Origin of the sequence: Rhodanobacter sp. Root561 (assembly GCF_001427365.1) — a bacterium.
Taxonomy (GTDB): domain Bacteria; phylum Pseudomonadota; class Gammaproteobacteria; order Xanthomonadales; family Rhodanobacteraceae; genus Rhodanobacter.
Genome location: NZ_LMGH01000001.1, coordinates 114,410 through 169,252 on the forward strand (window position 1 = coordinate 114,410; position 54,843 = coordinate 169,252).

Genomic DNA, 54,843 nt, shown 5'->3' on the forward strand with positions numbered 1-54,843 from the left:
TCCCGGTGCCGTTCTATCACTGCTTCGGCATGGTGCTGGGCAACCTGGCCTGCGTCACCCATGGCGCCTGCATGGTGATCCCCGGCGAGGGCTTCGACGCGCTGACCACCTTGCAATGCGTGGCCGAGGAACGATGCACCGGCCTGCACGGCGTGCCCACCATGTTCATCGCCGAGCTGGAGCATCCGCGCTTTGGCGAATTCGACCTGAGCTCGCTGCGCACCGGCATCATGGCCGGCTCGCCCTGTCCCATCGAGGTGATGCGCCGGGTGGTCGGCGAGATGCACATGGCCGACGTCACCATCGCCTACGGCATGACCGAAACCAGCCCGGTGAGCTTCCAGACCGTGCCCGACGATCCGCTGGAACGCCGCGTCGACAGCGTGGGACGGATCCACCCGCAGCTGGAGGTGAAACTGGTCGACGAGGCCGGCCAAGTGGTGCCCCGCGGCACCACCGGCGAGCTGTGCACGCGTGGCTACTCGGTGATGCTGGGTTACTGGGACGACCCCGCACGCACCGCCGAGGTGATCGACGAGGCGCGCTGGATGCATACCGGCGACCTGGCGGTGATCGACGCGGACGGCTATTGCAGCATCGTCGGCCGGCTCAAGGACATGATCATCCGGGGCGGCGAGAACGTGTACCCACGCGAGATCGAGGAGTTCCTCTACGGCCATCCGAAGATCCGCGACGTGCAGGTGTTCGGCGTGCCCGACCCGAAATTCGGCGAGCAGGTGTGCGCGTGGATTATCCTGCGCGACGGCGTCAGCGCCAGCGTGGCCGAGATCCAGGATTACTGCCGCCATCACCTCGCCTACTACAAGGTGCCGCACTACGTGCGCTTCGTTGACACCTTCCCGATGACGGTGACCGGCAAGATCCAGAAATACCTGATGCGCGACGCGATGGCGGCCGAGCTGGGGCCCTGACCGGCGTCAAGGACGCTCATGCCGGAGTGGCGGCTTGCCCTCGCGCAGACGCTTGAGGTCGTACTCGGACAAGCTGGCTTCCCGTGTGTTGCCGGCGATGCGGGCGTGGACGAAGGCCAACGTGCTGGCGAACACCCCGAGCAGCCCGACCAGCATCCAGAAACCCCACGCGCCGGCACTGTGGCGGGTGAAGCAGAGCACGAAGGCGAATACGGTGGAAACAAGCAGCAACCAGCGCATGGCACGACCCGGCAAGTGGATGGAGCGTCGCTCCCACGGCGACGGACGGGCAGATCATAGCGCCGCCCATGCGCGCCGGGCGCGCGTGGAATCACAGCTTGACGCGGTGTCGCCACGATTGAGATTCCGGCACGCCACACTGCCCGGATGAGCTCGCCATCACCACCCGACTCACCCTGTGCCCCGCGTGCGCACAAGGGGCGCGGCGCCGCGTCGAATCCCGAAGGCCGCTTCGAACACGTCCGCCACCAGGCCGAAGATGACGGCTGGCAGGGTGCGCTGCTGGACGAGGATGCGCCGCGCCCGCGCACGGAAGTCACCGACGAGCGCGCGCGCAGCGTGATCAGCCGCAACGACTCGCCGGACATCGCCTTCAGCCAGGCGATCAATCCGTATCGCGGCTGCGAGCACGGCTGCATCTACTGCTTCGCGCGGCCCTCGCACAGCTATCTCAACCTGTCGCCGGGTCTCGACTTCGAGACGAAGATCCGCGCCAAGGGCAACCTGGCCGAGATGCTGCGGGCGGAACTGGGCAAGCCCGGCTACGCGATCAGCCCGATCAACATCGGCAGCAACACCGACCCCTACCAGCCGATCGAGAAGCGCTGGCGGCTGACCCGCGCCGCGCTGGAGCTGCTGGCCGAATGCCATCACCCGTGCACCATCGTGACCAAGAACGCGCTGGTCGAGCGCGACCTCGACATCCTGCAGCCGATGGCGCGCGAAGGGCTGGTGCAGGTGTTCGTCTCGGTCAATTCGCTGGACAACCATCTCGCCGCGAAACTCGAACCGCGCGCCAGCGCGCCGCACCGGCGGATCAAGGCGATCCGCAACCTGGCCGAGGCCGGCGTGCCGGTCGGCGTGCTGGTGGCGCCGATCATTCCCGCATTGAACGACAAGGACATGGAAGCGGTGCTGGCACAGGCCTTTGATGCCGGCGCGCGCAGCGCCGGCTACACCACGCTGCGCCTGCCGCACGAACTGAAGTCGCTGTTCCGCGAATGGCTGGCCCTGCATGCGCCGCAGCGCGCCGAACACGTGATGAGCCTGGTGCAGCAGATGAACGGCGGTCGCGACTACGACAGCAACTTCGCCACCCGCATGCGCGGGCAGGGCGTGTTCGCCGACCTGCTGCGCCGTCGCTTCGAGCTGGCCTGCCGTCGGCACGGCTTCGCCCGCGCCCGCGAGCTGCAACTGGATACCTCGCGCTTCGTGCCGCCGCGCAAACCCTCGCCCCAGGGCGAATTGTTCTGAGAGCCCGCTCAGCTCTGCACAAACGGATGCGGCAATTGCATCAACCCGCGCCAGCCGCGTCGCGCTAGCCAGATCATGCCGGCGCCCAGCAGCAACCACGCGCCGACCAGGGGCAGCAGCAGTGGCTCGACGCCCGCGACCGGGTGACGGCCCCAGCTGATGGCCGGCAGCAGCAGGCTCGACAGGCAGAGCACGAAACTGGTGACCAGCACCGCGCCGCTCACCCAGATGGACAGCCGGCGGCCACCGAAAAGATTGAGCAGCATCGCCACGGTGACGGTCGTGGCACCCAGCTGGGCCAGCAGCAGGAACGACAGCATCGCGACGTGGCCATGCCAGCACAGCATGGCGACACCGATCAGCAGCGCCAGCAGCGCATGCAGAACCAGCGGCAGGCCGAGCCCGGCGCGCACCACTTGCCGCCGCGCCTGCGCGGGTTCGCCCAGCCCCGGCAGGAGTGCCAGCAGGGGCAGTTCGGCATTGGCCTGTTGCCAGCGCCTGTTCAGCCAGATCAGGCTGAACGTGCAGATCATCGGACCGGCAACGCCGCCGACCATGCCAAGGCTGCCGATCAACACGCCACGCATCGCGACGGCGGCCTGCGCGTCCTGTCCGCCCCAGTGCAGCAGCCAGGCGACACCCAGCAACGGCAGCGCGATGAAGCCGATCATCAGGCCCAGTTGCCTGGCGTAACTGCGCCAGGTTTGCGGCAGGTACCAGCCGCCCAGCGCCACCCGCAACGCCTTGTGCGGGGCCGTCGGGCCCACGCCGTCGAGGCTGACGGCCAACTGCAGCCAGTCCGGTCGCTGCTGCAGTTGGCGCAGGTCGCCGATGGCGCTCCACTGGCCCCAGCCGCCGCTGCGATACTGCAGCACCATCGGCGAACTCCAGCCCTGCGCGCGGCTGGAGCCGACGCGCAGCAGCCGGCGCCAGCAGATCACGATCAGCAACAGCGACAGCAGGATCAGCGGCAGCGCGAGCAGCACGAAGCGGGGGTCGTCGATGCCGGGCAGGTGCAGGCGATGCCACAGCGTATTGCCCAGGGTGGGCATCAGTCCGAAGAAGATGGCGCAATAGCGCGGCATCAGCGCGAACGCGAGCCCGACCGACGTGCACAGCGTCAGCACGACCGCGGTGTTGAGCACCGGCGCGCCCAGCATGCCCAGCACGAGGGTCGGCACGGCGATGCCGAGCCCCGCATGCAGCAGCAGGGACGCCACGATCTGCCGCTGGATCGCCGGCACGCGCAGCTGCCACGCATCGATCGCCAGCAACAGGGTGGTCGACAGGAAGAATGCCCACACGAACAGCAGGCCCACGCCAAACATGAAGATCGCGCCGGCGAAATGGCCGGGCTTGCTGCCGAACAGGCCGAGGCCGATGGCCGAACCGGCACACACGGTCAGTAGCACCACCGCCATCCAGCGCAGCGAGCGATGGGCCGCGTACCAGGGAATCCGGAACAGCTGCGACGGTTTCATTCGGCCACCTCCACGAACAGATCCTCCAGGCCGAGTGCGTCGACGCGGGCGCCGGCCAGGCTGGCGGCCTCCGGCCAGCGGCCGCGCTCGTCGAGCTCGACCACCAGGCTGAGGCTGCCGTCGTCGTGGCGACGCCGGCTCAGGCTGTGCGCGGGAGCGGCCGCGCTCAGCCGCCCGGGCAGCCACAGCCGCGCGTAACGTTCCTTGGTCTCATCGACACTGCAGCGCATCAGCAACTTGCCCCGATGCAGGAACGCCACTTCCGAGGCCACGCGTTCCAGGTCCGACACGATATGGGTGGAGAACAGCACGGTGGTGCCGGACTCGCCGGCGCGCAGCGCCACCTCGCGCAGCAGTTCGCGGCGGGCGACCGGGTCGAGCGCCGCGGCCGGTTCGTCCAGCACCAGCAGTTCCGGTTGCGAAGCCAGCGCGCGGATCAGGTCGACACGCTGGCGTTCGCCCGGCGACAGCTTCGCCAGCAGCCGGTTCGGCTGGATCTGCCAGCGTTCCAGCGTGTTCCTGACGAAGGTCTTGTCCCAGCGCGGGTAGAAACGGCCGACGAAGTCGAGCATCTGTTGCGCGGTGAGCCAGGCCAGCGCCTCGGGCTGCTGCGGCACATAGGCGATGCGCGCCTTGGCTTCGTCGCCGAGCGCGAGCGCCGGTTCGCCGAATACCGTCGCGACCCCGGCCATCGGTTCGAGCAGGCCAAGCATGATGCGGATCAGGGTCGACTTGCCGGCGCCGTTGCGGCCGATCAGGCCGAGCACGCTGCCCGGTTCCATCGCCAGGTCGACGCCGTTCAGCGCATGGCTGCCTTCGTAGCTGTGGACCAGGCCGCGCACCGCGAGCGGAGCGATGGTGGATTCCGTTTCACTCGGCATCGCGTTCATTTCATTCTCCCAGCAGTTTGGTCAGGCGCCGCAGCACCGGCGCGGCGGTCAGTTCGAGTTCGTGGGCATGGCGCGCCAATGCCTGCAATTGCGGTTCGAGCAGGGCCAGCCGATGGCTTTCGCTTTGCGCGGCCTTGCGCGTGGCGATCACCGCCATGCCTTTGCCGCGCAGGCGCTCGACCAGGCCCTCGCTTTCGGCCATGCCGTAGGCGCGCGACACGGTCATCGGGTTGATCGCATGGAAGCCGGCGACGTCGCGCACCGACGGCAGCAGTTCACCATGGGCGAGCTGGCCTCCGGCAATCAGCCGGCGCAGCTGTTCGACGATCTGCCGATAGATCGGCTCGCTGGCGGTCGGTTGAACGGTGAGCAGGGAGGCATCCATGTGTATCAGTACAGCAATACACACGGAGCCTGTCAACAATGACTTCCGACCTGGTCGGCAGGTGGCCTGCCTCTTGCCGGGGAGCACCGCGTCGACGGCGCCGGGGAGCGCCTCAAGCCTTCTTCACGCGCCGATGAAGTCCGATCGGCTGCAATGCGGCCATTCGTCGAGGCGTGTACGCCGCGGCGACCTGCACCAGGGAGGCACCGATGTCCTCGTTCGCGCTCTATCTGATCGGCATGATCGTCGTCATCGGCGGTCTGGTCTACATCGCCACGCTGCTGCACGTGCCCAACCAGTGGATCATCGGCGGCGCGGTCGTGCTGGTCGGCGCGGGCATCCTGGGCGCGGTCACCAAGACCCGCAACAAGGACCCGCCCGAGCATTGACGACGAGGCGCGACAAAGAAAGAGCGGGCCAGTCGGCCCGCTCTTTCTTTGTCGGTCGGTTCATGTCGTTCGGCTCAGCGGCTGGCCGGCAGGTACTTGTCGAACCAGCCCAGCGCCCGCTGCAGCACGTCACGCTGGTGGGCGGGGTCGACGAAGTGGTGGCCCTCGTTCGGATACACCACCAGCGAGGTCGGCACGCCCTGCGCGCGCAGCGCATGCCACATCTCGAACGACTGCGGTGCCGGGCATTCGGCGTCGCGGTCGCCGACCACGATCAGCATCGGCGTCTTCACCTGCTTGATGAAGTTGATCGCCGAGCTCTTCGCGTAGACGGCCGGGTCGTCATAGACGCTGGCGCCGAAGAACGGCGGCATCCATTGGTCGATCAGGTTCTGGCCGTAATAGCTCTGCCAGTTCGAGATGCCGGCGCCGGCCACAACGGCGCGGAAGCGCTGGGTCTGGGTCGGCGCGAACATGCTCATGAAACCGCCGTAGCTCCAGCCGGTGAGGCCGAGCCGCTGGTCGTCCACAGGAAACTTCTTCTCCACCGCGTCGACGCCGGCGAGGATGTCGCGCAGGTCGCCGTAGCCGAAGTCCTTGCGGTTGGCCTGCACGTACTTCTCGCCCTGGCCGAAGCTGCCGCGCGGGTTCGGCTGGAACACGAAATAGCCCAGCGCGGACAGCGGCGCGGCGCCGTAACCCACGCCCGGCCAGCGCGGGATCACCGCGCTCGACGGACCGCCGTGCACCACCACGACCATCGGATAGGTCTTCTTCGGATCGTAGTGGGCCGGATACAGCAGCCAACCCTGCACGTGGAAACCCTCGTTGTTCCACTCCACCGATTCGGCCTTGCCCCAGGCGGGTTTCAGCGCGGCGTTGAACGAGGTCACCGCCGGCGGCGCGGCCTTGCCCAGCGCGCCGGCGTGCACCTCGGTGGCGCGGGCGTACGAGCTCTGCAGGAAGGCGACGTGCCTGAGGTCGGCGGACAGCGACATCGCCATCGAGGCGCTGCCGTCGCTGATGCTGGCCGGCACGGTGAAGTGCACGCGCTGCTGCTGCGCCTGCGTGGCGGACACGGCGTAGTCGGCCAGCTGGCTCTGGCCATTGCTGACCTGGCTGACCAGCATCGACTGCGGCGAGGTCCAGCGCAGCCAGCTCGGCGTGACCTTGATGCCGGGCGTGAGGTTGACCAGCGCACCGCCGGCGGCGGGTACCGCGTAGATGTCGCCGCCGGTGGCGCCCTGGTCGCTCATCAGGCCGCCGATGAAGGCGATCCGCGAGGCATCCGGTGACCAGCGCGGCAGCGCGATCTGAAGATGCTGCAGCGAGCCGCTGGCGGCGTCGGCCGGATCGACCAGCACGGTCGCGGTGGCGTCCACCTGCGCGGGTTGCACGTAGAGTTTGGCGATCCACCAGTTGTTGTCGCCCGGCGGCAGCGCGGCGGTATAGGCGATGCGCGAGCCGTCCGGCGACCAGTCGAACTCGTACGCGTACCTGTCGGCCGGCGTCAGCTCGCGCAGCGTGCCGCTGGCCACGTCGAGGCTGGCCACGCGTTGCACTTCCACCCCGGTCACGCCGATCTCGCCGGCGGCCGGTTTGGCCGCGGCGGTGGCGCTGGCGTGGCGGGTGGCGCCTGCCACGTAGAGGAAGCCGAGCGACTTGCCGTCATCGGTCCACTGCAGGGCGCGCACGTAACCCTTCAACTCGGCCAGACGCGCCGGTGCTGCATCGTGGCCGGTGGTGTCGGCCAGATAGATGGCGTTCTGCATCACCTTGGTGCTGGTGAGGTCGACGTTGCAGTTGGAAACGAAGGCGAGATGGTGCGAGTCGGGCGCCCAGGCGATGCCGGATTCGGCGCAGCTGCCGGACCGCGCCGCGGCGGTCACCCGGCGCGCATGGCTGCCGTCGGCATTCGCCACCTCGATTGCCGGCTTGCCGTCGCGCTGGATCACCCAGGCGAGCTGCTTGCCATCCGGCGAGATCGCGGTGGCCTGGATCGACTGCGCCTTGCCCAGTTCGGTCAACACCTGCTCGATGCGCGGATCGACCTCGGCCGTGGCGGCGAAGGCTTGCGGTGCCAGCGCGAGAGTGAGCAGCGACAGCGGGACGATCAGGCGTGAGCGTTTCGGCATGGGAGGGATTCCGGCGTGGGGAATCCCGAAGCTACAACCCGGTGCCGCGCACGCCAAGTGCAGGACGGCATGGCGACCGGATCAGCGCTGCGCAGCGTTGCTGCCGGCCGTCTGGCGTGCGGTGGCCATGGCGGCCAGCTTTGCCCGGATGGCGGGGATCGCTGCCAGCGCGGCCTTCTCGCCGGCCAGGATGGCCTGGTTCTTCTGCTCGAAATCGGTGGGGCCGATGCCGCGCAGGTCGGGCCGGATCACCACCTCGGCGCGCGCGCTTTCCTGCGCCGCCAGTTGCCGCCCCATGATGTCGATCGATTGGCCCACGATGCCCATCATGTCCTGCGGGTTGCTGCCGTCGGGCGCGGCGGAGATGTCCACCGCGATCACGAAGTCGGCGCCGAGCTGGCGTGCCGCGTCGACCGGGATCGGGCTGACCACGCCGCCGTCGACGTAGTGCTTGCCGTGGATCTCCACCGGCTCGAACACGCCGGGAATGCTGGACGATGCGCGCACCGCGCGGCCGGTGTTGCCGCGCACGAACACCGTGCGCGTGCCCGTTTCCAGCTCGGTCGAAACAGCGGCGAACGGCATCTTCAACTGTTCGATCGGCTGCTTGTGCACCAGCTGGTTGACGTAATCCTGCAGCGCCTGGCCCTGCACCAGGCCGCCGGAGAACAGCCGCACGTCGCGGATCTTCGCCTCGTCGAGACCGAATGCGGTCTGCTGCAGCGCGAACGCGTCCATGCCGCTGGCGTACAGCGCGCCGACCACGCTGCCCGCACTGGTGCCGGCGACCACGTCCGGATGGATGCCGCTGGCCTCCAGCATCTTGATCACGCCGATGTGGGCGAAGCCCTTGGCCGCCCCACCGCCGAGCGCGAGGCCGATCTTCAGCTTCACCGGCGCCACCGGCGGGGCGACCACCGGCGCGGGTTTGCTGGCGTGCGTGCAGGCACCGAGCAGGAGGGTGGCGAGCAGTGGCAGCAAACGGCGAAAGGGCATGGGCATCGGTATCGGAAGATTCTGATCTGCTCCTCCCCCTGCAGGCAGGGGGAGGTTGGAGGTTGCCCCTCCCCTGCAAGCAGGGGAGGGAGCAGGAGGGTCAGCCTTGCGCGGCGTCGGCTTCCTGGTGGTAGCGCGTGGCCAGTTCGACTTCTTCCTTCGAGCCGAGGAACACCGGCACGCGCTGGTGCAGGCCGGTGGGCTGGATCTCCATGATGCGCTGGCGACCGGTGGTCGCCGCGCCGCCGGCCTGCTCGATGATGAAGGCCATCGGGTTGGCCTCGTACATGATGCGCAGCTTGCCGCCCTGCTTCTCGATCTTCGCGTCCAGCGGGTAATAGAACACGCCGCCGCGGGTCACGATGCGGTGCACGTCGGCCACCATCGAGGCGACCCAGCGCATGTTGAAGTCCTTGCCGCGCGGCCCGGTCTTGCCGGCCAGCAGTTCGCCCACGTAACGCTGCATCGGCGGCTGCCAGTGGCGCTGGTTGGACATGTTGATGGCGAACTCGGTGGCCTGCTCCGGAATGCGGATGGCGCGCCGGCTGAGGATGAAGCTGCCCACCTCGCGATCGAGCGTGAATTCGTGGGTGCCGTGGCCGAAGGTCAGCACCAGCACGGTGGCCGGGCCGTACACCACGTAGCCGGCGGCGAGCTGGGTGGTGCCCGGCTGCAGGAAGTGCTCGGCCTTCGGCTCGGTCACGCCGTCCGGGCAGCGCAGCACCGAGAAGATCGTGCCGACCGAGATGTTCACATCGATGTTCGACGAGCCGTCCAGCGGATCGAACAGCAGCAGGTGGTTGCCCTTCGGGTAGCCGTCCGGAATCTGCTGCGGGTCTTCCATTTCCTCCGAGGCGCAGGCGGCGAGGTGGCCGCCCCAGGCGTTCGCTTCCAGCAGGATCTCGTTGGAGATCACGTCCAGCTTCTTCTGCGCCTCGCCCTGGATGTTGCCCGTGCCGGCCTCGCCCAGCACGCCGCCCAGCGCGCCCTTGCCGGTGGCCACCGCAATGCGCTTGCAGGCGCGCGCGACCACTTCGATCAGCAGCGAAAGTTCGGCATTGATGTGGCCGGCGCGGCGTTCCTCGATCAGGAACTGGATCAGTGAGACAGGCTTCATGTCGGGTCCATGGCGTGGGGGACGGGCATTGTCGCATTTGTTTTGAGCGGGGAACGGGGGAACGGAGAAGAGCAGCGCCCGGGAGCGTGAAGCCTGGCGATCCCGCTTTTGTTCCCCGCCCTGCTGACAACACGCTGGCAGCAGCCCCCCTGCAAGCTGTCCCTCCAAGGCGGAGGACCAAGACATGCGCGATACGGTTTATTTCCTGGTGTTCGAGGGTTTTGCCGACTGGCAGGCGGCGCTGGCCCTGTGCGAAATCCGGCGCCCCGGCGACTGGGAGGTGCAGACGGTGGGCTTCAGCCGCGCCCAGGTCACCTCGATGGGTGGGCTGTGCGTGCAGCCGGAGCTGACGCTGGATCAGCTGGACGACGCGCGCGCCGCGATGCTGATCGTGCCCGGCGGCCATCTGTGGCAGCGTGGCGAGGGCGCGCCGGCGGTGGCGGCGATGCGCCAGTTGCACGCGGCCGGCGCGGTGGTGGCCGGCATCGACAGCGGCATGCTGGCGCTGGCCCGCGCCGGCCTGCTCGACGATTGCCGTCACACCGGCAACTGGTCGGGGCAGATCGCCGCGCAGGTGCCTACCTATGCCGGCGCGGAGCAATACGACGCCGAGGTGCTCGCGGTCAGCGACGGCGGCGTGATCAGCGCCAGCCACCTGGGCAGCGTGGAATTCGCCCGCGAGGTGATCCGCACGCTGGACCTGTACGGCCCCACCGATCGCGATCACTGGTATCGCCTGTTCAAGCATGCGCAGCTGCCGCCCTGGTGCGTCGGCGAAGCCATGGCGGCATGAGGAGGTCGCGATGAACAAGATCCTGCAACGCACCCTGATGGCCTATCGTCCGCTGTACCTCAATGGCCTGCTGCTGGACGGCCAATATCGCCTGCCGAAAGCGAACCCGACCGGAGCCAGTGGCGCGACGCCGCGGCGACAACGCGCGCTGCTCGCCGCACTGACCCACACCTTCCATCACCGGAGCAAATGATGACCAGGACTTATCACGGAAGTTGCCATTGCGGCGCGGTGCGCTATGAAGCCGACATCGATCTCGCCGCCGGCACCGGGCGTTGCAACTGCTCGATCTGCACCAAGACGCGGCAGTGGGGCGTGATCGTCAAGCCCGCGGCCTTCCGGTTGCTGAGCGGCGAGGACGCCTTGTCGGACTATCAGTTCAACACCCGCAGCGCCCACCACCTGTTCTGCCGGCATTGCGGCGTGCGCTCGTTCGGCCGCGGCCATATCGCGGAAATCGGCGGCGACTACGTGTCGATCAGCCTGGCCTGCCTCGATGACGTCGAACCGCAGGAGTTGATCGAGGCGCCGCTGCGCTTCTCCGACGGTCGCCACAACAACTGGATGTCCGCACCGGCCGAAACGCGGCATCTCTGAAACTTTCCACCCGTTCGCCAGGAAACCACGATGAGCGAGTCACGCGTCAGCTTCTTTCATTCGCCACAAAGCCGCTCCGCCGGTACCCGCGCCCTGCTCGAGGAACTGGCTGCCGACTACGAGTTGCACGTGCTCAGCCTGAAGGCCGGTGAACAGCGGCAGCCGGCGTATCTGGCGATCAACCCGATGGGCAAGGTGCCGGCGATCCATCACGACGGTGCCCTGGTCACCGAGCAGCCGGCGGTGTTCATCTACCTGGCCGATCTGTATGCCGAAGCCGGGCTGGCGCCGCCGATCGGTGACCCGCTGCGCGGCCCGTACCTGCGCTGGCTGGTGTTCTACGGTTCATGCTTCGAACCGGCGGTGACCGACAGATCGCTGCAGCGCGAGCCGGCGTCGACGTCGACCTGCGGCTACGGCGACTACGACACCATGCTGAAGACCGTGGTCGACCAGCTGGAAAAGGGACCGTACCTGCTGGGCGAGCGCTTCAGCGCGGCGGACGTGTTGTGGGGCACCGCGTTGAACTGGACCACGATGTTCAAGCTGGTGCCCGAGCTGCCGGTGATCCGTGCCTACATCGACCGCGTGCTGGCACGGCCGGGCGTGCAGCGTGCCACCGCGCTGGATGCCGAACTGGCGGCCGCCCAGGGCGCGTGATGCGATGAGTCGTGACGTTCGACGCTGTTCGCCGTCATCATTCCCGGGGATGATGTACGGATGCGTCGAGCGGACCGGCTATTCCTCATCATTCACGCGCTGCGCGGTCGACGTACCGCACTGCAGGCGCGATCGCTGGCGCAGACGCTGGGCGTGTCGCTGCGCACGGTCTATCGCGATGTCGCCGACCTGCAGTTGTCCGGCGTGCCGATCGAGGGTGAGGCCGGCGTCGGCTACGTCCTGCGCAAGGGTTCGGACATCCCGCCGCTGATGTTCAACGCCAGCGAACTCGAGGCTCTGGTGGTCGGCTCGCGCTTCGTGCGTGCATTCGCCGGCACCCGGCTGGCGGAAAACGCGCAGACGGCGCTGCTGAAGATCGAGGCGGTGCTGCCGCCGGAACTGCGCGAGCGCGCCAGTCGCACGCGCATCTTCGCGCCGGTGTGGCGCGACCAGTACCGCGACGATTTCGCCGCCCTGCTCGATCAGCTGCACGCGGCCATCGTCGGCAACCAGGTGCTGCGGATGGCCTATCGCGACGAAGGCGGCAACCCCAGCACCCGCGAGATCGAGCCGCTGTGCCTGTCGTTCTGGGGCGGCAAGTGGACCCTGGGCGCGTGGTGCCGCATGCGCGGCGACTTCCGCAACTTCCGCCCGGACCGGATCGCCGAGAGCGCGGCCAGCGGCGAGGTTTTCATCGAAACCGAAGAGCGCAACCTGGCTGCCTACCTGCGCTCGGTGGGAGTGGGCGAACTCAATCTGGGCTGAGCGGGCCGTGGACGGACCGGGGCGTCGATACTGACACTGGATGCCGGGTGCCGTTGCCATGGGCCGTCATGACGGCCACGATAGACGTTCGCATCACGTCACCTGATCGATGACGCCGCCGCCCGGAAAGAGGAACCCGAGTGAACAAGACTCCGATGATGGCCCGATGGGCCGTGCTTGCACTCGTCTGCAGCGCGCCGGCCTACGCGATCGACGCCCCGGCCAGCGAAACCGCCGCCGCCGCCGATGTCCGGTTCAAGAACATCTACACCACCGAATGGGCCTGGCGGACGGGGCAGGCCGGCATCAGCGCCTCGGGCGAGGCTCAGCCCAACAATGGACGGCTGGATACCGTGGACGCGGCCAGCCAACAACGACGACTGGATTATTGGCAGAGCGTGCTCAGGCAACTGGACGGCATTGACCCGACCGCACTGTCGCCCGCCGAGCAGGTGAATTTCGCCATCTACCGCCAGCAGATCGATAACTTCGTCGCCAACCAGCGCTTCAAGAACTGGCAGATGCCGTTCAACAGCGATTCGGCGTTCTGGTCGGACATCGGTTACCAGCTGGGCGGCGGCCGGCTGCGCACCCGGCAGGACTACGAACAGTACCTGGATCGGCTCGACCAGATCCCCGCCTACTTCGACCAGCAGATCGCCAACATGCGGGCCGGGCTCAAGCGCGGCTTCAGCGTGCCCCGCGCGGTGCTGGACGGGCGTGACGTGTCGATCGCCGCGGTCGCCGAATTGAAGGACCCAACCGCGAGCAGCTTCTATGCGCCGTTCAGGCAGCTGCCGGCCACGATGCCCACCGACGAGGCCCAGGCCTTGCAGGGACAGGCCTTGCGCCGCCTTCGCGACGAGGTGATTCCGGCGTACGCCAGACTGCTGGCGTTCTTCCGCAACGAGTACCTGCCCCGTGCGCGCAAGACGCTCGCCGCCGAGGCGCTGCCCGACGGCAAGGCGTTCTATCGCCAGCAGATCCGCGAGTACACCACGCTCGACCTCAGCCCCGACGCGATCCACCAGATCGGCCTGGACCAGGTGGCGCAGATCCATGCGCAGATGCTGGAGGTGATCAAGGACACCGACTTCAAGGGCAGCTTCGCCGAGTTCCTGCAGTTCCTGCGCAGCGACCCGCAGTTCTACGCGAAGTCGCCGGAGGAGCTGCTGATGCGCAGCGCCTGGGTGGCCAAGGAAGTGGACGGCCAGATGGCCAGATACTTCGGCCACCTGCCGCGCCAGCGCTTCACCATCGTGCCGGTGCCGGCCGACATCGCGCCGTACTACACCTCCGGTCGCGGCGGCCCCGACGAATACATGGTCAACACCTATGACCTGCCGTCGCGGCCGCTGTACAACATGCCCGCGCTGACCCTGCATGAGTCCTATCCGGGCCACGCGCTGCAGCTAGAGCTGGCCGACGAGCAGCACGGCCAGCCCGCGTTCCGCCGCAACAGCTACATCTCCGCCTACGGCGAGGGCTGGGGCCTCTATTCGGAATATCTCGGCAACGAGATGGGCATCTACAAGACCCCGTACCAGCGTTTCGGTTACCTCACCTACCAGATGTGGCGGGCCTGCCGGCTGGTGGTCGACACCGGCATCCATCACCTGGGCTGGAGCCGGCAGCAGGCGATCGACTACCTCACCGTCAACACCGCGTTGTCCGCTCGCGAGATCGCCAACGAAGTCGACCGCTACATCAGCTGGCCCGGCCAGGCGCTGTCGTACGAACTGGGCTACCTGAAGATCCGCGAACTGCGCGCGAAGGCGGAGCAGGCGCTCGGCGCGAAGTTCGACATCCGCCATTTCCACGACACCGTGCTGTCCACCGGCTCAGTGCCGTTGCCGGTGCTGGAACAGCGCATCGACCGCTTCATCGCCGACGGCGGTCCGGAGCCGGATTACGGCTGCGACTGTGCCGCAAAGGCGAAGGAGCAGCCGTCGGGACCGTGAGCCGGCACTGGTCAAACATTGACCAAAGCTTCCCTTGTAGAGTAAATTGCATGTCAACTTTACAAGGAGAGTGACCGTGCTGGCCCAGTCGCTGCCTGAAAACACTCCTGACGCGGACCTCGGTGGTCCGGCGTTGCGCGCGTTCTTCCGTCTCGCCGAACACTGGAAGCTGCGCATCGCCGATCAGCGCAAGCTGCTCGGTGATCCGCCGGAATCGACCTTCTACAAGTGGAAGCGCCAGCAGGATGGTGCCCCGGGACGCGACACCATCGAGCGGATCAGCTATCTGCTCGGGATCTGGAAGTCGCTGCAGATCCTGTTTCCCGAACCGGCCCAGGCCGACGCCTGGCTGCACAAGCCGAATACGGCGTCGCTGTTCGGCGGCCACTCCGCGCTGGAACGCATGCTGTCGGGCAATGTCGCCGACCTGTACGTGGTGCGGCAGTATCTGGACGCGCAGCGCGGCTGAAGCGGTGACGGGCGTCGCGGCGAGCGAGACGGCGATGCCGCACGCTTTGCGCCTCTCCCTGCAGGCAAGGAAGCACTTCCAGGAACCCTGATGCCAAACGAGTTGCCGCCCCTCAAACGCGTCCGCTGGAGCCAGGCGTATCGCATCGTGCCCAGCCGCTTCCCGCCGGTCGGGGTGTACGACCGCATTGCCGACCCGGCCGACATGGACGCGGTGTTCGCGATCGAGGCATTGACCAATTCGCGCCTGCGCGAGGAGATCGACGCGCTGAAGCTGGTGCCGAAGGCGCATCGGGTCAGCGGCCCGGGTTCGACGCCGGTGATGGCGGCGTTCACCCATCTGAATCCGGAAGGCAGCCGCTTCTCCGACGGCACGTGGGGCGTGTTCTACGCGGCGCACAGCGTGGCCACCGCGGTCGAGGAAACGGTTTATCACCACGAGCAATTCATGGCCGCGACCAGCGAACCGCCGTGCGAAGTGCAGATGCGCTGCTATCGCACCAGCGTGGACAGCAAGCTGCACGACCTGCGCGGTGGCTGGCCGGCGGAACAGGCGGCCGACAGTTACGTGGCCAGCGTGGCGCTGGCACGCAGGCTGCGCGATGCCGGTTCGCCCGGCATCGTTTTCGACAGCGCCCGGCATGCCGGCGGCGAATGCATCGCGGCGTTCTTCCCCGACGTGGTCGCGCCCTGCGTGCAGGCCAGGCACCTGGTCTACCGCTGGGACGGCACCCGCATCGCCCAGGTGCTGGAGGTGAGCGAGCTCAAGCGGTCCGGGCCGAACAAGTCGTAACAGCGCCGATCGTCGCGGAGTGGGCACGATCGGCTTCCGGGGCGGGTGGCGAAGGCGACCTGCCGTTTCCCCGGTCGCGCCGCGGCCCTGCTCGCGTCTACAGCTTCTCGAATTCCCGTTTGAGGTCGTAGCCCTTGTCGGTCACGATGCGTTCCAGCGTCCTCACGCGCTGCTCCAGCGTGTCCATGCGCGCCTGGTATTGCGGGTCCTCACGCGGCTGGACCTGCTTGAAGCGCAGGTGATCGCGGATGATGCGCGCGCCGAAGATGACGATGATGATGCTCAGTATGAAAAATTGACCGTGGTCCATCGTTGATTCCTAGTGTTCCAGATCGCGAAATTGGCGGTCGAGATCGCGTCGACGCGAAGTGACGTAGCCTTCCATGTGCTGCAAGTTGCTGTCCAGCTCGCGCCGGCGATGGCGTCGCTCGCGGAAGCCGTCGCCCGCCGCGTACCTCACGCTGCCCCAGTACGCCTCGTCGATATCGTGCCGCATGTCCGTCCTGGCGGGCAGCAGGAAGCCGAGAACGACATACGCCGCCAGCGTCACCACGCCGAACCAGAACAGCGCGATGACCGCGATGATCCGGACCAGGGTGACGTTGCAGCCGAGCTCGTCCGCCACGCCCGCACACACGCCCATGAGCCTGCCGTGGCGGGGATCGCGATGGAAGCGCTGCGCGCGCCCGTAGTCGTCGCGTGCCATGGCTCAGCTCCGGTGACGCGTCGATTGCCAGTAGCTGCGCTCGTCGCCGTCGCCGCAGTAACGCAGCGGTCGCTCCGGCATGACCAGCGCGGCGACGACGTAGGCCACCACGGCGGACACCGGGAAGCACCAGCCCAGCGCCAACGCGCCGGCGCGGGTCAGCCATACCGGCCAGTCGAAGCTTTCGGCGATGCCGGTGCATACGCCGAGGATCAGGCCGCGTTCCGAATCGCGGTGGAGCGGGCGTCGACGATCTCCGTCCCGTGTAGCGTTCATGCCTTGTCTCTCCAGTGGGGTGTTTGGGTATCCGGATGGTTTCCGGCGTTGTCGCGCCGCTTCCATCGGGTTAGTGCCTCGTTATTCCTTGTTCGCCGGCTTCGCCGAGCCCAGGCGTTCCTTCAGCGCCGCCAGTTCGGCCTCGACGTGGTCGTTGGTTTCCAGCTCCGCGAATTCGCGGTCGAGATCGCGCTGCTTGCCCAGGTCGTAGGCTTCGACCCGGCCTTCCATGTGTTCCAGCTTGCGCTCGTAGTGCTCGAAGCGACCCAGCGCGTTGTTGATCCGCTCGTCGTGGGTGCGGCTGCGCGCCTTCAGGCGGTTGGCCGCCGTGTGGTGGCGCAATTCGAAGGATTTCTGCCGATGCTTGGCATCGGCCAGCTTGACCTGCAGCGCGGCGATGTCGTCGTTGAGCTTGGCCAGGCCCAGTTCGACCTCGTGGCACTGGCGCTGGAGCGATTCACGCGCCGCGTCCATGTGCTTCTTTTCGGCCAGCGCGGCCTTGGCCAGATCGTCGCGCCCCTTGGTGATGGCCAGCTCGGCCCGACGCTGCCACTCGTCGGACTCGCGCTGGGCGTGTTCCACGCGCCGCTCCAGTTCCTTGCGGTCGGCGATTGCGCGCGCCGCGGCGGAGCGCACTTCCACCAGCGTGTCTTCCATCTCCTGGATGATCAGCCGCACCACCTTTTCCGGTTCCTCGGCCTTGTCCAGCATCGCGTTGATGTTGGAGTTGATGATGTCGCTCATTCTCGAAAAAACGCCCATGTCTGCTTGCCTCGTGATGGTGAAGGGCCACGAAGTATCCAGAGCACGGGTCGTGCCAAATGCCGGCGTCGTCTCAAGTCATTGATTGGTCAACGGTTGCCTCCTTGCGGCCGTGAAGGCGCGTCGTTCGCAGCGGTTGGATAAACCGATTTATGGTTGAATTGACCAATATCGGGTTGGATGAGCCATTCGACCATTGCCCCCTCTGCGAGTTGATGTCCCATGCCAGATCCGCGGCCATCGGATACCGAAATCACCGCCATGCTGGGCGAGTCGACGGCCTTCCTCGATTTGCTGGAACACGTCTCGCGGGTGGCGGCGGTGAACAAGCCGGTGCTGGTCATCGGCGAGCGCGGCACCGGCAAGGAGCTGATCGCGGCGCGACTGCATTACCTGTCGCCGCGCTGGGAGGCGCCGCTGGTGAAGCTCAACTGCGCGACCCTGACCGAAGCCCTGCTCGAAACCGAGTTGTTCGGCCATGAGGCGGGCGCGTTCACCGGCGCCAGCCGCCGCCACATCGGCCGTTTCGAGCAGGCCCACGGTGGCACGCTGTTCCTCGACGAGCTGGCCACGGTTTCCCTGCGCGTGCAGGAAAAGATCCTGCGCGCGGTCGAGTACGGCCAGTTCGAACGCGTCGGCGGCAACGAGACGCTGACCGTGGACGCCCGCATCGTGGGCGCGACCAATGGCGACCTGCCCGCCGCCGTGCGCGCCGGAACGTTTCGCGCCGACCTGCTCGACCGCCTGGCTTTCGACGTGCTGACGGTACCGCCGCTGCGCGCACGCACGGGTGACATCCTGCAACTGGCCGAGCACTTCGCGCTCAACATCAGTCGCGAGCTGGGTCGGGACCTGTTTGCCGGTTTCAGCGAATCCGCCCGCGCCGCGCTGATCCGCTATCCGTGGCCGGGCAATGTGCGCGAGTTGAAGAACGTGGTCGAGCGGTCGGTGCACCGCACGCCGGCCGACGATCCGGTCGACGCCATCGTTTTCGACCCCTTCGCTTCCGCGTTCCGGCCGGCGGTCGAGGCCGAGCCGGAAGCCGTCGACGTGGCAGCGCCGGAAAAGAAATCGATCCGGCTTCCCTGCGACATCAAGACCGAGATGGCGCGCCTGGAAGTGGACCTGGTCCAGTGCGCGCTCGTCGAAGCCCGCCACAGCCAGGTCGAGGCAGCGCCACTGCTCGGACTCAGCTATCACCAACTGCGCGCGCTGTTGCGCAAGCACGGCATGGTGAAGTCGCGCCGTCGCGGGGACGATCCATGAGTGGCAACCGCGAAATCACCTTCGCCGTCGTTGCGCTACGCTCGGGAACGGCGTTTCCCGCTGTCTGCAGGCAGCATCGACAGTCTGCAGCCGGCATGACCACGACGGAGCGAACGATGAAGTGCATGCGTCATCTGCTGTGGATCCTGCTGCTGTGCCCGCTGCTGGCCGCAGCACGCGACAACCGGGAAAACGATCATGCGCAGTGGAACCGGGATATCGCCGCGTTCCAGGCCACGGATCGGGCGCAGCCACCGGCGGCGGGCGCGGTGTTGTTCATCGGCAGTTCGTCGATCCGCATGTGGCGCTCGCTGGCGACGGATTTCCCGCAGGTGCGCACGCTCAACCGCGGCTTTGGCGGTTCGGAGATCGACGATGCCACCTTCTTCGCCGACCGCATCGTGGCGCCGTACCATCCCCGCGCGATCGTGATGTATGCGGGCGACAACGACCTGGCCGACGGCGACAGCCCGGCCCATGTGCGCGACGACTTCGCCGCCTTCGTGCGCAAGGCGCGCTCGTACGATGCGGATGTCCCGGTCGCCTTCATCGCCATCAAGCCCAGCGTGGCGCGCACGGTGTTGCTGCCGAAGATCCGCGAGGCGAATGCGCTGGTACGCGCCTATGCCGCCAGCCAGCCGGGCGTCAGCTACCTGGACGTGTTCACCCCGATGCTGGGCAGCGACGGCCAGCCGCAATCGCGTTGGTTTATCGCCGACGGGCTGCACATGAACCGGCAGGGCTATGCGCTGTGGACCGGCGTGGTGGGACCGTGGCTGGACGCCACCTTGCGCTGATCCGGCGAATCAGGTGTCCGCGTTGGTCGCCCAGCCCACGCGGTCGCCACGGGTGAACACGCGGTCCCCATCGAGCACGTCGCCGGCGGCGTGCGCGGGCGATTCGCGCAGCTTCGCGTAGATCGGCGTGAAGTCCGGATGGGTCGCTTCGAACAGTTGCTCGAAGCTGTCGATCACGAAATAGGTCTGCTGGTAGGTGTCGATGCGGTAGCGCGTGCTCATCACGCGCTCCAGGCCGAAGCCGATGCGGTTGGGCGAGGGCGAATCGAGCGAGTAGATCGACTCGCCCTTGGAGCTGACGATGCCGGCGCCGTAGATGCGCAGGCCGTCGCCGGTGTTGATCAGGCCGAACTCCACCGTGTACCAGTACAGCCGGGTCAGGTTCATCAGCGCTTCGGGGCCGATTGCGAACGCCTTCATGCCGCCGCGGCCGTAGGCCTGCATGTAGTCGGCGAACACCGGGTTCAGCAGCAGCGGCACGTGGCCGAACATGTCGTGGAACAGGTCCGGCTCGCTGAGGTAGTCGAGCTGGTCGGGCTTCCTGATCCACCAGCTGACCGGGAAACGGCGATGGGCCAGGTGGTCGAAGAACACCTCGTCCGGCAGCAGGCCCTCCACCGCGACCAGCTCCCAGCCGGTGGCGGCGCCGAGCACCTTGTTCAACTCGGCAAATTTCGGGATGCCGCCATCGCCCAGGCCGAAGCGCTCGACGCCGTCGAGGAATTCCCGGCAGGCGCGGCCCGGCAGCAGTTCGCGCTGGCGCTTGAACAGCGTGTCCCAGACTTCATGGTCGGTCGCGCTGTAGCTGTCCCACGGCTGTTCGACCACGCCGGTGGCGTAGACGGGCACGTAACCGCGGTCGGTCTGCTGGTGTTCGACTTTGCGAGGAGTGTCCATGGGCGCGGTTCCGGGTGGGTCAGGCAATCTCAAGGATACGGTGGATCGCCCGCAGCAGGCTTGCTTTATTGTCCGATTATGGGTCAAGAATGAACTATTCTTGCGTCAATCGCCAAAGTAGAAGGAGATCATTGCATGACGTCGCTGGATCGCACCGACCTGCGCATGCTCGCCGTGCTGCAGAGCGAAGGCCGCATCACCAATGCCGAACTGGCCGAGCGGGTCAGCCTGTCGCCCTCGGCCTGCCTGCGCCGGCTGCAGCGGCTGGAGGCGGACCAGGTGATCACCGGCTACGCCGCCCAAGTCGATCCGCAGGCGGTCGGACTGGGCCTGCAAGCCTTTGTGCGGGTCCAGCTGACCCGCCACGAGAGCGCAGCGATCGAAGGTTTCGTCGAGCGCGTCAGCGGCTGGGACGAAGTGGTCGCCTGCCATGCGCTGACTGGCGACATGGACTACCTGCTGCACGTTTACGTGGCCGACCTCAAGGACTTCTCGCGTTTCCTGCTCGACCATCTGTTGAACGCCAGCGGGGTCGGCGATGTCAATTCGAGCTTCGTGCTGCGCACGGTGAAGCGTTCGCCCTCGCTGCCGCTGGCGCAGCTGGAGCGATCGGGGCCTGCGGCGGCGCGGAACTAACGTTAAACTGGGCAGCTGATGAGCATCGACACCACCTCCGTGCCCGAACGCGACCTGCTGCGCCCGCTGCGCTACCTGTGGCGCGTGCCGCTGGTGGTGCTGCACGTCGTGCTGGGCATCCTGCTCTGCGCGCTGCTGCTCAGCTGGAACCAGCAGGCCGTCATGAAGAACGGACGCGAGCCGTTCCCGCACCGGATGATCCGGCTGTGGTCGGTGACCCTGCTGCGCATCCTCGGCATGCGCGCCCGGCGCTTCGGCGAGGCGCTGCGCGACCCCGTGCTGTTCGTCGCCAACCACACCTCGTGGCTCGACATCATCATGCTGCACAGCCAGCGCGCGGCCTGCTTCGTGGCCAAGGCGGAGATCGCCGGCTGGCCGCTGATCGGCTGGCTGGCCGCCAACGGCGGCACCATCTTCCACCGCCGCGGCAACAACCATTCGCTGGCGACGGTGATGCAGGCCATGGTCGAGCGCCTGCGCGCCGGGCGTTCGGTGGCGGTGTTCCCGGAAGGGGGCACCGGATACCACGGCGTGCTGAAAGTGTTCCACGCGCGCATCTTCCAGGCCGCGCTCGACGCCGAAGTGACGGTGCAGCCGGTGGCGCTGCGCTTTGCCCGCGGCGGCCGGCGGGTGGTCGATGCCGGCTTCCGCGAAGACGAGAGCTTCTTCGGCAACATCGTGCGCCTGCTGGGCGAGGCGCCGATGGATGCCGAGATCCACTTCCTGGCGCCGGTGCCCGCCACCCCCGATGCGCGCCGACGCATGGCCGAGCTGTCACGCGAACGCATCGCCTCCGCACTGGAAGACCGCCAGGAATGAGCCTGCTTTACGGAAAGGATTTCCGTCCACCCTGGCCGCTGCGCAGCGGTCATATCCAGACCATGCTGTCGTCCAGCGGCGTGCGCCGGCTGCTGCTGCCGCGCGCGGCCAAGACCGTGCTGCAGGGCGCCGAGCCGGTGGTGGTCGATGGCGGTGGCGGCGTGCGCCTGACCGGTGCCTACACCGCGCAGAAGACGCTTCCGCAGTCGCGCGGACTGGCCGTGCTGTTCCATGGCTGGGAAGGCAGTGTCGACTCCACCTACGTGCTGCAGACCGGCAGTCGCCTGCTGGCCGATGGCTGGGACATCTTCCGCCTCAACTTTCGCGACCATGGCGACAGCCACGGGCTCAACGAGGCGCTGTTCCACTCCTGCCGGCTCGACGAAGTGGTGCACGCGCTGGGTGACATCGCCCGGCGCTACCCGGCCCGGCCGATGGCGCTGGCCGGCTTCTCGCTGGGCGGCAACTTCGCGCTGCGCGCCGCGATGCAGACCTCGCTGCTGGGCATTCCGCTGAGTTACGTGCTGGCGGTCTGCCCGATCATCGATCCGGGTGCGGGGCTGTTCGCGCTGGAGGAATCGGCGCCGTGGTTCTACCAGGCCTACTTCATGCGCAAGTGGCGCCACTCGCTGCTGGCCAAGCAGCGGGCGTTTCCCGAGCACCAGTTCTTCGAGATGTCCGAGCTGAAGCAGCACCTGCGCGGGCTGACCGAATCGCTGGTGCTGCGCCACACCGACTTCAAGTCGCTGCAACAGTATCTGGACGGCTATTCGGTGGCCGGCGACGCGATGCAGGCGATGCAGATTCCCGCCACCATCCTGACCTCGCGCGATGATCCGGTGATCCCGGTGGGCAGTTTCGAAAAGCTCGAACTGCCGCCGAACATCGAACTGGACATCGCCGAGTACGGCGGCCACTGCGGCTTCATCCGCGACTGGGGCATGACCAGCTTTTCGGACGACTACATTGCCGGCCGCTTCAACGCGATTGCCGACGCCGAATCATCCATCGACGGCGTGGCGCCGGCTCAGGCATCCGCGCCCACGGCGCGCTGACGCATCCAGCTGGCGATGCTCATGCGGTCGCGCGCGGCCGGCAACACCTCGTGCTCGAACCGGCCGGACAGGAACAGCAGCAGCTCGCCCGCGCGGGGGAGGATGTCGCGATGGCTGCCGTCGTCCAGATACAGGCGCAGCGCGCCACCGTCCGTGTCCAGCCAGTCCTGGTTGAGATAGAACACCGCCGAGAGGACCCGGGTGTCGCTGCCGCGCAGGCGATCCAGGTGCCGCGCGTAGCCGGCGCCGGGCCGGTACATCGCGTAATGCGATTCGCAATCGACCAGGCTCAGCATCAGTTCGCGCCCCAGCCTCTGGCGCAACGCGTCCATGCGGTCGGTGAAAACCCGCTGCGGCCCGGTCAGGGCATCCGTGGCAAACCAGTGGATGCTGTCGCCACGCAGCGACGATGTCGTGCGGCCGATGCCGGTGCGGGCGGGCAGCAGTTGCCGGGCATCGTGCAGCGCGGCGCATTCGAGCCCCAGCGCACGCGTCTGCGCGTCATCCAGCAGGCCGGGCAGCATGCACCAGCCATCGACCGCCAGCGCGCTGGCGGCGGCATCGAAACAGAAGGGGGAAGACATCGAACGCCCGGAGTGCGCGAAGCAGCGAAGTGGCCGTTCCGGTGCATGCCTGGTCGGGCGGCGCTGGGGGGCAGGCTGCCATGACCGGCAGCGGCGCAGCATACGATGATTCGTCAGCGCGTGCGCAGTGGGTCGAGCAGGCGGCCCAGGCCGTTGTGATCGAGCTCCAGCATCAGGGCCAGCAACTGGCCCAGCTGACCGGGCGGGAAGCCCTCGCGGGCAAACCAGGCCAGGTAGGCACCGGGCAGGTCCGCGATCAGCCGGCCCTGGTACTTGCCGTACGGCATGCGCACGGTCACCAGTTTCTGCAGATCGGCGGCGTCCATGTGATGGCCTCGGTGGCAGGGAGAAACGGCATTGCGGGAACGAAACAACATGCATGCGGCAAGGCCGGTCCCGAAAGCGCCATGCGCGACCTGCTGGATTGAAACCGGGCGTCAGTCCGCCGCCACGCAACGCCCCTGCGCCCAGGCCCGCAGCGCGTCCACCTGTTCGCGCATCAGCACCGACAGCGGGCGGGTCTGCTTGAGGGCATGGAGCAGGGTCGGCTGGTCCGGCGGCGTGCCGTTGCCGGCCGCGTCATACAGCGCGCTGACGATGGTCTGTTCGATTTCCGCGCCGGAAAAGCCTTCGCTTGCCGCCGCCAGCGCGGGCAGCTCGAAGCTGGCCGGGTCGAGCTTGCGGCGGGCCAGATGCATCTCGAAGATCTGCTCGCGTGCCGGCATGCGCGGCAGGTCGACGAAGAATATCTCGTCGAAGCGGCCCTTGCGCAGCAGCTCGGCGGGCAGTTCGTGCACCGCGTTGGCGGTGGCGACGACGAACACCTTGGCCCTGCGCTCGGCCATCCAGGTCAGCAGGTAACCGAGCACGCGGCGCGACACCCCGCCGTCATCGCCGCCGCCGGCCAGGCCCTTCTCGATCTCGTCGATCCACAGCACGCACGGCGACAGCAGTTCGGTGCTGGCCAGCGCCTCGCGCAGGTTCTTTTCGGTCTCGCCCTGGTACTTGTTGTACAGCGTGCCGAAATCCAGCCGCACCAGCGGCACGCCGAAGCCGCCGGCAATCGCCTTCGCCGCCAGGCTCTTGCCGCAACCCTGCACGCCGAGCAACAGCACGCCCTTGGGCGGGTCGAGCGCGGGATCGGGCGTGGCGGCGAGGAACACCGCGCGCCGGCGCTGCACCCACTCGCGCACGCGGCTGACCCCGGCGATGTCGGCGAAGCTGGCGGTGGCGTATTCGTAATGCAGCAGGCCGGAACGGTTGAGCAGGTCGAACTTGGACTGCATCAGCACCGGCAGGTCGCTCGCCCCCAGTGCGCCGTCGGCGTAGATCAGCTTGCGCACGATGCGCCGCGCATCCGGCGCGGACAGCCCCAGCAGGTTGCGCACGATGGTGCGCGCGGCGTCGTTGTCCACCTCGATCTTGCGGTTCTGTTCGCGCTGCCAGGCCACCGCCTCGGCGCGCAGGATGCCGGCCAGCTCCTTGATGTCGGGCAACGACAGCGGCACCCGCAAGGCCAGCGCCTCCAGCTCCTCGGGCAGCTCCACCTTGGCGCCGACCAGCACGATGGTGTGCGCGGCCGAACGCTGGCGCTGCACGATCTCGCGCAACTGGCGCAGGCTCATCGCGTAGCGCAGCAGGCTGTGGAAGTCGAACATCAGGTAGATGCCGCGCTCGCCCTGGGCGCGGATCGCGTCCAGCGTGGCGGTGGCGTCCGGCGCCACGTCGCCCTCGCGCTGGGCGAAGTCGAGCCGGTTCAGGCCGTCGGTGAGGGTCCAGCGCCACAGCGGATGCAGTGCCTGGGCAATCACGTGGCGGAAGCACTCGATCACCCGCTGCTCGTCTACCGTCTCGATCACCAGCAGCGGCGTGGCCGCGCGAACCAGCGTGGTGAGATCCTGCAATTCGCTCATGTTTCCCCCTCGAAGAGGAAGAGTTTACAGAGCGCCGACGCTTCTGGCTTCACGCGCGGCGATATACGCTGGCCTTCCGTCCACCGAAGGAGCGCCGCCATGCGCCTGCTGTTGTCGTTGTTGCTGCTTGGCTCGTCGTTGCCCGCGCTGGCGGCGACGAAGCTGGACAGGCTGGTCCTGCCGAAAGGTTTCCACGTTGCGCTGTATGCCGACCAGGTGCCGAACGCCCGCGAAATGGCGGTGGGCGCCAACGGCACCGTGTTCGTCGGCTCCACCGGCGCGGGCAAGGTCTATGCGCTCACCGACCGCGATGGCGACGGCGTGGCCGACCAGGTGCGGGTCATCGCCAGTGGCCTGCAACTGCCGATGGGCGTGGCCTTCCACGATGGCGACCTGTACGTGTCGGCGGTGAGCCGGATCGTGGTGCTGCGCGACATCGAGCAGCACCTGGACGCGCCACCGAAGCCCGAGCTGGTCACCGACAAGCTGCCCACCGAGACCCATCACGGCGGCAAGTTCCTCGCCTTCGGTCCCGACGGCAAGCTGTACGTGCCGATCGGCGCGCCCTGCAACATCTGCGATCCGGCGCCGGATCACGGCAAGCTGATCCGCATGAATCCCGACGGCAGCGATTGGGAAGACGTGGCCCGCGGCATCCGCAACACGGTCGGCTTCGACTGGCAGCCCGGCAGCGGCCACCTGTGGTTCACCGACAACGGCCGCGACCTGCTCGGCGACGACACCCCCAGCGACGAACTGAACGAGATCACGGCGACCGGCCAGCACTTCGGCTACCCGTACTGTCACCAGGGCGACACGCTCGATCCGGACTTCGGCAAGGGCAGGAGCTGCAAGGATTACGTGCCGCCCGTGCTGAAACTCGGTGCGCACGTCGCCTCGCTCGGCATGCGCTTCTACGACGGCAACCAGTTCCCGGCCAACTACAAGGGCGCGATCATCGTGGCCGAACACGGCTCGTGGAACCGCACGCGGAAATCCGGCTACCGGGTGATGACGGTGCGCGTCAAGGGCGACAAGGTGTTGTCGTACGCACCACTGATCACCGGCTTCGAACAGGACGAGAGCGCCTGGGGCCGCCCGGCCGACGTGCAGCCGCTGGCCGACGGCAGCGTGCTGGTCAGCGACGACCTGGCCGGCGCGGTGTATCGGGTGACGTACAAGCCCTGAGTTTCGCGTCACGCTCGTCATTCGTGCGCCGGCAGGAAGCGCACTCCACACCCAACCAGGTGGACACACACCATGCAACTACGCAGCGACAACTTCGAAAACAACCAGCCGATTCCGGCCACCTTCACCTTTGGCAAGCGCGCCGATCCGTTCGCGCTGTCCGACAACCACAGCCCGCATCTGGCCTGGAAGAACGCGCCGTCGGCCACCCGTTCGTTCGTGCTCACCTGCATCGACCCGGACGTGCCCAGCCGCGGCGACGACGTGAACCAACCCGGTCGTACCGTGCCCGCGGACCTGCCGCGGGTGGAGTTCGTGCACTGGCTGATGGCCAACATCCCGGCCGAGTGCGGCGAGCTTGCCGCCGGTGCATGCAGCGACGGGATCACCCCGCGCGGCAAGCGCGAACCGTTCGGCCCGCCCGGCAGCGTGCAGGGCGTGAACGATTTCACCGGCTGGTTCGGCGGCGATGCCGACATGGGCGGCGAATACCTCGGCTACGACGGCCCGTGCCCGCCGTGGAACGACGCGTTGCTGCACCACTACCACTTCACCGTGTACGCGCTGGACGTGGCGGCGTTGCCGCTGGTCACCGGCTTTTCGCTGGCCGAGCTGCGCGCGGCGATGGCGGGCCACGTGCTGGAGCAGGCCGAGTTGGTCGGCACCTGCACGCTCAACCCGGACGTGGCTGGCTGAACTGTCGCGGCGCTGAACGTCGGCGCCGCGTGCAGGCAGACAGGGCTTCCCTTCACGCCCGCAAGGCACGGGCTATGGGTGAATGGCGGCACGCGGATGCTCCGCGGCCTACACCCCCACCCGAGGATCCCCCCATGCTTCACTACGCCCTGGTTTTCCTGGTCATCGCCATCATCGCCGCCGTGCTGGGTTTCGGCGGCATCGCCGGCGCCGCTGCCGGCATCGCCAAGATCCTGTTCGTGATCTTCCTGATCCTGGCGATCATCGCCTTTTTCCGCCGCGCCAGTTGACCCCTGCCGATCGCGACGCGGGCGCGCCATACTGAGTCTTTCCGGAGCCAAGCAATGAACAATCAAGTCAGCAGCAACGACCAGCCGGCCGGCGATCGCATCGACGAGCGCGCCGAGCGGATCAAGCAGGCCACGTCGGCCGCCGTCGCCAGCACCAAGGACAGCGTCGAGCGTGCCGCCGACCACGTCGAGGAAGGCCTGCACCGCGCCACCGACAAGGCGGCCGGCGCGGCGCACAAGGCCAGCGACAAGGCTGCCGAGGTCAGCGAGCGCAGCCGCGAGGTGTATGACCAGACGATGGATCGCGCCGATGCCTGGCTGGAGCAGGCGCGTGACTACGTGCGCGAGAAGCCGGTGCAGTCGGTGGCCATCGCGCTGGGCGCCGGCTGGCTGCTCGGCCGCATCCTGCGGCGGTGAGCCATCCGGACCAGACCGATCCCGTGAACGGCGACGGTGCATCGACTCATGCGACAGCGGCGCCGGACCCGGCGCCGCTGTCGTCTGGTCTGCTCGCCGAACTGGGCCAGTTCGGGCGCGCCATCCGGCATCTTTTCGGCGCCCAGCTGGCCTTGCTGGCTGCCGAGCTGGGGCTGGCGCGCAGCGCCGTTTCGTGGATGCTGCTGGCCGCGCTGGCAGCCACCGTCGCGGGCGTGGGGCTTGGCCTGACCCTGCTGGGCCTGGTCGGCGTGGCGCTGGCCGCGTGGTGGGGTTCGTGGTTCTGGGCGTTGCTGGGGCTGGCCGTGCTGCAACTGCTGTTCCTGCTCGGCGCGATCATCCTGTTCCGCCGCTGCATGCACTGGATGAGCCTGCCCGCCACACGCAGCGAATGGGGTGCGATGATGCGCGAAACGCTGCACGAGGACGCGGACAAGCCGGCCGCACCTTCCGGGCAGCGTGATGGGGGAACGCCATGAGCCTGTTCGACCGCCTGGCCAAAGTGAAATCCGCCCAGCTGCGCATGCGGCTGGCGCGGCATGAACTCGCCGCGCCAGCCGCGCGGCTGCTCGCCCGCGGCCGCGAAAACCCGTTGACCACGGTGGGCGTGGCCGCCGGTGCCGGAGTGGTGTTGGGCACGCTGGACGTGCATCCGCTGCGCGTGCCGGGATTCGGCTCGCTGTTGAGCGGCGGCCTTGCCGAAGTGGTGGCGCAGGGCACCCGGCTGGTGGCCGACTTCGCCGAGGTCAGCATGGCGAAACACGCCGCGGCGGACATCGCCGAGCCCGGCGAACAGGCATGAGCAAACCGGCATGAGCGAACCCGAACCACTGCCGACGCTGGCGCCCGGCACTTCCGTTGGCGTCGTCGCCGAGGTCGCGGTCGCCGAAGAGCTCGAACCGCCGCCCGGCCCGGACACCCCACTGCGGCGACGCAACCCGGTGCTGGGCATACGCCGCCACCTGCGTGCGATCCGCCTGGTCTTCAACGCCTTGCTGCTGCTGGCCCTGCTGTACACCATCACGCTGACCAAGGCCTTGCTGATCCCGCTGGTGCTGGCCGCCTTCATCGGCCTGGCGCTGAATCCCATCGTGGCCTTCGGCGCCCGTGTGCGCATCCCCCGCTGGCTTACCGCGATGGTGCTGATGATCGGCCTGATCACCGGCATCGGCAGCGGCGTCGGCCTGCTGGCCCAGCCGGCCATCGGCTGGTTCCACGGCGCGCCCACCGCGATCCGGAGTTTCGTGCCGAAGCTGCGCAGCTTCACCAAGCCGCTGGAGGCAGCCAACCGTGCCACCCAGACCCTGGTCAGCGGTTCCAGTACCCGCGCGGCCGTGCCGCAGTCCGCGCCGATCTCGATCAGCGCCTGGGACGTGGTCTCGACCGCGCCGAAGGTGCTGGCGGCCGTGCTCAGCGTGCTGCTGCTGGTGTTCTTCTTCCTGATCTACGGCGATTCGATGCTGCGCCGGCTGGTCGAGATCACCCCCAGCTTCGCCTACAAACGACACGCGGTGACGATCGTGCGCGGCATCCAGACCGAGATCTCGCGCTACCTGCTCACCGCATTGCTGATCAACGCCAGCCTCGGCGCGATCACCGCCGGCATGCTGTGGCTGTACAAGGTGCCCGACCCGCTGCTGTGGGGCGCGGTGGCGATGTTCGCCAACTTCATTCCCTATGTGGGCGCGATCGTCACCACCACCTTGCTGGCGGTGGTGTGCATGCTGTACGCCAACGACGCCAGCCTCGAAGTGTTCCTGCCGGTGCTGACCTTCGCCGGCATCACCGCGGTGGAAGGCAACCTGATCACCCCGCTGATCCAGGGCGCCAGCATGCGGCTGAGTCCCATCGCGATCCTGCTGTGGCTGCTCGTATGGGGCTGGCTGTGGGGCATCCCCGGCGCGCTGCTGGCCGTGCCGATGCTGACCTGCACCAAGCTGATCACCGAACGCGTGCGCGGCTGGGAGTGGTTCGCCCACATCGTGCAGCGCTGAGCGCGATCCGCGTCGTGTCCGTCAGAGGTCGTCCCGCGACAGGTTGAGCAAGGTATAGGAACGCTGCTCGCCTTCGAACCTGTCGCCGCTCGCGGATACCAGCGTCACGTGCCGCTGCACCATGATCACGTCGCTGATGATGACGCCTTGGCGGATCGTCGTGTAGCCGCTCCAGCTGGCCTTGCCCGGGATCACCGACACCTCGATGGTCTTGCCGGCGGTGGTGGTGATCTGCATCGGCTTGCCCCTTTTCTCGCGCGACTGGTCGTCGGACGACGGGCCTTCGCCGCTGTCGGTGCGGGTCAGCGTGACGACCCCGTCGCGCGGATCGGCACGCAGCACGTGCACCTGTTCCGTTCCGGCCGGGCCGATTTCCCAGGGCCTGGGGATGGCGACGTCCCAGCTCACGCCGGCGCGGAGCTGCTCCGGCGCCTTGCCCCACAGCAAGGGATTGAAGATCACGCCGCTGGTCTGGTCGTTGATGCGGCACTTGCCCGCATGGCAGTTGGTGATGCCGTCGCGAAGGATCTCGATGCCGTGCACCGGCCCGTTGGCCGGATGGCCGTCGTAACGATCGGCTTCGTCGAAGACGAAGGACTTCGCCGTCACGCCGGTCACCGTGTAGTCGGCGGTGCCGCTGATGCGATCGACCTTTTCCTCGAACCCCGCGCCCCGGGTCGAGACGGTCTTGGCGAACACGTCGGACAAGTGTTCGCCCACCTTGAGTTCGGGGCGCAGGAAGTTCGTGGCGGGTTCGGCATGGACCCATGAGATGCCCAGGCAAGACATCGAAACGCACAAGGCGAGAAGGCGGGCGGCGCGGAAGCGGCGGGTCATGACGGACTCCAGAAGTGGGTGCTGTCGACGGTCGTCCATCGACGCGGGCGCGATGGCCGGTCAGTGCGCGATGCCATGGGCGCGCAACACCCCGGAAATGTCGAAGCGCCAGAGATTGCGCGAGCCGTTCAGCGGCGACTGCAGCCGCCGCTGCAGCGAATCCGCGTCGTCGCGGGGCTTCGGAAACCGCAGCTCGTCGCGGCGCGCGCTCGACACGAACAGTTCGCCGAACGCCGGCCCCAGCGACGGCGCGTTTTCCAGCGTGCGGCTGTTGACGTCGTCGCCCAGGTGCTCGGGCTTGCCCCAGCCGCCATCGGGCTGGCGGAACACGATGTAGATGTCGGCGCTGCCCAGCGCATCGCCCTCATTGCCGGCGTACAGAAGGAAGCGCCCGGCCGGGTCCACCGCGGGGTCCATGCGGTTGTTCGCGGGATCGCCCAGCGGCACCTGCTCCGGCACGGCATGGCCGTGATCGCGTGCCACGTAGATCTGGTACGCCTTGCCGGAATCCGCGCGATGGGCCGAGAAGTAGATGTCGCCGTTGGCCGCCACCGACGGGTTGTAGATCATCGCGCCGTCGTTGAGTGCGCCGTCGACGTGCACCGGCGCGGCCCATCCGCCAGCGGCCTGCCGTTCGACGAACCACAGGTTCGTGCCGGGAAAACTGCGTCCGTTCATCGTCGCCGTCACTGGTGTGCCGCCCGGCCGCAGCGGCCGGTTGGAGACGAAGTACAGGCGCCGGCCATCGGGCGACAGCGTCGGCTCGGAGTCGTGCCACTCGCCGGAGAACCCGGCGACCTGCGGCGTCGACCAGCGATCGCCCGCGCGATGCGAGACCATGATGGTGTCGTCGGCTTCGGCGAAATCCGAGCGCATGAAGTACAGCGTGTTTCCGTCCGGCGTCAGCGCGACCGAGGTTTCCTGCAGGCCGGTGGAGATCACCCCTGCCCCCAGCAGCGCGCCGGCGCAGGCGAGTGGTGATGCGAAGGCGAGTGCGAGGCTGGCGACGAAGGCGAGGTTACGTGGCGTCATGGCTGTTCCCTGTCGAGTGATGGGGGCTTGCCGCGGCTTCGCGCGAGCGCGGCGCGTCGAGCCACGGTGCCAGCGACATTTTCCAGATGTGATCGTTGCCGTTGTCCCACGCGCGCATCCGCGCCAGGTCGTCCCGCGCCTGCGCGCCCGTGCGCGGGTAGCTCACCTTCGCCGTGTAGTTGCTGGTGAAGTACAGCGTGCGGGCGTCCGGGCCGAGGTGCGAACCCCAGGGCTCATAGCGGTTCACCGCGTCGCCGAGGTCGACCGGCGCGCTCCAGCCCGCGCCGTCGCGGAAGGCGATGTACAGCCGGTCGGGTTTGTCCTTGCCCGCGTAGTTCGCGTCGAACACGATGAACGACTGGTCCGGCGCCACCGCCGGATCGAGTTCGTGTGCGGCCGGATCACCCAGCGCGAGGCGCTGCGGTGCCTGATAGCGGCCATCGCGCCAGGCCGTGCGGTAGAGATGGAATTCGTGGGTGGCCTCGTCGCGCCGCTGGTAGTACACGTCGCCGTTCGCCGCCACGCTGGGCGCGTACATGCTGGTGCCCACGTTCACCGCGTCGGGCAATCGCTGCGGTTCGCCCCAGCCGCTGCCGTGGCGGTCGACCCGCCACAGCTGGCCGCCATGCAGCGCCGCCCCACCGGCCACCGCGGCCCGGTTGGAGGTGTACACCAGGAACGAACCGTCCGGCGCCATCGCCGGATCGTGGTCCTGCCATTGCCCGGAGAACGAGGCGATCCGCGGCGTCGACCAGCCATTGCCCACGCGATGCGCTTCCATGATGAAACCGTTCCAGCGCGCCTGTTCGTCGAAGTAGACGGTATTGCCGTCCGGCGCAAAGGTCAGGCAATCCACGCCGGAAGGACCGGAGATCGCGCCGGGGGCGAAGACTTCTGGCGATGGGGAAGTCACGCTGGCGGCGTGGGTTGCGGTCGTGCCGAAAATACCCAGCGCGACGAGGCCGCTGGCGAGCAGGGTGAGCGAGCGGTGGGCCATGCGTGTTCCTCGGCGCGATGATGTGCGGCCGAGTCTGCGCAGCGGCGCCAGCGCATCGCCGCCGCTTTGTGACGAGCGGAGGGTCGCTGTGATCAGCGGTTGTCAGCGCGGGACAATCGGCTCCGCCTCACCGCGGAATCTTCGCGCTGCACGCCAGGCCCGTTGTATGAGGGCGTGCGATGCTTTTGCCGCTCCCGCGCTCACTCCCGAACGGCCCGCTCGCATCGTTCACGCCGACAAACCTCGCAGCCCCCACTCTGTCATGCCTGCGAAGGCAGGCATCGCACTTCAGCTGGTAGGCCTGCCGCGAAGCTTGCGCTTAGAGCAAGAGCTTTCGTCTGCCTGCGGCAGCCGAGTTACTTTCTCTTTGCGTGGCCAAAGAGAAAGATAACCAAAGAGAAAGGCCACCCCGCTTGGCGCTTGTTGGGCATCCTGCCCAACAAGCCCGTGAGCCGTGGCCGGGCTTTTCGACAGGGCATCCTGCCCTGGCGAAAAGGAGCCGACATCCCTGTCGGCTCCCGCTGCGCGGCCTGTCGACCCCGCCTCACCGCCGCACAGGGGCCGCGGGTAGAGCAGCGGACCATCGTGGCCCGCACTCGGTGCGCAACCGCTGCGCGGTTGCGAGAGCTGGCAAGTCTCGGCATGAAACGGTCACTCGAAAGTGAACTCTGACTCGAGCTTTGGTTGATGGATATGCATGTCGCCCCGCGCGGCCCGCGTGGCCAGATCGGTGCCTAAGTGAACCCGACCCCGTTTTTCGTGGCACCAACGATGCCAAGCGCCTGCTCGGCCCGGTGCCCGCAATACGCGAAGCCTTCATCGCGATTCAGGCGCATCTCTATCAGTAGTTGCAGCGGTATGCCGAACCATGGAGTAGGCGGAAGCAGGTCGAATCACATGTTCGCAGAGAAAGTTCACTCTGGCCCTTGAGGTTGGCTCAGTAACGCGGGCGGGGCTTTTTCGGCGGTGGACCGGGTTCGGTAAAGGCCATGCCCACGATGGCGGCATCGGCAATGATGGTTTCCAAAGCAGCCTTGCCCGCTTCGTTGACATAGAGCACCGCGGCGGCGGTCAGCGGGTCCTTGAACACGGCCGCGTCGACTGGCACCCGTTCCTCAATGAATGCTTCTTTCACGATCGAGCCGCTCGGACGCTTGGCCGAGCGAGCCTCGTCGATGCATGGGATGAGATTCGTCACGTTGTAGAACCAGCGCGATTCACCCGCGCAGTCCATCTCCAAGAACTGCCCGAAACGTGACAGGAAGGGCTCGAGCGCCGTCTTCGACTTGTCATTCATGACCAAGGCACCAGGCGTCAGCGCACTGACGTCCGCCAGCGGCCTGGGTTTCTTCTTTCCAGGTTCGACGAACACTTCGACCTTGGGCTTGCTTGACCAGGAGAGGTTGGCGCCAGTGGCGTCGAACATGCCCGACTCGACGTCCTTGTCGCTGGCAAAGACCAACGGAGCGAAGTCATTGACGGAGCCACTTTTGAGTTCCCATACCTTCACTTCCATCACCTCAGTAGTCGAATTCATCATTGAGGATGTCGTACCGGATGTCTTGCAGAGCCTTCCGGCCGTTTGCCTGGTTCGAAGGCTTCGCGAGGATCAGCCGCGAGGTCACTGCGAGGTGGTAGGCCGTCGTGTGAATGACTTCATGTGCTGTCGCCGCATCGAGACCTGGAACTACGGACGACCATTTCTTCGGAAGATAGACGCCGTTGTCCGCATCGTTGATGCCAATACCCCAACGAAACAGCAGTGTCCGCGAACGGCTCGCGCGTTTGTCGGCTGCGGCCACGATGTGATGCGCATCGGCTTCGGCATGCTTGGTGCTGCCGGTAGCCTTCGAGATGTTGCGAGCGAGTGTTCGCGAATGCCTCACCTTGCGGTTCGCGTCGGCACGGAGCTTCTTCGCCTTCGCCGGCAAGGTCACACCGTTTTCGTAGCGCACTCGGGCCAGACGTCGCTGCAGAAGAAGCTCGTTCCTGAGTTCGTACGCATTGGCGTGCGCGTCCGTCGGGACGATAAAGTTGGCTTCGACCGTCAGGTTGAGAATGTCTTCTGTCGTATCGGTCGGCGGCACGACGAGGTTCGGACTTCCTTTGCCCATGTTCTTCTTCCTGTATGCATCAGCCAATAAGCCAGGACGCTTCGTCGGAACAAGCGCACCAACCTGCATCAAGGTTAGTGCGTAATGCCCATCGGTGACAACGATCAACCGGCCGATGATGTAACGCGGTTAGTCGGGCCCAGCGCGCAACGTCAGCGCAACCCCAGCACCGCCCTTGCCCCGGCCCGAAACCGCCGACTCAGATCCAGCCGCGTCCCGTCATGCAGCACCACTTCCGCCCCGCCCTTGAACATCGGATGCACCTCGCGAACCCGCGCCAGGTTGACCAGGGTGCCGCGGTGGATGCGCAGGAACTGGGCGGGGTCGAGTTGCGCCAGCACGTGGCGCAAGGTGTCGCGGTGCAGGTAGCGGACGGGGCCGACGTGGATGTGCAGGTAGTTGCCGTCGGCGCGGATCCAGTCGATGTCGTCGACGGCGAGCACGCGGATGTGTTCGCCGTGGCGCACGCTGAGGCGCTGGGCGTAGCCCCCGGCGGCCGCGCTTTCGAGCGCCGGGCCGGCAGTGGCGTGCAGGCCTTGCCAGTGCTGGTTGACGCGCGCCATGGCCTGGTCGAAGCGGGCTTGTTCGATCGGCTTGAGCACGTAATCGAGCGCCATCGCGTCGAACGCGCGCAGCGCGTGTTCGGCGAAGGCGGTGGCGAACACCACCAGCGGCAGGCGGTCGGGGGCGAGTTCGTCGAGCAGTTCGAAGCCGTCCATGCCGGGCATCTGGATGTCGAGGAACAGCAGGTCGGGACGCAGCACGCGCACGGCCTGCATCGCCTCGGCGGCGTTGCCGCATTCGCCGACGATTTCCACTTCGTCGTGGCTGGCCAGCGCCTGGCGCAGGGCGAGGCGCGCCAGCACTTCGTCGTCGACCAGCACGGTGCGCAGGCGCGGCGTGCTCATGCGGCGTGCTCGACGTAGGGCAGGCGCACTTCGGCGCGGGTGCCGCCGCCGGGAATCGCGCTGAGTTCGAGCTGCGCCGCGTCGCCGAACAGCATGCGCAGGCGCGAGCGCGTGTTGCCCAGGCCGATGCCTTCGGCCGTGCCCGCCGATGGCAGGCCGAGGCCGTCGTCGTCGACGCGCAGTTGCAGGTGGTCGCCGTCGCGGCGGGTGGAAATGCGCAGGATGCCGGCGCCGGGCTTGTCCTGCAGGCCGTGGCGCAGCGCGTTCTCCACCAGCGGTTGCAGGATCAGGTTCGGCACGGCCGCGGCCAGCGTGTCGTCGTCCACGTCGAGCTCGGTGCTGAGCCGGTCCTGGAAACGTACCTGCTGGATGCCGAGGTAGCAGGCGAGGAATTCCAGCTCGCGCGACAGCGGCACCTGCGGCGCGTGGCGCTCCTCCAGGGTGAGCCGCAGGAAGTCGCTGAGCCGCGCGATCATCAGCCGCGCCTGCAGCGGGTCGGCCAGTGCCAGCGCGGAGATCGCGTTGAGCGTGTTGAACAGGAAGTGCGGCTGCAGCTGCATGCGTAGCGCTTGCAGTTGCGCCTGCGCCAGCTGCGTCTCCAGCTGTGTGCGGCGCAGCCGCTCGTCGCGCAGGTGGCGGCGCGATTCCATCCCGCGCAACACCACCAGGATCACCCAGTAGGTGAGCACGGCCAGGTGGAAACTGTAGGCGAACTCCATGCGGATGTACGCGGCCAGCGTGTGCACCTCCATCCGCCCGGGGCCGCTGAGGTTCCAGAACAGCACCAGGTGGGCGAGCAGTTGCAGCAGCGCCACGCCCAGGCTGGCCGGCACCTGCACGGCGAAGAAGCGGCGCCAGCTGTGCCCAGCGGTCTGCCGGCCCAGCCAGCCGACCAGCGGCACCAGCGCCATCCACAACCAGAAGTTGGAAAGGTTCCAGCTGAGCGCGCGCAACCAGTTCGGCGGATAGCCTTCGCTGATCGATGACAGCCCGCCGCTCAGCGCATAGGACAGCGCCAGCCCGGTCCAGAAGGTGAGCGCCAGTGCGTGTTTCTTCCAGCGGGTGGACTCGTGCCTCATGCGATGCTCCCGCGCTTCAGTCGATGGGTGACACGTCAGGACGGCAGTGTGCCGCCGTGGCGCGGGATGGAACAGTGCTGGACGATCGACGCGTGCAGCGCGCCCTATCGCGCGTCGTGATGACAGCGGCATCGCCGCGGTGACCTGCGGGGTGCTGGTGCCGTGGAGTCGGCGGGATTCATCGTCCGCTGTCAGGCGCCGGATCATCAGCAAACCTCACCACCGTGTTGCCGCCGGGCCATTCGTGGTGCCGGACGATGTCGCCGTCGGCGGGCCGCCATGGCTTGCCCAGCCGGGCGATATCGTCGTAGCGGCCCAGCCGTTCGAACCTGCGGATTTCGAACGGCAGGCCTTCGCCACCCAGCGGTGAGCTCGCGTCGGCGACGTGAAAGTGCAGGTGCGGGCCGGTGGATTCGCCGGAGAAGCCCAGCGCTGCGATGACCTGGCCCGTACGCACGCGCTCGCCCACGGCGACGCGGATGCTGTCCTTGCGCAGGTGTTCGTAGAACGCGTAGCGGCCGTCGGCAAGCTGCAGGGCCACGTAGTTGCCCGCATCGTCCTCGGGGGCGTGATGCGTGCGCTGCGAGATGCGCGACGGTTCGTTCATGCCGTCTCGCACCGCCGCCACGCGTGCATCCGCCACCGCCAGCACGTCGGCGCCGTGGCCGTACCATGCCTGCGCCAGGTCGGCGTCGCCGGTGGCGAAGCGGCCGTGTTCGTCCAGCTTCACCCAGTCGATGGCGAAGCGGCCGGGCAGGCGGGCGTGGCCGTCGACGCGGTAGAACACGCGCCGGTGGCCACGCGGCCAGTCCGCGTCGTGGATCGCGGCCCACGGCCCGCCGCGCAGCGGTGGCGCCAGCAGCGATGGTCTGGTCCGCGGCAATGCCAGTGGAGCGCCGCTGCTCCGAGATGTGTCGTTTGCCCCGGCAACGCGATAGCTCACGCAGTGACGGAGGGTATCGATGCCTTGGTGGCCCGGCAGGGAAACATCAATGAACAACACCACCTGCTGGCCGGGCTCGATCAATGTTCCCGCGACTGGCAGCGAAGATTCCGGATTCGACGCGGGCGCTGGCACCGCGCCGAAGCGAGCGGTGTGCTGATCCAGCGTCTTGCCCGACAGTTTGGTGATGAGCCGTCCGTCGCGCCCGTCGCGCACGACAAATTCCTCGAGCGTGATGCGCTTGTCGGAGCGATTGGCCAGCAACACCTCATAGTCGAGCTGCCCATGACCTTCCACGCGCACCGGTGTGGGCGGTAGCGGAATCGTCAGGTCCAGCCCATCGCCAACCGGAGCGCCGTGTGCGCGGGAGGCGATGGCGCAGGCCGCGATCAGCACCAGGGCCAGCCAGGCGTTTGTCGCAAGGGGAGGTTTCATGGCTACGCTCGGTTCCTCGTCGTGACGCCGCCGCCGGAGTCGTGCAGGGTGGCAGCGGCCGATGTCGCTGTCGCCGATACGGTGATGACCGGCGCCTTGGCGATGACAAGCGGTACGGCGGCGGTACGGGCGGCGTCCGTGCAATGCCATGACCGCCGGGTGCCTGGTTTCATCCGCCTGTCACCACATGGCGCGCCTTCGTCACCGCGATGATGCGGCAGACGCGCACGCGCCACACATTGGCCTGGCGGCATGTCGTCCGCGCAAAGAGGGTCGCAGCAATGCACAAGCAACGCAGGTTTTCCGTGGCCGTGGCGTGTATCGCCGTGCTGGTGCTGGCCGTGAACTGGACCATTGCGGCGACTGTCGCCACCGCGACAGGCAGCGCAGAGGCAGAACATTCGAGGGCAGCGGTGATCGCAGTCGACCAGCACTGGCTGGAAGCCGAGCTCGGTGGCGACACCGTCTGGCTCGACGACCTGCTGCTGCCCGAGTACCGCTCGATCAGTGCCGACGGCTCGGTGCATGCGAAGGCCGCGATCATGGCGCACGCCGCCAGGAACCGCGGCAATGACGAGGAGCGGCGCAAGGTCGAGGCGTGGCTGAAGACGCACCCGTCGGGCCAGGACGTGGTGATCCACGGCGACACCGCGATCCTCACCTTCCACGACCCGAAGCAGGGCGCGGCCAGCGGTGTGCGTTCGTCCGATGTCTTCGTCTACGTGGACGGGCGCTGGCACGCGCTGTATTCCCAGCACAGCGCGGCTGCTGCCGGCTAGCGCAGGGAGTCTGCCCGCCGAAGATGGAAGCTGCTCACCGGTGGAATGGGTCGCCGTTCCATCGAGCGTGGAGGGTCGATGCCGTTCGACTTCGGTGCTGCGCACCTGCGTTCGGGGCGAACGGCGGGACAGGCATCGAACCTCGGGATTGCTCCGTCCGCGCAAGCAGGCCTACGCGGGAGTGGCCATGGATGGCCGCGGAAGCAGGAGCAGGCAAGTCGACGTGCCCGGCCTCACCAGGCGATGCGCTGGCGGTCGCGATAGAAGCCGCCGGTGAGCGGCGCGGGCAGGCAGGCGGCCCACACGATGCCCGCTGCGCCGTCGGCGACCGGGCGTCCGCCGGGGCCGCCCATGTCGGTGGCGACCCAGCCGGGGCAGACCGCGTTGACCTGGATGCCGCTGCCGTCGAGCTCGTTCGCCAACACGCGCGTGTACGCATTCAGCGCCGACTTGGAGACCCGATAGGCCGGGCAGTTGGCGCTGTCGGTGGTGCTGGCGCCGCAGCCGCTGGAGACGTTGACGATGCGGCCGTAACCGTGCCGGCGCATCAGCGGCAGCATCGCGCTGGACAGCCGCCAGCTGCCGAACAGATGGATGTCCATCGCGTCGCGCGCCGCGGCAATGTCGGCGGTGGCCGGTCGCACCGCGGGGTCATAGTGGGCGCCAGCGTTGTTGACCAGCACGTCGAGCCGGCCATAGGTGATCTCGATCCAGCGCGCCAGCGTGTCGATCTGATCCTGCTGGGTGACGTCGAGCTGCACCGCGACCACCTCGCCGGGTGCCCCGGCCAGCTTGCGCGCCGCATGCAGGCCCTTGTCGAGATCGCGCGCGCCCAGCAGCACGGTCACGCCGCGCTCGCTGAGCTGGCGCGCGACCTCGAAACCCAGGCCGCGATTGGCGCCGCTGACCAGCGCCACGCGGTAGACCGGCGTGGTCGCGGGCGCCGCCGGGACGCGTCGGGCGGGCCGGCTCATGGGGCCGCGTCACCCTTGGCCACGGCGCTGCACTGCTCGTCGCCGCAGGCCTGCCAGCCGCCGCCCAGCGACTTGTACAAGGCCACGGCGCGGGTGTTGATCGCCGCCTCGGCCTGGGCCAGGTCGTCCTCGGCGGCGAGCTCGGTGCGCTCGGCGTCGAGCAGTTCGAGGAAGCCGGTGGCGCCTTCCTGGTAGCGCACGCGGGCCAGGTCGGCCGCGCGCTTGCTCTGCGTGGCCTGCTCGATCAGGTGGTCGACGCGGATGCGCTGCTGGTTGAAGCCGGTGACCGCGTTGTCGATGTCCTCGATCGCCTCCAGCACGCTGCGCTGGTAGTTCGCCTGCGCCGCATCGGCGCGCGCCTCGCTGGCGTGCAGGTTCGCGCGCACCCGCTGCACGTTGAGGCCGGACCAGCTGATGCTGGGCGCCAGTGACCACGCCCGCGTCGACGGGCTGCCGAAGTCATTGCTGCGCCCGGACAGGAAGCCGAGGAAGCCGCCCAGCGAGATGTGCGGGAAGAAATCCGCCTTGGCCACGCCGATCCGCGCGGTGGCGGCGGCGTATTCGCGTTCGGCCATCTGGACGTCCGGACGGCGCGACAGCACGTCGCCGGCGTCGCCGATCGGCAAGGTCGCGGCGATCGGCGTGAAGCTCTTCGGCGACACGTCGATGTCCAGCTCGCCCGGGCGCTCGCCCAGCAGCACGGCGAGGCGGTATTCGCTGGCGCTGGCCTGGGTCTGCAGCAGCGGCAGTTGCGCCTGCACCGCGCTGAGCCTGGCCTTGGCGCTGGCCACGTCCTGTTCCGCACCGGTGCCGACCTGCTGGCGCACCTCGGTGAGGTGCACGGTCTGGCGCTGGTTGTCGATGTCGCGGCGGGCGATGTCCAGCCGCAGCTGGCTGCCGCGCAGTTCGAAATAATTGCGCGCGACCTCGGCCAGCAGGCTGACCTGGGCATCGTGCAACGCGGCCTCGCTGGCGCCGAGATCGGCGCCGGCCGCTTCCACCGAGCGACGCACGCCGCCGAACAGGTCCAGCTCCCACGACGCGTCGAAGCCGGCCTGGTAGGTCGTGGTGGTGCTGCGCTGGTCGCTGAAGCCCGGTTGCTGGCCGCGGCTGCGGGTGTAGTTCACGCCGGTGTCGATGGTCGGCAGGCGGTCGGACTTGGCGCCGCTGAGCAGCGCCCGCGATTCCTGCAACCGCGCCACCGCGATGCGCAGGTCGAGGTTGTTCGCCGCGGCGTGCTGGATCAGGGCATCCAGCGTCGGATCGTTGAACTGCTTCCACCACGTGGCCTGGAACGCCGCGTTGCTTTCCTGCGCGGCGTCGAGGCCCTGCAGTTGCGGCGCGGCAATTTTCGCGGCGTGGTAGTCGGGACCCACGCTGGCACAGCCAGCGAGGATCAGGGCCGCGCTGAGCGCGGCGATCTTCAGCATCGTTTTCATCAGTGGTTCTCCAGCGCCGGCAGCGCATGCGCCGCGGCGCGCTCGGCTGCGCGCGCCTCGCGGCGTTCGACCAGGGCGCGAATCAGTACGTAGAACAGCGGCGTGTAGATCAGCCCGAAGATGGTGACGCCCAGCATGCCGGCGAACACCGCCACGCCCATCGCGTGACGCATCTCGGCACCGGCGCCGTGCGAGGTGACCAGCGGCACCACGCCCATGATGAAGGCGAACGAGGTCATCAGGATCGGGCGCAGTCGCAGCTTGGCCGCTTCCAGCACTGCCTCGTGGCGGCTCATGCCTTCATGCTGGCGTTCGCGGGCGAACTCCACGATCAGGATCGCGTTCTTGCACGCCAGTCCGACCAGCACGATCAATCCGATCTGGGTGAAGATGTTGTTGTCGCCACCGGAGAGCCACACGCCGGCAATCGCGGACAGCAGCACCATCGGCACGATCAGGATCACCGCCAGCGGCAGCGACCAGCTCTCGTACAGCGACGACAGCACCAGGAACACCAGCAGCACGCACAACGGGAATACCAGGATCGCGGTGTTGCCGGCCAGGATCTGCTGGTAGGTCAGCTCGGTCCACTCGAAGCTGACGCCGTTCGGCAGGTTGTCCTTCGCCAGTTTTTCCATCGCCGCCTGCGCCTGGCCCGAGCTGAAGCCCGGCGCCGGGCCGCCGTTGATCTCGGCGGTCGGGTAGCCGTTGTAATGCTGCACGCGATCCGGGCCGGCACCCTGCTGCACGGTGACGAACGAACCCAGCGGCACCATCTGGCCCTGCGCGTTGCGCGTCTTCAGCTGCAGGATGTCCTGCGGCGTGTGGCGGAACGCCGGGTCGGCCGACACATTGACCTGGTAGGTGCGGCCGAAGCGGTTGAAGTCGTTGACGTAGAGCGAGCCCATGTACGCCTGCATCGTCTGGTACACGTCGCCAAGGTTCACGCCTTCGGCCTTGGCCTTCTCGCGGTTTACGTCGGCGTCCACCTGGGGCACGCTGACCTGGAAGCTGGAGAACAGCCCGGCCAGTGCCGGATCCTTGCGGCTGGCGGCGATCAGGTTCTGGGTCTGCTTGTACAGCTCGTCGAAGCCGCGGTCGCTGCGATCCTCGATCTGCAGGCGGAAGCCGCCGATCGTGCCCAGCCCCATCACCGGCGGCGGCGGGAACACGGCGATGTACGCGTCCTGGATCGAGGCGAACTTCTGGTTCAGCGCGCCGGCGATCGCACCGGCCGACAGCGAAGCGTCGCGGCGTTCCTCGAACGGCTTCAGCGTGACGAACACGATGCCGGAGTTGGTCGAGTTGGTGAAGCCGTTGATCGACAGGCCGGGGAAGGCCACGGCATGTTCGACGCCCGGCTGCTTCAGCGCGATCGCGCCCATCCGCTGGATCACGTCCTCGGAGCGGTCCAGCGAAGCCGCGTCGGGCAGCTGCGCGAACGCCACCAGGTACTGCTTGTCCTGGCCCGGCACGAAACCGGTCGGCACGTGCGAGAAGCCGAACCAGGTCAGCGCGATCAGGCCGGCGTAGATCACCAGGGCCAGCTTGCCCTTGCCGACGATGCGCTTGACGCCGCCCACGTAGCGCTCCGAACCGCGATGGAAGACGCGGTTGAACGGACGGAACAGCCAGCCGAATGCGCGGTCGATCCAGACCGTGAGGCGGTCCTTCGGCGCGTCATGGCCCTTCAGCAGCACGGCGGCCAGCGCCGGGCTCAGGGTCAGCGAGTTGAACGCGGAGATCACCGTGGAGATCGCGATGGTCAGCGCGAACTGGCGATAGAACTGGCCGGTGAGGCCGCTGACGAAGGCGGTCGGGATGAACACCGCGCACAGCACCAGGGCGGTGGCCACGATCGGGCCGGTGACTTCGTGCATCGCCTTGCGCGTCGCGTTTCGCGGCGTTTCGCCCAGTTCGATATGCCGCTCGACGTTCTCCACCACCACGATCGCGTCATCGACCACGATGCCGATCGCCAATACCAGTCCGAACAGACTCAGCGCGTTGAGCGAGAAGCCGGCCAGGTACATCACCGCGAACGTGCCGATCAGTGACACCGGCACCGCCACCAGCGGGATGATCGAGGCGCGCCAGGTCTGCAGGAACAGGATCACCACCAGCACTACCAGCAGGATTGCTTCCAGCAGCGTATGCGCCACCGCCTCGATCGAGCCACGCACGAACACGGTCGGGTCGTAGACGATCGAATAATCCACTCCCTGCGGGAATTCCTTCTTCAGCTGCGCCATGGTGGTGCGCACTTCGTCGGAGATCTGGATCGCGTTGGAGCCGGGCCGCGCGAAGATCGGCAGCGCCACCGCGGGCTTGTTGTCGAGCAGGCTGCGCAACGCGTAGTTGTTCGAGCCCAGGTCGATCTTCGCCACGTCGCTCAGGTGGGTGACGCCACCGTTCGCGTCGGTGCGCACGATGATGTTGCGGAAGTCGTCCTCGCTGACCAGCCGGCCGCGCGTGTTGATGTTGAGCTGGAACGCGGAGTTGGACGGGCCGGGCGGCGCGTTCAGCGCGCCGGCGGCGACCTGCACGTTCTGCTCGCGGATCGCGTTGATCACGTCACCGGTGGTGAGCGAGCGCTGCGCCAGTTTCTGCGGGTCCAGCCACACGCGCATCGAGTATTCGCCGGCGCCGAAGATCTGCACGTCGCCGACGCCGTCGAGCCGGCCCAGCACGTCCTTCACGTGCAGGCGCGCGTAGTTCGACAGGTACAGCATGTCGTAACGCTGGTCGGGCGAGGTGAGATGCACCACCATCGTGAGATCGGGCGAACTCTTCTGCGTGGTCACGCCGAGCCGCTGCACTTCCTCGGGCAGTTTCGGCAGCGCCTGCGCCACGCGGTTCTGCACGTCGACCTGGGCGGTGTTGAGGTCGGTGCCGAGCGCGAACGTCACGGTCAGGGTGAGCGCGCCGTCGCTGGTCGCCTGCGAGGAGGTGTACAGCATGCCTTCCACGCCGTTGATCTGTTCCTCCAGCGGCGTGGCGACAGTCTGCGCGATCACTTTCGGGTTGGCGCCCGGGTAGGCAGCGCGCACCACGACCGTGGGCGGCACCACTTCGGGGTACTCGCTGATCGGCAGCTGGAACACCGCGATGGAGCCGGTGATCACGAACAGCAACGACAGCACGGCGGCCATGATCGGCCGGTCGACAAAGAATTGGGCGATGTTTTTCATGCAAAGAGTCCTCGACGAAGCCGTTTCGCGGCTTCGGTCTTCTTTTGCTCCTCCCCCTGCGCAGCAGGGGGAGGTGGGGAGGGGGTAACGCTTTTGCTCTTGGCTTCTTGGCTGGCTGGAGGGCTTCACCCCTCCCCAACCCTCCCCTGCACGCAGGGGAGGGAGCGCATCGTCAGCCTTGCGGTCGTTTCGGCGCAGCCGCGGCGGCCAGCTCCACGTCCTGTTTCGGTGCGGTGGCGCCACGCTCGACCAGCGCCTTGTCCGCCGCTTCCAGCCGGTAGCTCATCGCCACCTTCTGCGGATTGACCTCGACGCCGGGGCGCACGCGCTGCAGGCCGTTGACCACCACCAGGTCGCTCGGCTGCACGCCGCTGTCGATCACGCGCAGGCCGTGGAACAAGGCACCGGTGTCCACCTTGCGGTATTGCACCTTGTGCTCCTTGTCGACCACGTAGACGAACTGGTTGCCGAGGTCGGTGCCGATGGCGCGGTCATCCACCAGCACGCGCGACTTCGCCTGGCCGCTCTGCAGCTGCACGCGGGCATACAGGCCGGGCGTGTACAGGCCGTCGGCGTTGTCGAACACCGCGCGCAGGCGCATCGTGCCGGAGCCGGTGTGCAACTGGTTGTCGACGAAGTCCAGGCGACCCTCATGCGGGTAACCGGATTCGTCGGCCAGGCCCATCGCCGCCTCGATCCGCGCGTTGTGGCCGGCCTGCTTCGCGTCGGCGCGCAGGTGGTCGAGCTTCAGCCAGGTCTGCTCGTCGACGTCGAAGTAGACATAGACCGGGTTTACCGAGACCACGCTGGTCAGCACGTCGCTGCTGGTGACCAGGTTGCCCGGAGTGACGCGGGCGTTGCTGACGCGGCCGTCGATCGGCGAGCGCACCTTGGTGAAGTCCAGGTTCAACCGTGCCGCGGCCAGCGCGGCGGTGGCCGCACCGAGCTGGGCCCGCGCGCTTTGCGCGGTGGTGTCCTGACGATCGGCTTCCTGCTTCGCGATCGCGTGCTGGGCCAGCAGCATTTCGGCGCGGCGCTGGTTGGTCTGCGCCAGGTTCAGTTCGGCCTTCGCCTGCGCCTGGTTGGCGACCAGCCGGTCGACCTCGGCCTGGTACGGGCGGGCGTCGAGCTGGAACAGCACGTCGCCCTTGTGCACCAGCGCGCCTTCCTGGAAGTGCACCGACTCGACGAAGCCGCCGACCCGCGGTTGCACCTGCACCGTGTTGACTGCTTCCAGCCGGCCGGTGAAGTCGGCGCTGTCACTGACCTTGCGGGTCAGCGCCTGGGCCACGGTGACTTCGGGCGGCGGACCGCCGGCGGGGGTCTGCGCCTGGCTGTCGGTGCCGTGCAGCAGCACCCAGCTGCCCAGCACGGTGACGGCGATCAGGGGGACCAGCATCCATTGTTTTTTCATCTTGCGCTCCCAACACCTTGGTTGCCGGGCAGGGGTTCCCGGCGAGGGTCGAGAGAATAGGTGTACTTCTCGGTATAGAAAACCCGGTTCTTGCGCATTACACTCGTGCGCTACAGTCACGAATCGACGAGGAATTGAAGCAATGGAAGACTTTTCCGCCATATCGACCTTCGTCCGCGTGGTCGAGGCCAAGAGTTTCGCCGCCGCCGCCAGCCAGCTGGGCATGACCCCGTCCGGCGTCAGCCGGGCCGTTTCCCGGCTGGAAACCCAGCTCGGCGCGCGGTTGCTGTTCCGTTCCACCCGGTCATTGCGTTTGACCGACGATGGGGCTGCGTTCCACGCCCGTTGCAAGGAGATCCTCGCCGACCTGTCCGAGGCCACCGAGGCGCTGGGGCATGCGCGCAGCCATCCGGTGGGCAAGTTGCGGGTCGCCACGCATTCGGCGATTGGCCGTGCCGCGCTGATCCCGAACCTGGCCGAGTTCGAGCAGCGCTACCCGGACATCCGGCTCGAACTGGCGATGTGCGACTACCACTTCGACCTCAACGAGGAAGGCTACGACTGCGCGATCCGCATGGGCGAGCTGGCCGATTCCAACCTGATCGCGCGCAAGCTCGGCTATTTCAACAACGTGCTGTGCGCCTCGCCCGCGTACCTGCGCAAGTACGGCGCGCCGCAGAACATCGAGGAGCTCAAGCAGCATCGCTGCATCAACTACGTCTATCCGAGCAGCGGCAAGCCGTACCAGTGGCAGTTCGACACGCCGGGCGGACGGGTTGCGCTGGACATCGACGCGCACATGCTGATCAACGACGGCGAGTCGGTGATCCAGGCCGCCGTGGCCGGGCTCGGCATCATCCAGATCCCGCACTGCCTGGCGGCCAGTGCGCTGGCCAAGGGTCAGCTGGAGATCGTCATGGCCGACACGATCTCGACCGGCTCGCCGGTGTGGATCGTCTACCCGCAGAAGCGTCATCTTTCCGCGCGGGTGCAGGCGTTCATCGGCTGGATCAGCGAGCTGTTCGAACGCACCAGCAAGCCGCAATGCCAGCTCGCCGGGTTGCCGGGGAAGCTGTCGCGGGTGCCGCCGCGTGAGCGCGAGACGCTGGCGATCAGCGAAAGGGCGGCCTGAGGCCAGCGGCTTCCCGGCCTGCGACGTCGGCCAGGTTGCCGTCCATGGCGAAGTTGTCCATGTGCAAAAATCCGCGCATCCGATGGATGCGCGGACTCCGGTGCGGGCTTACCAGCTGAAGCCGACGCCAGCCGACGCGCTGTGTTCGCTGCCCGCGATGGCACCGGCAAAGGAGACACTGGCGCGGTTGCCGATCGCGCGGCGATAGCCCACCGCGATCGCCTGCTGGCCACCTTGCATGCCGACACCGACGCCCAGATTGTTGGCGCCGCCCAGGCCGGACGTATTCGCCGCCAGTCCGGCGTACGCCGCGCCGGTGGCACCGATCCGGTCGATCCGACGATCCTGCTGGCGGAAGCGCTGGTCGACCTGGTTGCGCAGGTTGTCGAGGTCCGCGCCCATGATGGCAAAGCGCTGGTCGGTATAGGCGTTGGCGGCGCTCAGCGTCTGCTTGTTGACCTCGCTGACGTAGCTCTTCGCCGCTTCAATGGCGATCTGCGACTGTTCCTCGACGTAGCTGTGCATCTCGTCAACCGACCCGCCGCCGCTGCCGGCCGGGCCCTCCGGACCGGTATCGCCGGTATCGCCCTTGTCTCCCTTTGGCCCGTTCGCACCATCGGCGCCGTCGTTACCGTCGACGCCGTCCTTGCCATCGGCGCCGGCCAGGCCATCGACACCATCGTTGCCGTCGACACCGTCCTTGCCATCGGCGCCAGCCAGGCCATCAACGCCGTCCTTGCCGTCGACACCGTCCTTGCCATCGGCGCCAGCCAGGCCATCAACGCCGTCCTTGCCGTCGACACCGTCCTTGCCATCGGCGCCRGCCAGGCCACACCGTCCTTGCCATCGGCGCCGGCCAGGCCATCAGTGCCGTCCTTGCCGTCAACGCCGTCCTTGCCGTCCGCACCGGCCAGTCCATCGGCGCCATCCTTGCCATCAATCCCGTTGATGCCGTCAACACCATCGACACCGTTCACGCCATCCTTGCCGTCGATGCCATCCCGGCCGTCCTTGCCGTCCGCACCGGCGGCACCGGTGTCACCCTTCGGGCCGGGGATGCCGACACCGCTGGCGACCTTGCTGTAGAGATCGGTGAGCTTGCCGTCGACGGCGGCGAAGGCGGCGCCAACATCGCTGTAGTTGCTGCCCTGGATTCCATAGCTCGGCATGGTGAACACCCCGCCCGCATAGCTGGCGCCGCCGCCCAGCGCGTTGGCAAACGGATACAGCTGCGACAGGTTCACCGCGTCGGTGTCCATGCTGCCGGCCAGCACGTTGACGATCTGCCGTTCGTTGCCGGCCGAACCGACCGAGACCGTATTGGCGCGATCGGCGATCGAGCCGGCGCCCAGGGCGACCGCGTTGTCGACGCTGGCGCGCGCATCGCTGCCGATGGCGGTGGACTGGTCACCGCTGGCCATGCTGGAAGCACCCAGCGCCAGCGAGCGCTCGCCCAGCGCCAGCGGACCACCCCAGATCAGCGCGTTGACCACGGCGGTGCGTTGCTCCGGCGTCACCGTGACACCGTCGATGCTGATCAGGTAGCTGTACAGGTCGTAGGCGTTGGTCGGGTCGTAGGCCGGGTCGACCTCGACCGCCATGCCGCCAATCGAGGTGAGCCGACCCACGCCGTCATACACGAATTGACGATTGCCCACCGAGGTCAGTCGGTGCGAGAAGTCCGTGGTGCTCGGCACATACGTGCCGCCGCCGCCCACGGCAGTGGCACCGTTGCCGACCGCTGCGCCACCGCTGCCCGCGGCGACGCTGTCCGTGCCCAGTGCCACGTTGCCCCAGCCCAGTGCGCTGGCGTGTTCGCCGTTGCCCTGGTTGCCGTGCCCGATGGCCACGGCGTACTCGCCGCTGGTGCTGTTGAATGAGCCGATGGCGTTGCTGTAGAGGGCATTGGTGTTGTTGTTGTCGCCGATGGCATTGCTCTGGCGGCTGCGGGTCTGGTTGCTGTCGCCGATGGCGTTGCTGAAGTCATCCCAGGTGCGGTTGTTCGATCCGAACGCGTTGCTGCCATAGCCGCCGGCAAGGTTGAGCAGGCCGACCGCGTTGCTGGACTCGTCGGCACGGTTGCCGGTACCCAGCGCACTGGCGCTCCCGCCTCTGACCTGGTTGCCGGAGCCGATGGCGTTGCTGTTGTAAGCCACGCTGTCGGTGCGGTTGCCGGTGCCAATCGCATTGCTGTACGAGCCTGACGCGTAGTTGGTGTTGCCCATCGCCACGCTGCCGTCGCCGTAGGTGTTGCTGTCGAAGCCGACGGCGACGCTGTTCTCCGTGGTGGCGCTGGCTTGCACGCCGACGGCGGTGGCGTTGAGCGCTATGGCGCGTACGTGATTGCCGAGGGCCACCGCGTTTTCGCCGCTGGCGGTACTGCTGATGCCGAACGCCGCCCCGAAGTCTGCGGAAACATGTACACCGTTGCCGACGGCCACGGCCGTGTTGCCAACGCTGTAGGTCATCTCCGAATAGACGTCGGTGAATCCATCACCGTCCAGATCCACGTCCCTGGCATACGCGCCATCGCCATCGGCATCGAACCAGCCGCCGATGGCGAGGCTCTTGTCGCTAGCGGCATAGCTGTAGAAACCCATGGCTGTGCTGTTCTGGCCGTCGGTCAAGTTGGAGTAGCCCACGGCGCTGCTGAAATCACCGTGGGCGGAGTTATGCGAGCCGATGGCACTGCTGGATTCGTCATAAGCGAAGGAAAAGGAGCCAATCGCATTGCTGTTGGTGCCGTTGGCGGTATTCGATGCACCTATGGCGCTGGCATATTCGCCCTTGACGGTGTTCCCGACACCCAGGGCGGTGCTGAGTTCGCCGGAAGCCTTGTTGAGGACGCCAAAGCTGATCGCATACCTGCCCGAAGCACGATTGCCAAGACCGATGGCAACGGCCCGATCGCCATCGGCGTTGGTCATCTCCGAACTGGATTCATTGATGCCATCGAGGTCCAGATCCAGGTCGAGGCTGTAGGTGTCGTCGCCGAACAGATCTGCCCAGCCGCCGATGGCGATGCTGTAATCGCCGAAAGCGCCGCTCTGGTAGCCCATGGCCGTGCTGCCCGCACCATGGGCGTTGTTGATGTAGCCAACCGCTGTGCTCGCGTCCGTATTGGCGATATTGCCGGCGCCAAGGGCGCTGCTGCTGTGGCCCCAGGCAAAATTCTCCGCGCCAAAAGCACTGCTGTACAGGCCGTCGGCCCTGTTGTGGGAACCAACGGCCGTGCTTTCAAATGCACTGGCCAGGTTGAAGTAGCCGATTGCGTTGCTGCGTTCGTTCGAGGCGGTATTCAGATTGCCAAAGACGCTGCTGCGCAAACCGCTGGCGACGTTCTCGGAACCGAAGGCGTTGCCACTCATGCTTGCGGTGTTCTTGTAGCCGACCGCACTGCTGTAAGGATCGGTGGCGGTGTTGATGCTGCCGAAGGCGTTGCCAAACACACCGGTAGCCTGGTTGCCGTTGCCGACGGCGCTGCTGTTGTTGCCGTTCGCCGAGTTGTTGCTGCCGAACGCATTGCTGTATTCGCCCCTCGCCCGGTTGTCGTAGCCAAAGGCACTGCTGAACTTGGCGAGGGCCCAGTTGTAGCTGCCAAAGGCGCTGGCGTACCAGTGCGCTGATTTGTTGCTGTAGCCAAAGGCGTTGGCGCCCTCGCCGCTGGCACTGTTGCTGAAACCGTACCCGCTTGCGTTGGGCGAACACGTTGCGTTGCTGGAGCCGTGCTCCTGACCCTGGTCGGTGTTTGGGACCGGGAAAATCGGGCTGCCATCCGGATTGACGCATGCCGCATCGGCGGCAAGTGCGCCCAATGGTGTGCTCAGCAACAGCAGCAAGCTCAGTACCAATGGACGGCGCCGCAGTGCGCGGCTGTGGCGAATTTTGTGGCTCTTCATGGAATCCCCCTTGAGTTGGATGCGCTCGCCCCCCCCGGGCGTGGCTTCATGGAGGTAATCGCCATCGGCGCGGGAAACCCGCCATCGTTCTTTCGAAACGGCGGAGGAATCGAAAGATTCTCCACGGCGTCATTCCCGCGAGAGCGCAAAACTCTCGGAAATGAATTCAATCCGGGTCAGGAAAACTGAAGGTTCTAATTAGCGACTCGGTCCGGCGCACCCGATATCCGTCATGTCGGCGAAGGCCGGCATGACGAGGGTGAGGTGGTGCGACGAGGTGAGGTAATCGACGCGGGCGTGGCAAAATCGCTACGCGGTTTCGCCGGCCGTGCTCAGCCCAGTTCGCGCTGCAGCCAGGCGCGGGCGGTGGCCCAGTCGCGTTGCACGGTGCGCTCGGACAGGTTAAGCGCCTCGGCGGTTTCCTGTTCGCTGTAGCCGGCGAAGAAACGGCATTCGACGATCTCGGCCAGCCGCGGCGAGCGTTGGGCCAGATCCTGCAGCGCGTCGTTGACGGCCAGCACTTGTTCTTCGTTGGCGATGGCGACGTCGTGTTCGTCGGTCAACGGCACCCGTTGCAGGTCGCCGCCGCGCTTGAGCCGCATCTGCGCGCGCACCCGTTCGACCAGGATGCGCCGCATCGCGATCGCGGCCACCGCCAGGAAGTGGCCGCGGGTGCTGAAGCCGGGCGAGCTGGCCAGGCGCAGGTAAAGTTCGCTGACCAGCGCGGTGGTGGCCAGGGTGTCGCCGCCGGACAGCCGGCGGCGTTCGCGGTGAGCGCTGCGGCGCAGTTCCTCGTACAGCAGCGGGATCAACTCGCCGACCGCTTCGAGCATCGCCGGCGTGCGTCTTGCATCAAGCGTATCTGGCCTGCTTTCCACGATCGCGGATGACTCATCCATGTACGGCACCTGTCGTTCGAAGCGAAGCGCGCTGGTTCCGTCGAAACCCGGCCAAGTGGCTGACCGTACTGACAAACCGCAGCCATTGTGCGACAAACGAGCTGGTTTGGCATGTCGAGGGGATTTGCCGGACTTCCGCCGATGGCGGTTTTTGCCGCTGCACGGCGATTGCGATATCGACGGATCGAACATCGACGGCAGGCAGCGCGGCAGGGGGAGTGGCGTGGATCCGCAATCGAACAAGCTGCTGTGGGAACGCATCGAAACGCTGTTCCCCGACGTGCTGGCGTTGTCGCCGACGCGGCGGCCGGCGTTTCTCGATCGTCACTGCGCCGGCGCGCCGGCCTTGCGCGCCGAGCTGGAATCGCTGTTGCGCGCCGCCGAAGGCGAGTCCTGCCTGGACCGGCCACTGAACCTGGATGCATCCCCGGTCGCCGACCCGCCCGCGCCGCTGCATGCGGACGAACAGCTGGATGCGTGGCGCATCGTGCGCCTGCTCGGCCGTGGCGGCATGGGCGAGGTTTACCTGGCCGAGCGGGTCGAAGGTGGTTTTGCGCAGACCGCCGCGATCAAGCGCCTGCGCGTGGACGCGATCGACCATGCCGAACGCTTCGATGCCGAACGCAACATCCTGGCCCAGCTGGATCATCCGCACATCGCGCGCCTGCTCGGCGGCGGCATCAGCGCCGACGGTCGCGCCTGGATGGCGATGGAGTATGTCGAGGGCGAAAACCTCACCGAATATTGCCGCACGCATGCGCTGGATCTGGCCGGACGGGTGGCACTGTTCGAGCAGGTCTGCTCGGCGGTGGCCTATGCCCATGCGCACCTGGTGGTGCATCGCGACCTGAAGCCATCGAACATCCTGGTCACCAGCGAGGGCCAGGCCAAGCTGCTGGATTTCGGCATCGCCAAGCTGCTCGATCACGGCGACGACGCGCACCTCACCCGCACCGCGCCGCTGACCCCGGACCACGCCGCGCCCGAGCAGCTCGAAGGCGGCGCGGCGACCACCGCGGTCGACATCTACACACTGGGCGTGCTGCTGTACGAATTGCTGTGCGGACAGCGGCCGTGGGCGTCCGGCAGCACGCCGATCTCGCTGGTGGTCGACCGCCTGCTGCGCGAGGAACCGCCGCCACCCAGCCGCGCCATCGGCGGCAAACGCACGGCGGCGGAGCTGAAGTCGTTGCGCGGCGACCTCGACGCGATCGTCCTGCGTTGCATGCGCAAGTCGCCGTGCAACCGCTACCCCACCGTGGACGCCTTGCGCGAGGACTTGCAGCGCTGGCGCCGGCACCATCCGGTGGAGGCCCGTCGCGGCGCCGCCGGTTATGCCCTGCGCCGCTGGCTGTGGCGGCACCGGCTCGGTCTGGCCGCGACTTGCGTGATATTTGCCGTGCTGCTGGCGGGTCTCGGCGCGGCGTTGTGGCAGGCGAACAAGGCGCAGCACCAGGCGTGGCGTGCCGAGCGGGTGAAGGATCTGGTGTTGACCGCCTTCCGCGAAAACGACCCGCTGTTGCGGCCGGACAACGACCCGCGCACGCCCGCGCAATTGATCGCGGTGGGCGTGGCCAGGGCCGACCAGCAACTGGCCGGCGATCCGGATCTGCACGCCGAACTGCTGGATGATTTTGGCGAGATCCAGCTCAACCTGGGCGATCTCGAAGGTGGTCGCGCCACCTTGCAGCGCGCGCTGGCGCAGCGGCAGCAGCGCTATCGCGGCGACCACGTGCTGATCGCCGCAACCCTGCGCAAGCTGGCCTTCGCCTACCAGCTCGAAGGTCGCAACGACGACGTGCTGGCCACCACCAACCAGGCACTGGCGATGCTCGATCGCCTGGGCCAGAGCCAGTCGGTGGAGGCGGCCCGGCTCAAGATCAGCAAGGGCCTGGTGCTGATCACCCGCAAGCGGCGCGCGGACGGGCTGCAGATGCAGCGTGAAGCGCAGCAGGTGCTGGAGCAGAAGCTGGGCCGCAACGATCCGCTGACTGTGTTGGCGCTCTACCGCGTCGGCCAGGCGCTGGAGCAATTGCGGCGCGATGCGGAGGCCGAAACGGTCATGCGCGACGCCGTGCAGCGGCTGGAAACATCCGTCGGCACCGATTCGGCGCAGCTGATCCGGCCACTGAACATGCTGGCCGACATCCTGCGCCGCACGGCGCCCGACCGGGCCGACGCCGTCTACGATCGCGCCATCGCGCTGACCCGCCGCTACTTCCCCGGGCGCAGCCAGCAGTTGTCCAGGCTGCTGAATACGCAGGCCAACATGCACCGCATGCAAAACCATCTGCCGCGGGCGGAGGCCTTGTTCAAAGAGGCCGAAGCCGCCCTGCTGCCCACGGCGACGGCGGAGCATGCGCAACTGCTGGCCAGTCGCGGGCAGATGTATCTGCAAATGGATCGGCTGGCCGAAGCGGAGCGCGACCTGCATCAATCCTTCCTGCTGCGCCGCGAAAGCCTGGGCGAGAACAGCGGGCTGACCTGGTACGGCGCCGCGCTGTGGGGTCGCGCGCTGCGCCGGTCGGGCCGGCTGGAGCAGGCCGAGCAGGTACAACGTGATGCGCTGAGCCGGTTGCAGCAGATCATGGGTGCGGACGC

Annotated in this window: 56 protein-coding genes (2 of these 56 only partly in view); 26 read left to right on the top strand and 30 right to left on the bottom strand. The window is 67.4% G+C overall.

Annotation, left to right across the window (positions count from 1 at the left end; all coding sequences use genetic code 11):
* Positions 1-932 carry the 3' portion of an AMP-binding protein gene (locus ASD55_RS00480; RefSeq protein WP_056762909.1) on the top strand. It extends 745 nt beyond the left edge of the window, so 932 of the gene's 1,677 nt are visible here — the last part of the coding sequence; its start codon lies off the left edge, out of view; its stop codon occupies positions 930-932.
* A 6-nt stretch (positions 933-938) separates the two neighbouring features.
* Here the strand turns inward: ASD55_RS00480 and ASD55_RS00485 are convergent, their stop codons facing one another.
* Positions 939-1,172 carry a hypothetical protein gene (locus ASD55_RS00485; RefSeq protein ID WP_056762911.1) on the bottom strand — a complete coding sequence of 78 codons (234 nt, stop codon included), beginning with the start codon at positions 1,170-1,172 and terminating at the stop codon, positions 939-941.
* A 147-nt stretch (positions 1,173-1,319) separates the two neighbouring features.
* Here ASD55_RS00485 and ASD55_RS00490 point away from each other — a divergent pair, with 147 nt between their 5' ends.
* Positions 1,320-2,426, top strand: a complete 1,107-nt coding sequence (locus ASD55_RS00490) for a PA0069 family radical SAM protein (RefSeq protein WP_056714556.1) — start codon at positions 1,320-1,322, stop codon at positions 2,424-2,426.
* An 8-nt stretch (positions 2,427-2,434) separates the two neighbouring features.
* Here the strand turns inward: ASD55_RS00490 and ASD55_RS00495 are convergent, their stop codons facing one another.
* Genes ASD55_RS00495 through ASD55_RS00505 form a run of 3 tightly spaced genes read right to left on the bottom strand, consistent with a single transcriptional unit; the run spans position 2,435 to position 5,182 of the window.
* The gene (locus ASD55_RS00495; protein ID WP_056762915.1) at positions 2,435-3,907 is read right to left on the bottom strand and encodes a hypothetical protein; all 1,473 of its coding nucleotides are present in this window, start codon (positions 3,905-3,907) and stop codon (positions 2,435-2,437) included.
* Positions 3,904-4,797 (bottom strand): ABC transporter ATP-binding protein, encoded by an 894-nt coding sequence (locus ASD55_RS00500; RefSeq protein ID WP_056762918.1) that lies wholly within the window; start codon positions 4,795-4,797, stop codon positions 3,904-3,906. The genes ASD55_RS00495 and ASD55_RS00500 overlap by 4 nt, the downstream gene beginning before the upstream one ends.
* A 1-nt stretch (position 4,798) precedes the next feature.
* Positions 4,799-5,182 (bottom strand): GntR family transcriptional regulator, encoded by a 384-nt coding sequence (locus tag ASD55_RS00505; protein WP_056762920.1) that lies wholly within the window; start codon positions 5,180-5,182, stop codon positions 4,799-4,801.
* Positions 5,183-5,391: 209 nt separating this feature from the next.
* Between ASD55_RS00505 and ASD55_RS00510 the strand changes: the two genes are divergently transcribed.
* Complete coding sequence (locus ASD55_RS00510) at positions 5,392-5,571, top strand: hypothetical protein (RefSeq protein ID WP_056764370.1); 180 nt, start codon at positions 5,392-5,394, stop codon at positions 5,569-5,571.
* A gap of 74 nt (positions 5,572-5,645) precedes the next feature.
* Here ASD55_RS00510 and ASD55_RS00515 read toward each other — a convergent pair whose 3' ends face one another.
* From ASD55_RS00515 to ASD55_RS00525, 3 genes are all read right to left on the bottom strand, one after another.
* Complete coding sequence (locus ASD55_RS00515) at positions 5,646-7,706, bottom strand: S9 family peptidase (RefSeq protein ID WP_056762924.1); 2,061 nt, start codon at positions 7,704-7,706, stop codon at positions 5,646-5,648.
* Between the two features lie 81 nt (positions 7,707-7,787).
* Complete coding sequence (locus ASD55_RS00520) at positions 7,788-8,702, bottom strand: patatin-like phospholipase family protein (protein WP_056762928.1); 915 nt, start codon at positions 8,700-8,702, stop codon at positions 7,788-7,790.
* A 100-nt stretch (positions 8,703-8,802) separates the two neighbouring features.
* Complete coding sequence (locus ASD55_RS00525; RefSeq protein ID WP_056762929.1) at positions 8,803-9,819, bottom strand: class 1 fructose-bisphosphatase; 1,017 nt, start codon at positions 9,817-9,819, stop codon at positions 8,803-8,805.
* 184 nt (positions 9,820-10,003) lie between these two features.
* Here ASD55_RS00525 and ASD55_RS00530 point away from each other — a divergent pair, with 184 nt between their 5' ends.
* From ASD55_RS00530 to ASD55_RS00565, 8 genes are all read left to right on the top strand, one after another.
* Entirely contained in the window at positions 10,004-10,612 is a 609-nt protein-coding gene (locus tag ASD55_RS00530) for a DJ-1/PfpI family protein (RefSeq protein WP_056762932.1), read from the top strand.
* A gap of 10 nt (positions 10,613-10,622) precedes the next feature.
* Entirely contained in the window at positions 10,623-10,805 is a 183-nt protein-coding gene (locus tag ASD55_RS00535; RefSeq protein ID WP_056762935.1) for a hypothetical protein, read from the top strand.
* A complete protein-coding gene (locus ASD55_RS00540; protein WP_056714525.1) occupies positions 10,805-11,209 on the top strand; it encodes a GFA family protein in 405 nt (134 codons plus the stop codon). The genes ASD55_RS00535 and ASD55_RS00540 overlap by 1 nt, the downstream gene beginning before the upstream one ends.
* A 30-nt stretch (positions 11,210-11,239) precedes the next feature.
* Entirely contained in the window at positions 11,240-11,869 is a 630-nt protein-coding gene (locus ASD55_RS00545) for a glutathione S-transferase family protein (RefSeq protein ID WP_056762938.1), read from the top strand.
* Positions 11,870-11,929: 60 nt separating this feature from the next.
* Positions 11,930-12,634 carry a YafY family protein gene (locus tag ASD55_RS00550; RefSeq protein WP_056714520.1) on the top strand — a complete coding sequence of 235 codons (705 nt, stop codon included), beginning with the start codon at positions 11,930-11,932 and terminating at the stop codon, positions 12,632-12,634.
* A gap of 158 nt (positions 12,635-12,792) precedes the next feature.
* The gene (locus tag ASD55_RS00555; RefSeq protein ID WP_056764372.1) at positions 12,793-14,595 is read left to right on the top strand and encodes a DUF885 family protein; all 1,803 of its coding nucleotides are present in this window, start codon (positions 12,793-12,795) and stop codon (positions 14,593-14,595) included.
* Positions 14,596-14,671: 76 nt separating this feature from the next.
* A complete protein-coding gene (locus ASD55_RS00560; protein WP_200946045.1) occupies positions 14,672-15,064 on the top strand; it encodes an MbcA/ParS/Xre antitoxin family protein in 393 nt (130 codons plus the stop codon).
* Between the two features lie 90 nt (positions 15,065-15,154).
* Positions 15,155-15,856: an RES family NAD+ phosphorylase gene (locus tag ASD55_RS00565; RefSeq protein ID WP_056762940.1), complete on the top strand. Its 702-nt coding sequence runs from the start codon at positions 15,155-15,157 to the stop codon at positions 15,854-15,856.
* A 97-nt stretch (positions 15,857-15,953) separates the two neighbouring features.
* Here ASD55_RS00565 and ASD55_RS00570 read toward each other — a convergent pair whose 3' ends face one another.
* From ASD55_RS00570 to pspA, 4 genes are all read right to left on the bottom strand, one after another.
* A complete protein-coding gene (locus ASD55_RS00570; protein ID WP_056762943.1) occupies positions 15,954-16,166 on the bottom strand; it encodes a hypothetical protein in 213 nt (70 codons plus the stop codon).
* Positions 16,167-16,175: 9 nt separating this feature from the next.
* Entirely contained in the window at positions 16,176-16,562 is a 387-nt protein-coding gene (locus tag ASD55_RS00575; RefSeq protein WP_056762946.1) for a PspC domain-containing protein, read from the bottom strand.
* Between the two features lie 3 nt (positions 16,563-16,565).
* Complete coding sequence (locus ASD55_RS00580) at positions 16,566-16,838, bottom strand: PspC domain-containing protein (protein ID WP_082542590.1); 273 nt, start codon at positions 16,836-16,838, stop codon at positions 16,566-16,568.
* An 81-nt stretch (positions 16,839-16,919) separates the two neighbouring features.
* Complete coding sequence (gene pspA / locus ASD55_RS00585; RefSeq protein WP_056714505.1) at positions 16,920-17,600, bottom strand: phage shock protein PspA; 681 nt, start codon at positions 17,598-17,600, stop codon at positions 16,920-16,922.
* 222 nt (positions 17,601-17,822) lie between these two features.
* Here pspA and pspF point away from each other — a divergent pair, with 222 nt between their 5' ends.
* Both pspF and ASD55_RS00595 read left to right on the top strand, forming a co-directional pair.
* Complete coding sequence (gene pspF, locus ASD55_RS00590; RefSeq protein ID WP_056762949.1) at positions 17,823-18,866, top strand: phage shock protein operon transcriptional activator; 1,044 nt, start codon at positions 17,823-17,825, stop codon at positions 18,864-18,866.
* 125 nt (positions 18,867-18,991) lie between these two features.
* A complete protein-coding gene (locus tag ASD55_RS00595) occupies positions 18,992-19,663 on the top strand; it encodes an SGNH/GDSL hydrolase family protein (RefSeq protein WP_082542651.1) in 672 nt (223 codons plus the stop codon).
* A 9-nt stretch (positions 19,664-19,672) separates the two neighbouring features.
* Here the strand turns inward: ASD55_RS00595 and phhA are convergent, their stop codons facing one another.
* A complete protein-coding gene (gene phhA / locus ASD55_RS00600) occupies positions 19,673-20,560 on the bottom strand; it encodes a phenylalanine 4-monooxygenase (protein ID WP_007809755.1) in 888 nt (295 codons plus the stop codon).
* A gap of 135 nt (positions 20,561-20,695) precedes the next feature.
* On the opposite strand from phhA, the gene ASD55_RS00605 reads away from it, so the two are divergent.
* The 3 genes from ASD55_RS00605 to ASD55_RS00615 are packed head-to-tail and all read left to right on the top strand — an operon-like array spanning position 20,696 to position 23,070.
* Positions 20,696-21,196, top strand: a complete 501-nt coding sequence (locus tag ASD55_RS00605) for an Lrp/AsnC family transcriptional regulator (RefSeq protein WP_056714495.1) — start codon at positions 20,696-20,698, stop codon at positions 21,194-21,196.
* A gap of 18 nt (positions 21,197-21,214) precedes the next feature.
* A complete protein-coding gene (locus tag ASD55_RS00610) occupies positions 21,215-22,015 on the top strand; it encodes a lysophospholipid acyltransferase family protein (protein WP_056762955.1) in 801 nt (266 codons plus the stop codon).
* Positions 22,012-23,070 (top strand): alpha/beta fold hydrolase, encoded by a 1,059-nt coding sequence (locus tag ASD55_RS00615; protein WP_056762957.1) that lies wholly within the window; start codon positions 22,012-22,014, stop codon positions 23,068-23,070. Before ASD55_RS00610 ends, ASD55_RS00615 begins: the two co-directional genes overlap by 4 nt.
* Here ASD55_RS00615 and ASD55_RS00620 read toward each other — a convergent pair.
* The 3 genes from ASD55_RS00620 to ASD55_RS00630 all read right to left on the bottom strand — a co-directional run bounded on the left by ASD55_RS00620 (position 23,043) and on the right by ASD55_RS00630 (position 25,567).
* Positions 23,043-23,654 (bottom strand): 2OG-Fe(II) oxygenase, encoded by a 612-nt coding sequence (locus tag ASD55_RS00620; protein ID WP_056762959.1) that lies wholly within the window; start codon positions 23,652-23,654, stop codon positions 23,043-23,045. The two genes, ASD55_RS00615 and ASD55_RS00620, sit on opposite strands and share 28 nt — an antisense overlap.
* A 113-nt stretch (positions 23,655-23,767) precedes the next feature.
* On the bottom strand, positions 23,768-23,980 hold the full coding sequence (locus ASD55_RS00625) for a DUF3820 family protein (protein WP_056713844.1): 213 nt from the start codon (positions 23,978-23,980) through the stop codon (positions 23,768-23,770).
* A gap of 111 nt (positions 23,981-24,091) precedes the next feature.
* Positions 24,092-25,567, bottom strand: a complete 1,476-nt coding sequence (locus ASD55_RS00630) for an AAA family ATPase (RefSeq protein WP_056762962.1) — start codon at positions 25,565-25,567, stop codon at positions 24,092-24,094.
* A 99-nt stretch (positions 25,568-25,666) separates the two neighbouring features.
* Between ASD55_RS00630 and ASD55_RS00635 the strand changes: the two genes are divergently transcribed.
* The 7 genes from ASD55_RS00635 to ASD55_RS00660 all read left to right on the top strand — a co-directional run bounded on the left by ASD55_RS00635 (position 25,667) and on the right by ASD55_RS00660 (position 30,170).
* On the top strand, positions 25,667-26,755 hold the full coding sequence (locus tag ASD55_RS00635) for a PQQ-dependent sugar dehydrogenase (RefSeq protein WP_056762967.1): 1,089 nt from the start codon (positions 25,667-25,669) through the stop codon (positions 26,753-26,755).
* A 72-nt stretch (positions 26,756-26,827) separates the two neighbouring features.
* Entirely contained in the window at positions 26,828-27,451 is a 624-nt protein-coding gene (locus ASD55_RS00640) for a YbhB/YbcL family Raf kinase inhibitor-like protein (protein WP_056762970.1), read from the top strand.
* A gap of 134 nt (positions 27,452-27,585) precedes the next feature.
* Positions 27,586-27,741 carry a DUF1328 domain-containing protein gene (locus ASD55_RS17850; protein ID WP_007809737.1) on the top strand — a complete coding sequence of 52 codons (156 nt, stop codon included), beginning with the start codon at positions 27,586-27,588 and terminating at the stop codon, positions 27,739-27,741.
* A 54-nt stretch (positions 27,742-27,795) separates the two neighbouring features.
* Positions 27,796-28,158, top strand: coding sequence for a DUF883 family protein (locus tag ASD55_RS00645; protein WP_056713833.1), 363 nt, complete (start codon positions 27,796-27,798; stop codon positions 28,156-28,158).
* Positions 28,155-28,655, top strand: a complete 501-nt coding sequence (locus tag ASD55_RS00650) for a hypothetical protein (protein ID WP_082542591.1) — start codon at positions 28,155-28,157, stop codon at positions 28,653-28,655. The genes ASD55_RS00645 and ASD55_RS00650 overlap by 4 nt, the downstream gene beginning before the upstream one ends.
* Positions 28,652-28,978, top strand: coding sequence for a hypothetical protein (locus ASD55_RS00655; protein ID WP_056762973.1), 327 nt, complete (start codon positions 28,652-28,654; stop codon positions 28,976-28,978). Before ASD55_RS00650 ends, ASD55_RS00655 begins: the two co-directional genes overlap by 4 nt.
* Before the next feature lie 10 nt (positions 28,979-28,988).
* Complete coding sequence (locus tag ASD55_RS00660) at positions 28,989-30,170, top strand: AI-2E family transporter (protein WP_056762976.1); 1,182 nt, start codon at positions 28,989-28,991, stop codon at positions 30,168-30,170.
* A gap of 21 nt (positions 30,171-30,191) precedes the next feature.
* Here ASD55_RS00660 and ASD55_RS00665 read toward each other — a convergent pair whose 3' ends face one another.
* The 8 genes from ASD55_RS00665 to ASD55_RS00700 form a co-directional block, all read right to left on the bottom strand.
* The gene (locus ASD55_RS00665; RefSeq protein ID WP_056762980.1) at positions 30,192-31,007 is read right to left on the bottom strand and encodes a hypothetical protein; all 816 of its coding nucleotides are present in this window, start codon (positions 31,005-31,007) and stop codon (positions 30,192-30,194) included.
* A 60-nt stretch (positions 31,008-31,067) separates the two neighbouring features.
* Positions 31,068-32,039 (bottom strand): PD40 domain-containing protein, encoded by a 972-nt coding sequence (locus ASD55_RS00670; RefSeq protein WP_056762984.1) that lies wholly within the window; start codon positions 32,037-32,039, stop codon positions 31,068-31,070.
* On the bottom strand, positions 32,026-33,036 hold the full coding sequence (locus ASD55_RS00675; protein WP_056762986.1) for a PD40 domain-containing protein: 1,011 nt from the start codon (positions 33,034-33,036) through the stop codon (positions 32,026-32,028). Before ASD55_RS00675 ends, ASD55_RS00670 begins: the two co-directional genes overlap by 14 nt.
* Before the next feature lie 937 nt (positions 33,037-33,973).
* On the bottom strand, positions 33,974-34,552 hold the full coding sequence (locus ASD55_RS00680) for a hypothetical protein (RefSeq protein WP_056714807.1): 579 nt from the start codon (positions 34,550-34,552) through the stop codon (positions 33,974-33,976).
* A gap of 4 nt (positions 34,553-34,556) precedes the next feature.
* Positions 34,557-35,150, bottom strand: a complete 594-nt coding sequence (locus ASD55_RS00685; RefSeq protein ID WP_056714810.1) for an AHH domain-containing protein — start codon at positions 35,148-35,150, stop codon at positions 34,557-34,559.
* Positions 35,151-35,302: 152 nt separating this feature from the next.
* The gene (locus ASD55_RS00690) at positions 35,303-36,058 is read right to left on the bottom strand and encodes a response regulator (protein WP_056714813.1); all 756 of its coding nucleotides are present in this window, start codon (positions 36,056-36,058) and stop codon (positions 35,303-35,305) included.
* Positions 36,055-37,137 (bottom strand): histidine kinase, encoded by a 1,083-nt coding sequence (locus ASD55_RS00695; protein ID WP_056762989.1) that lies wholly within the window; start codon positions 37,135-37,137, stop codon positions 36,055-36,057. Before ASD55_RS00695 ends, ASD55_RS00690 begins: the two co-directional genes overlap by 4 nt.
* Before the next feature lie 178 nt (positions 37,138-37,315).
* Complete coding sequence (locus ASD55_RS00700; protein ID WP_162248768.1) at positions 37,316-38,515, bottom strand: M23 family metallopeptidase; 1,200 nt, start codon at positions 38,513-38,515, stop codon at positions 37,316-37,318.
* A gap of 281 nt (positions 38,516-38,796) precedes the next feature.
* Here ASD55_RS00700 and ASD55_RS00705 point away from each other — a divergent pair, with 281 nt between their 5' ends.
* On the top strand, positions 38,797-39,294 hold the full coding sequence (locus ASD55_RS00705) for a DUF4440 domain-containing protein (protein WP_235577684.1): 498 nt from the start codon (positions 38,797-38,799) through the stop codon (positions 39,292-39,294).
* Between the two features lie 233 nt (positions 39,295-39,527).
* Here ASD55_RS00705 and ASD55_RS00710 read toward each other — a convergent pair whose 3' ends face one another.
* The 4 genes from ASD55_RS00710 to ASD55_RS00725 all read right to left on the bottom strand — a co-directional run bounded on the left by ASD55_RS00710 (position 39,528) and on the right by ASD55_RS00725 (position 46,312).
* Positions 39,528-40,268 carry an SDR family oxidoreductase gene (locus tag ASD55_RS00710; protein WP_056762994.1) on the bottom strand — a complete coding sequence of 247 codons (741 nt, stop codon included), beginning with the start codon at positions 40,266-40,268 and terminating at the stop codon, positions 39,528-39,530.
* The gene (locus tag ASD55_RS00715; protein WP_056762996.1) at positions 40,265-41,707 is read right to left on the bottom strand and encodes a TolC family protein; all 1,443 of its coding nucleotides are present in this window, start codon (positions 41,705-41,707) and stop codon (positions 40,265-40,267) included. Before ASD55_RS00715 ends, ASD55_RS00710 begins: the two co-directional genes overlap by 4 nt.
* Positions 41,707-44,898 carry an efflux RND transporter permease subunit gene (locus ASD55_RS00720; protein WP_056762997.1) on the bottom strand — a complete coding sequence of 1,064 codons (3,192 nt, stop codon included), beginning with the start codon at positions 44,896-44,898 and terminating at the stop codon, positions 41,707-41,709. Before ASD55_RS00720 ends, ASD55_RS00715 begins: the two co-directional genes overlap by 1 nt.
* 172 nt (positions 44,899-45,070) lie before the next feature.
* A complete protein-coding gene (locus tag ASD55_RS00725; RefSeq protein WP_235577685.1) occupies positions 45,071-46,312 on the bottom strand; it encodes an efflux RND transporter periplasmic adaptor subunit in 1,242 nt (413 codons plus the stop codon).
* A 142-nt stretch (positions 46,313-46,454) separates the two neighbouring features.
* Here ASD55_RS00725 and ASD55_RS00730 point away from each other — a divergent pair, with 142 nt between their 5' ends.
* A complete protein-coding gene (locus ASD55_RS00730; protein WP_056763001.1) occupies positions 46,455-47,444 on the top strand; it encodes a LysR family transcriptional regulator in 990 nt (329 codons plus the stop codon).
* Between the two features lie 108 nt (positions 47,445-47,552).
* Here the strand turns inward: ASD55_RS00730 and ASD55_RS00735 are convergent, their stop codons facing one another.
* The 3 genes from ASD55_RS00735 to ASD55_RS00745 form a co-directional block, all read right to left on the bottom strand.
* Entirely contained in the window at positions 47,553-47,969 is a 417-nt protein-coding gene (locus tag ASD55_RS00735; RefSeq protein WP_056763003.1) for a YadA-like family protein, read from the bottom strand.
* Positions 47,885-51,343: a hypothetical protein gene (locus ASD55_RS18225; RefSeq protein ID WP_056763004.1), complete on the bottom strand. Its 3,459-nt coding sequence runs from the start codon at positions 51,341-51,343 to the stop codon at positions 47,885-47,887. The genes ASD55_RS00735 and ASD55_RS18225 overlap by 85 nt, the downstream gene beginning before the upstream one ends.
* A 332-nt stretch (positions 51,344-51,675) precedes the next feature.
* Positions 51,676-52,242 carry an ECF-type sigma factor gene (locus ASD55_RS00745; protein ID WP_200946046.1) on the bottom strand — a complete coding sequence of 189 codons (567 nt, stop codon included), beginning with the start codon at positions 52,240-52,242 and terminating at the stop codon, positions 51,676-51,678.
* 223 nt (positions 52,243-52,465) lie between these two features.
* Between ASD55_RS00745 and ASD55_RS00750 the strand changes: the two genes are divergently transcribed.
* A protein-coding gene (locus ASD55_RS00750; RefSeq protein WP_056763006.1) for a serine/threonine-protein kinase crosses the window boundary here: on the top strand, positions 52,466-54,843 show its 5' portion. 436 nt of this gene lie beyond the right edge of the window; the window shows 2,378 of its 2,814 coding nt (coding positions 1-2,378); the start codon lies at positions 52,466-52,468; the stop codon falls past the right edge of the window.

Coding starts and splice junctions, on each gene's coding strand:
- ASD55_RS00485 (WP_056762911.1), bottom strand. CDS start 1,172: ATGCGCTGGTTGCTGCTTGTTTCCACCGTATTCGCCTTCGTGCTCTGC.
- ASD55_RS00490 (WP_056714556.1), top strand. CDS start 1,320: ATGAGCTCGCCATCACCACCCGACTCACCCTGTGCCCCGCGTGCGCAC.
- ASD55_RS00495 (WP_056762915.1), bottom strand. CDS start 3,907: ATGAAACCGTCGCAGCTGTTCCGGATTCCCTGGTACGCGGCCCATCGC.
- ASD55_RS00500 (WP_056762918.1), bottom strand. CDS start 4,797: ATGAACGCGATGCCGAGTGAAACGGAATCCACCATCGCTCCGCTCGCG.
- ASD55_RS00505 (WP_056762920.1), bottom strand. CDS start 5,182: ATGGATGCCTCCCTGCTCACCGTTCAACCGACCGCCAGCGAGCCGATC.
- ASD55_RS00510 (WP_056764370.1), top strand. CDS start 5,392: ATGTCCTCGTTCGCGCTCTATCTGATCGGCATGATCGTCGTCATCGGC.
- ASD55_RS00515 (WP_056762924.1), bottom strand. CDS start 7,706: ATGCCGAAACGCTCACGCCTGATCGTCCCGCTGTCGCTGCTCACTCTC.
- ASD55_RS00520 (WP_056762928.1), bottom strand. CDS start 8,702: ATGCCCTTTCGCCGTTTGCTGCCACTGCTCGCCACCCTCCTGCTCGGT.
- ASD55_RS00525 (WP_056762929.1), bottom strand. CDS start 9,819: ATGAAGCCTGTCTCACTGATCCAGTTCCTGATCGAGGAACGCCGCGCC.
- ASD55_RS00530 (WP_056762932.1), top strand. CDS start 10,004: ATGCGCGATACGGTTTATTTCCTGGTGTTCGAGGGTTTTGCCGACTGG.
- ASD55_RS00535 (WP_056762935.1), top strand. CDS start 10,623: ATGAACAAGATCCTGCAACGCACCCTGATGGCCTATCGTCCGCTGTAC.
- ASD55_RS00540 (WP_056714525.1), top strand. CDS start 10,805: ATGACCAGGACTTATCACGGAAGTTGCCATTGCGGCGCGGTGCGCTAT.
- ASD55_RS00545 (WP_056762938.1), top strand. CDS start 11,240: ATGAGCGAGTCACGCGTCAGCTTCTTTCATTCGCCACAAAGCCGCTCC.
- ASD55_RS00550 (WP_056714520.1), top strand. CDS start 11,930: ATGCGTCGAGCGGACCGGCTATTCCTCATCATTCACGCGCTGCGCGGT.
- ASD55_RS00555 (WP_056764372.1), top strand. CDS start 12,793: ATGGCCCGATGGGCCGTGCTTGCACTCGTCTGCAGCGCGCCGGCCTAC.
- ASD55_RS00565 (WP_056762940.1), top strand. CDS start 15,155: ATGCCAAACGAGTTGCCGCCCCTCAAACGCGTCCGCTGGAGCCAGGCG.
- ASD55_RS00570 (WP_056762943.1), bottom strand. CDS start 16,166: ATGGACCACGGTCAATTTTTCATACTGAGCATCATCATCGTCATCTTC.
- ASD55_RS00575 (WP_056762946.1), bottom strand. CDS start 16,562: ATGGCACGCGACGACTACGGGCGCGCGCAGCGCTTCCATCGCGATCCC.
- ASD55_RS00580 (WP_082542590.1), bottom strand. CDS start 16,838: ATGAACGCTACACGGGACGGAGATCGTCGACGCCCGCTCCACCGCGAT.
- pspA (WP_056714505.1), bottom strand. CDS start 17,600: ATGGGCGTTTTTTCGAGAATGAGCGACATCATCAACTCCAACATCAAC.
- pspF (WP_056762949.1), top strand. CDS start 17,823: ATGCCAGATCCGCGGCCATCGGATACCGAAATCACCGCCATGCTGGGC.
- ASD55_RS00595 (WP_082542651.1), top strand. CDS start 18,992: ATGCGTCATCTGCTGTGGATCCTGCTGCTGTGCCCGCTGCTGGCCGCA.
- phhA (WP_007809755.1), bottom strand. CDS start 20,560: ATGGACACTCCTCGCAAAGTCGAACACCAGCAGACCGACCGCGGTTAC.
- ASD55_RS00605 (WP_056714495.1), top strand. CDS start 20,696: ATGACGTCGCTGGATCGCACCGACCTGCGCATGCTCGCCGTGCTGCAG.
- ASD55_RS00610 (WP_056762955.1), top strand. CDS start 21,215: ATGAGCATCGACACCACCTCCGTGCCCGAACGCGACCTGCTGCGCCCG.
- ASD55_RS00615 (WP_056762957.1), top strand. CDS start 22,012: ATGAGCCTGCTTTACGGAAAGGATTTCCGTCCACCCTGGCCGCTGCGC.
- ASD55_RS00620 (WP_056762959.1), bottom strand. CDS start 23,654: ATGTCTTCCCCCTTCTGTTTCGATGCCGCCGCCAGCGCGCTGGCGGTC.
- ASD55_RS00625 (WP_056713844.1), bottom strand. CDS start 23,980: ATGGACGCCGCCGATCTGCAGAAACTGGTGACCGTGCGCATGCCGTAC.
- ASD55_RS00630 (WP_056762962.1), bottom strand. CDS start 25,567: ATGAGCGAATTGCAGGATCTCACCACGCTGGTTCGCGCGGCCACGCCG.
- ASD55_RS00635 (WP_056762967.1), top strand. CDS start 25,667: ATGCGCCTGCTGTTGTCGTTGTTGCTGCTTGGCTCGTCGTTGCCCGCG.
- ASD55_RS00640 (WP_056762970.1), top strand. CDS start 26,828: ATGCAACTACGCAGCGACAACTTCGAAAACAACCAGCCGATTCCGGCC.
- ASD55_RS17850 (WP_007809737.1), top strand. CDS start 27,586: ATGCTTCACTACGCCCTGGTTTTCCTGGTCATCGCCATCATCGCCGCC.
- ASD55_RS00645 (WP_056713833.1), top strand. CDS start 27,796: ATGAACAATCAAGTCAGCAGCAACGACCAGCCGGCCGGCGATCGCATC.
- ASD55_RS00655 (WP_056762973.1), top strand. CDS start 28,652: ATGAGCCTGTTCGACCGCCTGGCCAAAGTGAAATCCGCCCAGCTGCGC.
- ASD55_RS00660 (WP_056762976.1), top strand. CDS start 28,989: ATGAGCGAACCCGAACCACTGCCGACGCTGGCGCCCGGCACTTCCGTT.
- ASD55_RS00665 (WP_056762980.1), bottom strand. CDS start 31,007: ATGACCCGCCGCTTCCGCGCCGCCCGCCTTCTCGCCTTGTGCGTTTCG.
- ASD55_RS00670 (WP_056762984.1), bottom strand. CDS start 32,039: ATGACGCCACGTAACCTCGCCTTCGTCGCCAGCCTCGCACTCGCCTTC.
- ASD55_RS00675 (WP_056762986.1), bottom strand. CDS start 33,036: ATGGCCCACCGCTCGCTCACCCTGCTCGCCAGCGGCCTCGTCGCGCTG.
- ASD55_RS00680 (WP_056714807.1), bottom strand. CDS start 34,552: ATGGAAGTGAAGGTATGGGAACTCAAAAGTGGCTCCGTCAATGACTTC.
- ASD55_RS00685 (WP_056714810.1), bottom strand. CDS start 35,150: ATGGGCAAAGGAAGTCCGAACCTCGTCGTGCCGCCGACCGATACGACA.
- ASD55_RS00690 (WP_056714813.1), bottom strand. CDS start 36,058: ATGAGCACGCCGCGCCTGCGCACCGTGCTGGTCGACGACGAAGTGCTG.
- ASD55_RS00695 (WP_056762989.1), bottom strand. CDS start 37,137: ATGAGGCACGAGTCCACCCGCTGGAAGAAACACGCACTGGCGCTCACC.
- ASD55_RS00700 (WP_162248768.1), bottom strand. CDS start 38,515: ATGAAACCTCCCCTTGCGACAAACGCCTGGCTGGCCCTGGTGCTGATC.
- ASD55_RS00705 (WP_235577684.1), top strand. CDS start 38,797: ATGCACAAGCAACGCAGGTTTTCCGTGGCCGTGGCGTGTATCGCCGTG.
- ASD55_RS00710 (WP_056762994.1), bottom strand. CDS start 40,268: ATGAGCCGGCCCGCCCGACGCGTCCCGGCGGCGCCCGCGACCACGCCG.
- ASD55_RS00715 (WP_056762996.1), bottom strand. CDS start 41,707: ATGAAAACGATGCTGAAGATCGCCGCGCTCAGCGCGGCCCTGATCCTC.
- ASD55_RS00720 (WP_056762997.1), bottom strand. CDS start 44,898: ATGAAAAACATCGCCCAATTCTTTGTCGACCGGCCGATCATGGCCGCC.
- ASD55_RS00725 (WP_235577685.1), bottom strand. CDS start 46,312: ATGAAAAAACAATGGATGCTGGTCCCCCTGATCGCCGTCACCGTGCTG.
- ASD55_RS00730 (WP_056763001.1), top strand. CDS start 46,455: ATGGAAGACTTTTCCGCCATATCGACCTTCGTCCGCGTGGTCGAGGCC.
- ASD55_RS00735 (WP_056763003.1), bottom strand. CDS start 47,969: ATGCACAGCTACGTCGAGGAACAGTCGCAGATCGCCATTGAAGCGGCG.
- ASD55_RS00745 (WP_200946046.1), bottom strand. CDS start 52,242: ATGGATGAGTCATCCGCGATCGTGGAAAGCAGGCCAGATACGCTTGAT.